The organism is Streptomyces doebereineriae, assembly GCF_031845645.1.
Classification (GTDB): domain Bacteria; phylum Actinomycetota; class Actinomycetes; order Streptomycetales; family Streptomycetaceae; genus Streptomyces; species Streptomyces canus.
Genome location: NZ_JAVREZ010000015.1, coordinates 56,339 through 113,182 on the forward strand (window position 1 = coordinate 56,339; position 56,844 = coordinate 113,182).

At 68.0% G+C, this 56,844-nt stretch carries 49 protein-coding genes and 5 pseudogenes (2 of these 54 only partly in view); 15 read left to right on the forward strand and 39 right to left on the reverse strand.

Going from position 1 to position 56,844, the window contains the following annotated elements; all coding sequences use genetic code 11:
* The 9 genes from RNB18_RS34760 to RNB18_RS34795 form a co-directional block, all read right to left on the reverse strand.
* Positions 1-109 carry the 5' portion of a cytochrome P450 family protein gene (locus RNB18_RS34760; RefSeq protein ID WP_311718068.1) on the reverse strand. It extends 1,151 nt beyond the left edge of the window, so 109 of the gene's 1,260 nt are visible here — the first part of the coding sequence; its start codon is at positions 107-109; the stop codon falls past the left edge of the window.
* Complete coding sequence (locus RNB18_RS34765) at positions 106-1,386, reverse strand: cytochrome P450 family protein (protein ID WP_311718069.1); 1,281 nt, start codon at positions 1,384-1,386, stop codon at positions 106-108. Before RNB18_RS34765 ends, RNB18_RS34760 begins: the two co-directional genes overlap by 4 nt.
* On the reverse strand, positions 1,383-1,985 hold the full coding sequence (locus RNB18_RS34770; RefSeq protein ID WP_311718070.1) for a GTP-binding protein: 603 nt from the start codon (positions 1,983-1,985) through the stop codon (positions 1,383-1,385). The genes RNB18_RS34765 and RNB18_RS34770 overlap by 4 nt, the downstream gene beginning before the upstream one ends.
* Positions 1,963-2,289, reverse strand: coding sequence for a DUF742 domain-containing protein (locus RNB18_RS34775; protein ID WP_266554832.1), 327 nt, complete (start codon positions 2,287-2,289; stop codon positions 1,963-1,965). The genes RNB18_RS34770 and RNB18_RS34775 overlap by 23 nt, the downstream gene beginning before the upstream one ends.
* A gap of 41 nt (positions 2,290-2,330) precedes the next feature.
* A complete protein-coding gene (locus RNB18_RS34780) occupies positions 2,331-2,738 on the reverse strand; it encodes a roadblock/LC7 domain-containing protein (protein WP_311718071.1) in 408 nt (135 codons plus the stop codon).
* Positions 2,735-4,054, reverse strand: a complete 1,320-nt coding sequence (locus tag RNB18_RS34785; RefSeq protein ID WP_311718072.1) for an ATP-binding protein — start codon at positions 4,052-4,054, stop codon at positions 2,735-2,737. Before RNB18_RS34785 ends, RNB18_RS34780 begins: the two co-directional genes overlap by 4 nt.
* Before the next feature lie 48 nt (positions 4,055-4,102).
* Positions 4,103-4,579, reverse strand: a complete 477-nt coding sequence (locus RNB18_RS34790) for a hypothetical protein (protein WP_311718073.1) — start codon at positions 4,577-4,579, stop codon at positions 4,103-4,105.
* Positions 4,560-5,174 (reverse strand): ATP-binding protein, encoded by a 615-nt coding sequence (locus RNB18_RS53840; RefSeq protein WP_394817720.1) that lies wholly within the window; start codon positions 5,172-5,174, stop codon positions 4,560-4,562. Before RNB18_RS53840 ends, RNB18_RS34790 begins: the two co-directional genes overlap by 20 nt.
* A gap of 164 nt (positions 5,175-5,338) precedes the next feature.
* Positions 5,339-6,370, reverse strand: a complete 1,032-nt coding sequence (locus RNB18_RS34795) for a hypothetical protein (RefSeq protein ID WP_311718074.1) — start codon at positions 6,368-6,370, stop codon at positions 5,339-5,341.
* Positions 6,371-6,502: 132 nt separating this feature from the next.
* On the opposite strand from RNB18_RS34795, the gene RNB18_RS34800 reads away from it, so the two are divergent.
* Complete coding sequence (locus RNB18_RS34800) at positions 6,503-7,267, forward strand: GntR family transcriptional regulator (RefSeq protein ID WP_311718075.1); 765 nt, start codon at positions 6,503-6,505, stop codon at positions 7,265-7,267.
* A gap of 928 nt (positions 7,268-8,195) precedes the next feature.
* On the opposite strand, the gene RNB18_RS34805 is transcribed toward RNB18_RS34800, so the two are convergent.
* Both RNB18_RS34805 and RNB18_RS34810 read right to left on the reverse strand, forming a co-directional pair.
* The gene (locus tag RNB18_RS34805; protein WP_311718076.1) at positions 8,196-9,092 is read right to left on the reverse strand and encodes a transcriptional regulator; all 897 of its coding nucleotides are present in this window, start codon (positions 9,090-9,092) and stop codon (positions 8,196-8,198) included.
* Complete coding sequence (locus RNB18_RS34810) at positions 9,005-9,415, reverse strand: helix-turn-helix domain-containing protein (protein WP_311718077.1); 411 nt, start codon at positions 9,413-9,415, stop codon at positions 9,005-9,007. Before RNB18_RS34810 ends, RNB18_RS34805 begins: the two co-directional genes overlap by 88 nt.
* Before the next feature lie 135 nt (positions 9,416-9,550).
* Here RNB18_RS34810 and RNB18_RS34815 point away from each other — a divergent pair, with 135 nt between their 5' ends.
* Positions 9,551-10,225 carry an HAD family hydrolase gene (locus RNB18_RS34815; protein WP_311718078.1) on the forward strand — a complete coding sequence of 225 codons (675 nt, stop codon included), beginning with the start codon at positions 9,551-9,553 and terminating at the stop codon, positions 10,223-10,225.
* Positions 10,226-10,599: 374 nt separating this feature from the next.
* On the opposite strand, the gene RNB18_RS34820 is transcribed toward RNB18_RS34815, so the two are convergent.
* The 11 genes from RNB18_RS34820 to RNB18_RS34870 all read right to left on the reverse strand — a co-directional run bounded on the left by RNB18_RS34820 (position 10,600) and on the right by RNB18_RS34870 (position 22,077).
* Positions 10,600-11,019: a hypothetical protein gene (locus RNB18_RS34820; protein ID WP_266518939.1), complete on the reverse strand. Its 420-nt coding sequence runs from the start codon at positions 11,017-11,019 to the stop codon at positions 10,600-10,602.
* 229 nt (positions 11,020-11,248) lie between these two features.
* Positions 11,249-11,902 carry a PIG-L deacetylase family protein gene (locus tag RNB18_RS34825; protein WP_311718079.1) on the reverse strand — a complete coding sequence of 218 codons (654 nt, stop codon included), beginning with the start codon at positions 11,900-11,902 and terminating at the stop codon, positions 11,249-11,251.
* On the reverse strand, positions 11,899-13,206 hold the full coding sequence (locus RNB18_RS34830; RefSeq protein ID WP_311718080.1) for a phosphodiester glycosidase family protein: 1,308 nt from the start codon (positions 13,204-13,206) through the stop codon (positions 11,899-11,901). The genes RNB18_RS34825 and RNB18_RS34830 overlap by 4 nt, the downstream gene beginning before the upstream one ends.
* Entirely contained in the window at positions 13,203-14,192 is a 990-nt protein-coding gene (locus tag RNB18_RS34835; RefSeq protein WP_311718081.1) for a phosphotransferase, read from the reverse strand. Before RNB18_RS34835 ends, RNB18_RS34830 begins: the two co-directional genes overlap by 4 nt.
* 14 nt (positions 14,193-14,206) lie before the next feature.
* Positions 14,207-15,778, reverse strand: a complete 1,572-nt coding sequence (locus RNB18_RS34840) for a Gfo/Idh/MocA family oxidoreductase (RefSeq protein ID WP_311718082.1) — start codon at positions 15,776-15,778, stop codon at positions 14,207-14,209.
* A complete protein-coding gene (locus RNB18_RS34845; protein WP_311718083.1) occupies positions 15,775-16,917 on the reverse strand; it encodes an LLM class flavin-dependent oxidoreductase in 1,143 nt (380 codons plus the stop codon). Before RNB18_RS34845 ends, RNB18_RS34840 begins: the two co-directional genes overlap by 4 nt.
* Before the next feature lie 34 nt (positions 16,918-16,951).
* A complete protein-coding gene (locus RNB18_RS34850; protein WP_311718084.1) occupies positions 16,952-17,944 on the reverse strand; it encodes an Ldh family oxidoreductase in 993 nt (330 codons plus the stop codon).
* A 272-nt stretch (positions 17,945-18,216) separates the two neighbouring features.
* A complete protein-coding gene (locus tag RNB18_RS34855) occupies positions 18,217-19,128 on the reverse strand; it encodes an aminoglycoside phosphotransferase family protein (protein WP_311718085.1) in 912 nt (303 codons plus the stop codon).
* Between the two features lie 300 nt (positions 19,129-19,428).
* Positions 19,429-20,607 carry a GNAT family N-acetyltransferase gene (locus RNB18_RS34860; protein ID WP_311718086.1) on the reverse strand — a complete coding sequence of 393 codons (1,179 nt, stop codon included), beginning with the start codon at positions 20,605-20,607 and terminating at the stop codon, positions 19,429-19,431.
* A gap of 20 nt (positions 20,608-20,627) precedes the next feature.
* A complete protein-coding gene (locus RNB18_RS34865; RefSeq protein WP_311718087.1) occupies positions 20,628-21,116 on the reverse strand; it encodes a MaoC family dehydratase in 489 nt (162 codons plus the stop codon).
* 37 nt (positions 21,117-21,153) lie between these two features.
* Positions 21,154-22,077, reverse strand: a complete 924-nt coding sequence (locus RNB18_RS34870; protein ID WP_311718088.1) for an HpcH/HpaI aldolase/citrate lyase family protein — start codon at positions 22,075-22,077, stop codon at positions 21,154-21,156.
* A gap of 208 nt (positions 22,078-22,285) precedes the next feature.
* Between RNB18_RS34870 and RNB18_RS34875 the strand changes: the two genes are divergently transcribed.
* Positions 22,286-23,551: an XRE family transcriptional regulator gene (locus RNB18_RS34875; protein WP_311718089.1), complete on the forward strand. Its 1,266-nt coding sequence runs from the start codon at positions 22,286-22,288 to the stop codon at positions 23,549-23,551.
* 26 nt (positions 23,552-23,577) lie between these two features.
* Here RNB18_RS34875 and RNB18_RS34880 read toward each other — a convergent pair whose 3' ends face one another.
* Positions 23,578-24,288 (reverse strand): prepilin peptidase, encoded by a 711-nt coding sequence (locus tag RNB18_RS34880; RefSeq protein WP_311718245.1) that lies wholly within the window; start codon positions 24,286-24,288, stop codon positions 23,578-23,580.
* A gap of 144 nt (positions 24,289-24,432) precedes the next feature.
* Between RNB18_RS34880 and RNB18_RS34885 the strand changes: the two genes are divergently transcribed.
* Complete coding sequence (locus RNB18_RS34885; RefSeq protein WP_311718090.1) at positions 24,433-25,296, forward strand: PIN domain-containing protein; 864 nt, start codon at positions 24,433-24,435, stop codon at positions 25,294-25,296.
* A 21-nt stretch (positions 25,297-25,317) separates the two neighbouring features.
* Here the strand turns inward: RNB18_RS34885 and RNB18_RS34890 are convergent, their stop codons facing one another.
* Both RNB18_RS34890 and RNB18_RS34895 read right to left on the reverse strand, forming a co-directional pair.
* Entirely contained in the window at positions 25,318-25,689 is a 372-nt protein-coding gene (locus RNB18_RS34890) for a fic family toxin-antitoxin system, toxin component (protein ID WP_311718091.1), read from the reverse strand.
* Positions 25,686-25,985 carry a hypothetical protein gene (locus RNB18_RS34895; RefSeq protein ID WP_311718092.1) on the reverse strand — a complete coding sequence of 100 codons (300 nt, stop codon included), beginning with the start codon at positions 25,983-25,985 and terminating at the stop codon, positions 25,686-25,688. Before RNB18_RS34895 ends, RNB18_RS34890 begins: the two co-directional genes overlap by 4 nt.
* A 164-nt stretch (positions 25,986-26,149) precedes the next feature.
* Between RNB18_RS34895 and RNB18_RS34900 the strand changes: the two genes are divergently transcribed.
* The 9 genes and pseudogenes from RNB18_RS34900 (at position 26,150) to RNB18_RS34925 (ending at position 31,820) form a co-directional block, all read left to right on the forward strand.
* Positions 26,150-26,545, forward strand: coding sequence for a hypothetical protein (locus tag RNB18_RS34900; RefSeq protein ID WP_311718093.1), 396 nt, complete (start codon positions 26,150-26,152; stop codon positions 26,543-26,545).
* Between the two features lie 178 nt (positions 26,546-26,723).
* Positions 26,724-27,569, forward strand: coding sequence for an SDR family oxidoreductase (locus tag RNB18_RS34905; protein ID WP_311718094.1), 846 nt, complete (start codon positions 26,724-26,726; stop codon positions 27,567-27,569).
* Positions 27,570-27,761: 192 nt separating this feature from the next.
* Positions 27,762-27,992 (forward strand): annotated as a pseudogene (locus RNB18_RS53845) (RHS repeat-associated core domain-containing protein); the annotation flags it as partial.
* A gap of 51 nt (positions 27,993-28,043) precedes the next feature.
* Entirely contained in the window at positions 28,044-29,069 is a 1,026-nt protein-coding gene (locus RNB18_RS34910; RefSeq protein WP_311718095.1) for a polymorphic toxin-type HINT domain-containing protein, read from the forward strand.
* A 109-nt stretch (positions 29,070-29,178) separates the two neighbouring features.
* Positions 29,179-29,403, forward strand: coding sequence for a hypothetical protein (locus tag RNB18_RS34915; RefSeq protein ID WP_311718096.1), 225 nt, complete (start codon positions 29,179-29,181; stop codon positions 29,401-29,403).
* Positions 29,404-29,837: 434 nt separating this feature from the next.
* A pseudogene (locus RNB18_RS53850) lies at positions 29,838-30,155 on the forward strand (Dyp-type peroxidase); the annotation flags it as partial.
* 65 nt (positions 30,156-30,220) lie between these two features.
* Positions 30,221-30,553: a hypothetical protein gene (locus RNB18_RS53855; protein ID WP_394817727.1), complete on the forward strand. Its 333-nt coding sequence runs from the start codon at positions 30,221-30,223 to the stop codon at positions 30,551-30,553.
* Between the two features lie 202 nt (positions 30,554-30,755).
* Positions 30,756-30,895, forward strand: a pseudogene (locus tag RNB18_RS53860) (peptidoglycan bridge formation protein FemAB); the annotation flags it as partial.
* A 67-nt stretch (positions 30,896-30,962) separates the two neighbouring features.
* Positions 30,963-31,820 carry an inositol monophosphatase family protein gene (locus RNB18_RS34925; RefSeq protein ID WP_311718098.1) on the forward strand — a complete coding sequence of 286 codons (858 nt, stop codon included), beginning with the start codon at positions 30,963-30,965 and terminating at the stop codon, positions 31,818-31,820.
* A 288-nt stretch (positions 31,821-32,108) separates the two neighbouring features.
* Here the strand turns inward: RNB18_RS34925 and RNB18_RS34930 are convergent, their stop codons facing one another.
* The 10 genes and pseudogenes from RNB18_RS34930 to RNB18_RS34975 all read right to left on the reverse strand — a co-directional run bounded on the left by RNB18_RS34930 (position 32,109) and on the right by RNB18_RS34975 (position 42,393).
* Entirely contained in the window at positions 32,109-32,552 is a 444-nt protein-coding gene (locus tag RNB18_RS34930; protein WP_311718099.1) for a hypothetical protein, read from the reverse strand.
* A gap of 1,008 nt (positions 32,553-33,560) precedes the next feature.
* Positions 33,561-34,064, reverse strand: a complete 504-nt coding sequence (locus RNB18_RS34935) for an Lsr2 family DNA-binding protein (RefSeq protein WP_311718246.1) — start codon at positions 34,062-34,064, stop codon at positions 33,561-33,563.
* Complete coding sequence (locus RNB18_RS34940; protein WP_311718100.1) at positions 33,977-34,726, reverse strand: transposase family protein; 750 nt, start codon at positions 34,724-34,726, stop codon at positions 33,977-33,979. The genes RNB18_RS34935 and RNB18_RS34940 overlap by 88 nt, the downstream gene beginning before the upstream one ends.
* Positions 34,727-34,817: 91 nt before the next feature.
* Entirely contained in the window at positions 34,818-35,165 is a 348-nt protein-coding gene (locus RNB18_RS34945; RefSeq protein ID WP_311718101.1) for an SMI1/KNR4 family protein, read from the reverse strand.
* Between the two features lie 209 nt (positions 35,166-35,374).
* Entirely contained in the window at positions 35,375-35,908 is a 534-nt protein-coding gene (locus RNB18_RS34950; protein WP_311718102.1) for an SMI1/KNR4 family protein, read from the reverse strand.
* Positions 35,909-35,974: 66 nt separating this feature from the next.
* The gene (locus RNB18_RS54180; RefSeq protein WP_449657646.1) at positions 35,975-36,376 is read right to left on the reverse strand and encodes a DNA/RNA non-specific endonuclease; all 402 of its coding nucleotides are present in this window, start codon (positions 36,374-36,376) and stop codon (positions 35,975-35,977) included.
* A gap of 87 nt (positions 36,377-36,463) precedes the next feature.
* Positions 36,464-37,383, reverse strand: a pseudogene (locus tag RNB18_RS54185) (RHS repeat-associated core domain-containing protein); the annotation flags it as partial.
* A gap of 415 nt (positions 37,384-37,798) precedes the next feature.
* Positions 37,799-39,538, reverse strand: a complete 1,740-nt coding sequence (locus RNB18_RS54190; RefSeq protein WP_449657647.1) for a DUF6531 domain-containing protein — start codon at positions 39,536-39,538, stop codon at positions 37,799-37,801.
* Between the two features lie 127 nt (positions 39,539-39,665).
* Positions 39,666-40,685 carry a WXG100-like domain-containing protein gene (locus RNB18_RS54195; RefSeq protein ID WP_311718105.1) on the reverse strand — a complete coding sequence of 340 codons (1,020 nt, stop codon included), beginning with the start codon at positions 40,683-40,685 and terminating at the stop codon, positions 39,666-39,668.
* Between the two features lie 430 nt (positions 40,686-41,115).
* Complete coding sequence (locus RNB18_RS34975; protein WP_311718106.1) at positions 41,116-42,393, reverse strand: MFS transporter; 1,278 nt, start codon at positions 42,391-42,393, stop codon at positions 41,116-41,118.
* 78 nt (positions 42,394-42,471) lie between these two features.
* Between RNB18_RS34975 and RNB18_RS34980 the strand changes: the two genes are divergently transcribed.
* Positions 42,472-43,434 (forward strand): ArsR/SmtB family transcription factor, encoded by a 963-nt coding sequence (locus RNB18_RS34980; protein ID WP_311718107.1) that lies wholly within the window; start codon positions 42,472-42,474, stop codon positions 43,432-43,434.
* Between the two features lie 939 nt (positions 43,435-44,373).
* On the opposite strand, the gene RNB18_RS34985 is transcribed toward RNB18_RS34980, so the two are convergent.
* Entirely contained in the window at positions 44,374-44,550 is a 177-nt protein-coding gene (locus RNB18_RS34985; RefSeq protein WP_311718108.1) for a transposase, read from the reverse strand.
* A 161-nt stretch (positions 44,551-44,711) separates the two neighbouring features.
* On the opposite strand from RNB18_RS34985, the pseudogene RNB18_RS34990 reads away from it, so the two are divergent.
* Positions 44,712-45,448 (forward strand): annotated as a pseudogene (locus RNB18_RS34990) (site-specific integrase); the annotation flags it as partial.
* Between the two features lie 107 nt (positions 45,449-45,555).
* Here RNB18_RS34990 and RNB18_RS34995 read toward each other — a convergent pair.
* The 3 genes from RNB18_RS34995 to RNB18_RS35005 form a co-directional block, all read right to left on the reverse strand.
* Positions 45,556-46,359, reverse strand: coding sequence for a hypothetical protein (locus RNB18_RS34995; protein ID WP_311718109.1), 804 nt, complete (start codon positions 46,357-46,359; stop codon positions 45,556-45,558).
* Entirely contained in the window at positions 46,359-53,210 is a 6,852-nt protein-coding gene (locus tag RNB18_RS35000) for a polymorphic toxin-type HINT domain-containing protein (protein WP_449657648.1), read from the reverse strand. The genes RNB18_RS34995 and RNB18_RS35000 overlap by 1 nt, the downstream gene beginning before the upstream one ends.
* 137 nt (positions 53,211-53,347) lie before the next feature.
* On the reverse strand, positions 53,348-56,844 hold the 3' portion of the coding sequence (locus RNB18_RS35005; RefSeq protein WP_311718111.1) for a LamG domain-containing protein. 259 nt of this gene lie beyond the right edge of the window; the window shows 3,497 of its 3,756 coding nt (coding positions 260-3,756); the start codon falls outside the window, past its right edge; the stop codon is at positions 53,348-53,350.

A 56,844-nucleotide genomic window follows, 5' to 3' on the forward strand; every position in this document is an offset into this window, starting at 1 on the left:
CGGGCCCGGCCTCGCGCAGGGCGGCGGTCTCGCCATGGATGTCGCGTCCGGTCGGGTCGAGCACGTAGTGCCAGCGATCGGAGACGGTGGGAGTGGTGGGGGTGGTCATGCTGCGGTCCTTCCGGATCGGGCGGGGTGGGGGATCCCGCGCTGGAAACTCACGGGCAGCGCGGCGGGACCGGCGATGAACGTGCCGGGCATCTGGGGGACCTGGTCGGCTGGGACGGCCAGAGCGAGGCCGGGCAGACGGTCAAGTGCCCGCTCTACCGCGGTCTCGCAGATGATCCGGGCCAGGTCGGGGGCGGCGCAGGCGTGCGCCCCGGCAGAGAAACTGAGGTGTCCGCGGTTGCCGGTGCGGGCCTCGGGCGGCAGGCCGAGGGTGAGGGCCGGGTCCGCGTTGGCTGCGGCGAAACTGATCAGGATCGGGAAGCCGGGCTGAAGCTGCACGCCTTCGACCTCCTGGACGCCTTGGGCGTACAGGGGGCAGTAGTTCGGGACGGGCGGCTCGTGCCACAGCACGTCGTCGAGGGCAGCGGCCACGGGCCGCACTCCGGTGTGGACGTCGCCCGCGAACCGGTCATCGGTGATGATCCGGCGCAGCCCGGACGCGATCAGCTTGGCGGGGGGTGGGCCTGCCGCACCGAACAGCAGGATGAGGCTGGGGATCATCTCGTCGTCGGTCAGCCCTGCGGCGATCAGCGAGCTGACCACGTCCCGGCCCGGACGGGCCCGCTTGTAGCGGGTCAGCTCCAGGCACGCACTCTCCAGCGCGGTGTTGGCCTCGGCCGCGTCGGGGCCGGCGAGGAACAGGCGGGTGACCGTGTGGATGATCTCCTCGCCGAGCGCGGGCGGGGAGCCGTACAGCGAGTTGACCGTCAGCATGGGGAGCGGGTCGCAGTACTGGGCCACCAGATCGGCTGTGCCGACGGACGCGAATGCGTCGATGAGCCGGTCGGCGATCTCGGTGACGGTGTGGGCGAGTTGGTGGGTGTCGATCTGTCCCAGCGCCCCGGTGAGGGCCGCGCGCAGCCGCAGGTGCTCGGGTCCGTCCTTCCACAGCGCGTTGTCACGTGGGGCCATCATCATCAGGGCCGCGCTGTTGGGCGGGACCTGCCCGCGGCGCAGAGCCTCCCAGTGGTGGGGGTCCTTCCGGAACCTGCCGGGGTTGTTGCGAAGGAGGTACTGGGCGGCGCGGAAGGTGACGGCGAGGTATCCCCACTGGCCGGGGTCGAACTCGACGGCGGGCACCGGGGATTGGGCCCGCAGCAGCTCGTATGTGCGATGGGGGTTGGCGCTGAAGTCCGGTCCGAAGATCCTCAGCGGGCGGGCGGGGTCGGGTGTGTGTGCCGGGCACTGCCCGGCATCTTGCTGGGCGTGGTGGGTCATCGCACGGGCTCCGGGAGGGTGGTCAGGAGGTGCTGGACGAGGACGATCAGCGCATCGCGGGTGCTTCCGCGCTGGCGGGCGTCGCAGGACACGAGCGGGGTGGAGGGATCGAGGCCCATGACTTCGCGCAGGCGGGCCTCGGTGTAGCGGGGGGCGTCGTCGAACTCGTTGACGGCGATCACGTAGGGCAGGCCGAGGGCCTCGACGACTTCGAGGATCGGATAGGTCTCGGCCAGATGGCGCGGGTCGCACAGCACGAGCGCGCCCAGCGCACCGCGGGCCAGGTCTTCGAGGATGTCGAAGAAGCGTGCCTGGCCGGGGGCTCCGAACAGGTAGAGGACGAGGTCGGCGCTCAGGTGCACGCGGCCGAAGTCCATGGCCACGGTCGTGGTCGTCTTGTCGGGGAGGTCAGCGCGGTCGATGTGGGTGCCCGCGTCCGTCATCGCCTCTTCGGTCTTGACGGGTTCGATCTCGGAGATCGAGTCGACCATGGTCGTTTTCCCGGCGCCCATGTGGCCGACGACCAGGGCCTTCACAGTGCGCTCGTCCCCGCGCAGCCCCGGTCCGGGGTCGGGGTCAGAGCCGATGTAGTCCGGCAAGGACTGCCTCCAGCAGTGTTCGATCGGGCACGTCATCCGGGGCGTCGAGGATGCGCCGCCCGGTCGTGATGTGGCCGGATTCCATGAGGTCGGCGAGCAGAATGCGGACCACGCTGACCGGAAGCCGCAGCAGCGCTCCGAGTTCGGCGACGGACTGCGCACTGCGCGCGAGGAGGTCGAGCATCGCGTTCTGCTCGTGGTTGAGGTCGCCTCGGCTGAGGTGAGCAGCCGAAGGGGACAGGCTGATCAGCAGAATGTGATCGAACGTGTTGCGGCTGGGCGATGACCGGCCGCCGGTGACCACGTAGGTTCTGACTAGCCGGTCATCGCCCTGATGGGGGCCTGTCATCCCTGCGGCGAGTGCTCGCGTGGTGCCACGGCCAGTGCCTCGGGCAGGCGCTTGACGATGTCGGCCATCCGGTACGAGAAACCTGCAATGTCCACGTCGGCACCGGCCGACGCCACCAGGTGGGCGCCGGAGCCTGCGGCGATGACGAACAGGTAGCCGGCCCCGTACTGCACCATGGTCTGCTGCCATGTGGTGTTCTCGTCGCTGACGAAGAGGCCGCCGCTGCGGCTGAGGGCTTGAAGGCCGGATACGGTCGCCGCGATCTTGTCGGCGAGGTCCGTGTGACAGCCGTCGGAGTGTGCGACCGGCAGGCCGTCGGCAGACAGCAGCAGCGCGTGCCGGGCGTGGGGTGCGTTGACCAGGCCGTTGAGGATCCAGGCCAGGTCGGGGCGGGACGCAGTCATCGGGGGGACTCCTCACTCGTGGGGGAAGGGGTAGAAATCTGCGGGCTGTCCGTTTGGGCGGCGCGCGTGCCCTGGACGAACGCGGCAAGGCCTCGCCCGGAGCCGGGCGGCGGGGGCTCGGAGTCGGCCAGCGGGCGTCGGGCCGGGCGTTCTGCTGGACGGGGGCCTGCCCGGCGGGCGCCGCGCACGGCGAGCCCGTCGGGGGCGATCTCGTACTCGCCCGCGGTAGCGGTCGCGCTGGTGTCGATGTGCGGTGCGGGAGCCGCGTACGCGGTCTGCTCTTCTGAGGCTGCGGACGGCTCCGTGCGGGCCGGGGGCTTGCTCAGCAGCGCGTGGGGCAGGAACACCACCGCGCGCACTCCGCCGTGGAGGGAGTGGTCCTCATCGAGTTGGACGCGGAATCCGTATTGCCGGGCGAGCTCGCCGACGCCGAGGTGCCCGAATGAGGGCGGGTTGCGCAACTCGGTCAGCCGGACCGGGGTCTGCCCGGAAAGGCGTCGTGCGGCCTCCTGCCTCGCTTCGAGGGACATGCCGGCCCCGGCGTCGTGGATCTCGACGCTTACGCCCTGATGGGCTTCGACGAACTTGACCTCTACCGGCGTGGACGGGGGGCTGTGGCGGGCCGCGTTGTCGAGGAGCTCGGCCAGGGCCAGGACGACGGGTTCGACGAACCGTCCGGCCACGTAGTGCCGCGATTCCCGGGGGGTCCGCACGCGGGTGTAGTCGCGGATGCGGGACATGGCGCCCCTGGCCGCGTCCAGCAGGGCGACGTCGTCCCGCTGTCGTCCGGGCCACATGCCTGCGATCACGCCGAGGATCTGCAAGCGGCGCGCGAGCTGGCTGGCGGTGTGGTCGATGGGCTGGACCAGGGCCAGGATCTTCGGGTCGTGCTCGGTATCCAGCAGGCGGGTGATTGAGCCCTGCTGCTCGTACACCAGGGACTGGACGGAGCGGACGCAGGCGAGTACCGCGGACCGGGTGGCTGCCTCCGCCCGCCGGGATGTGTCGTCCAGCAGCTGAGCGACCTGGTTGAGGACCGATTCGTAGGCGGCAGCGGTCTCGGTGTTGGCCAGGCTCGGGTGCAACAGCATGCCGTGCGAGGGCGGGGTGCCGTTCTGCAACGCGAACACCAGGCCCGGGAGCCGCGACTGGGCGAGGTTGCGGGCCTCCTCGTCTCGCGCGGCGGCCCGCTGGGCGGCCTCGGCAGCCCGGGTGTCGACAGCTCGCCATCGGGCCCGGTAGAACAGCGCGGCCGCGCCGGTAGCGGCGCAACCAGCAGACGTCGCCCACAACAGCGCGTCGGGTATCAGGGTCATCAGATCCTCGTGACGGAAGGACGGCAGATGGATGGGGGGATGAGGGCGTCACCCGAGGAGCGGCAGGAGGGGATGCACCATCAGGGGAGCGGTGTAGAACCGGCCGCCTCGCCCGGCGTTGCCCAGGCGGGTCCACCGCAGGTCGTCGCAGGCCGTGAGGACGGGCGGGACCTGGAGCGTGCCGCTGTCGTAGTGGGTGGCGGGCCTGCGCCAGTGCGTGCCGAGCCCGGAGCGGGGCGGAAGGAATAGCACCCACTCCCCCGGCCGGGACACTGCCGCGCCGACGGGGTGAGGGCGACAGTGCGCGAGCAGGTCGACGGTCCGCCGGGCCTGCTCCTCGGGCAGTACAACGATGTCGAACTCCGTCCCGACCTCCACGTCCACGGGGCGTGAGGCCAGGTGCGCGGCCGGAAGCATGTCGGGCAGGGTGGGGGGCTGCCCGTGGGCACCGCGCGGCTGCCCGGCCGGGCCGGTCACGCGCGTCCAGGGGGCCGCCCCCGCGTGCTCAATGGCTATGTGGGGCATCAGGGGATTCCTCGGTGGGGGCAGCGGCAACGGTGCCTTCGGGGGTGTGGACCTGGTCGGCTGTGCATGCGGGCAGCGGGATGCATGCCGCTACGGCCGTGCCTGGGCCGCAGGGGGTGACCGTGTAGCGGCTGGCCAGCGCGTCGACGAGGAGCAGCCCTCGCCCGTGTTCGTGGTCCGTATCCATGTGGCCGGGGTGCATAGGCCTGCGTGGGCCCTGATCAGCGCAGAAGACCCATGTGCTGTCGGCCGTAAGGGTCAGGCCCACGGTTACGTGTTCGCCTGGCGCGTGCAGGACCGAGTTGGTCGTGAGCTCCGAGACGATCAGCCTCAGGTCTTCCGTGACCAGGCGCGGGATGCGCCACACACGGCAGGTTTCTGTCAGCAGGCGTCGGGCCCTGGCGGGGGTGGCGTCCGTTCGTCCCGGCAGTTGCCAGACCACGCTGAAGTACGGCCGTGTCTTCGGCCTGTCCGGTGCGGGCGGCAGCGAGGGCTTCGATTGGAGCCGGTGGGGCGGAACGCGTCGCAACGTGGTCCAGTGCACGGGCAGCATCTCCCGCACGGTCCAGGTGTCTGGCGTGTGGTGCACGCTCATGTGATGGATTCCTGACAGGTTTCCCGGGAGGTCTTATCGGGAGGGTGGGCAGCATGTGCGGGGCGATCTGCTGGTCGCGGGTGGGTGGGGATGATGAAAGGGGCGACCGGCACTGTGTTCGGGAGACGGGGATGCCCGCTCGTGCCGGCTGTGCGCGAGGCCGGTCATCCGAGGCCCTCCCCTGGTGAGAGGACGGCGCGGACCGTCTTACTGAGGCCGTCGGAGGCGAGGAAGTGCCTCAGCTCTGCGCCGAAGGCCAGGGCGTCGCGCAGGCCGCGACCTCGCTCTCCGTTCAGGGCCGCCTGCGCGTCAGGGAAGGAGGGGTTGGGGTCCTCGACGTCCATAAGCAGGTCTCCCTCATCGGTGAGGGAGAGGTGGACGTGCATCTGGGCCGGGGCCCTGCTGACGGGCTGGGCGTGTGCAACAGCGTTGAAGGCGAGACGGGCGAGGACCTCGACGGCGGAGTCGACATCGCCAGGCCACCGCCGCAGCGACAGATGCAGGCGGGCCGTCACTTTCAGCTGGCGCACGCTGTCCGGAACAAGGTCGTAGGTGCCGGACCATACGGCGGCGGGCCCTGCGAGTGAGGGCGCACCGGTGTACACGGCGAACGCCTCGAGGTCGGTGATCCAGGTGCGCAGCGAGGCGCGGTCTGCGGGGCGGCTGGCGATTTCCTGCTCGGTCTGGGCGACGAGCCCTGTGGCGCTGCCGTCGGTCAGAGCGCGTTCGATCGTGCGCCAGCCGGTCCGGCCGCGGCGTTGGGTCGTGAGCGGGGCCAGGTCGTGCGCCTCGTGGACGGCCGTCCAGCCCTGGGCGGCGGCGAAGGTGTGCAGGGCGGCCAGCGTTCGGGTGGCGGACTCTGTGTCGCCGGCGCAGGTGTAGAGCGCGACGTGGGCCTCGCGGGTGGGGCGGCCGACGATGCTGCAAGCGGGCGGGAGGGCGATCCGCTGGACCTGGTCCTCGGTGTCGATCTCAGCCCATATGACTGATGCGCCATCTTTTTGGAGGTCGTGGCCGTAGCGGTCCGATGCGTGCTGGAGAAGGCGGAAGAGGTCCGCCAGGAGGTCTTCGCTGATGGTGGACGGCACCTGGGCCTCGATCCGGGCGCAGCTGTCCGTCCGGTTCTCCACCGGACTTGCGCCGAGCGCCCTGAGCATCGAAACGATGGCGGTGGCCTGGGCGTTCGGCGACTTCACGGAGTTCCCCCGCGTACGATTGACTACGTAGCGTAGATTTAATGCATTAGCTTGGACCTGATGCATTAACTTGTCAATCGAGTCGCCCGAACCCGGGCATCTGGGAGCCGCTGACCAGTACGGAGTCCTTGCATGGGCCACGAGGAGCCGCCGCAGCACGAGGCCGTCGCCAACGCCCTGCGCCGCCGACTCGACAGCGGCGAATGGCGTATTGGAGAAAGACTCCCTTCCCGCGCACGGCTCGCCGAGGAGTACGACGTCGGCCCCAACGTCATGCAGAAGGCCGTGGAACGCCTCATCGCCGAGGGACGCCTGCAGGGCCGCGCCGGATCCGGCACCTTCGTCGCCGAACCACGCGAGCGCCGCCGCATGATCCGCTCCCGGCACCGCGAACGCCGCCGCGGCAGCCCCTTCCGCGCGGACATGGCCGAACTCGGGCGCGCAGGAACCTGGGAGGCCCACTCCGAAGCCCGCACACCCGCCCCGAACGACATCGCCCAACGGCTCGGCATCGAGCCCGGCGACCCCTGCGTCCGCACCAGCTACGAGTTCCTCGCCGACACACAGCCCGCACAGCTCTCCGTGTCCTGGGAGCCGATGGCGATCACAGGCGACACTCCCATCCTGCTGCCCGAGATGGGCCCTCTCGCCGGCAAGGGCGTCGTCGAGCGGATGCGATCCATCGGCGTCGACATCGTCACCGCACTCGAAGTCCCCCGCCCCGGCCGGGCCACACAGGAGCAGGCCAACCTGCTCGGCATCGGCCGCGGGGACTTGGTCCTCGTGATCGAGCGGACCTACTACGACGGCGACGGCCGCGCAGTGGAGACCGCCGACATCACCGTCCCCGACGCCCGCTGGGAAGTCGCCTACGAATTCGGAGTGGACGCCCAGTAGCGCCGTACGGGGCGCCACGATCTCACCAGCCCCTGCCACGGGGGAACCGGTCCTGTCCGGAAGCCGCAGAGCGCGCACCGTGCGGAACCCACAACTCGCGCACCAGAGCGGCAGATCCCGCCCCCCGCTCGGGCCATCGACGCGCCACAGCCTCCAGCGCCGCCCGCAGTGCGGCCACGGACGTCAGCCCCTGCGATCGCTCAATCAGCCAATAGGGCCCGGGCGGCGCCTCCTTGCCGTCCGGTGGCAACACCACCTCCATGGAGGATCCGCGAGCGCCAGGGTGGGACGGCCGCCAGCGGGCGGCACCCGCGGGGACGAGAAAGGACAAGGAGGGAGCGCCCGGCAATGGGTTCACGCTGACCGCGCCCGGCGCAGTCAGCCGCTCCAGCGCCTGCAGCGCGAAGAACTGGCAGACGGTGATGACGCCGACCTCCTCGGTCGCAGCCGTGTCACGCCCGCTCGCCCGAGCCGTCCCGTCGCAGCCCATACGGTTGCCTCCTCCACCCGCGGCTCACGTGAAGGTAGAGCCGGGAAGGGAGCCGTGGGCGAACTGACAGTTCGCAAAATCGCGGACTCCCTCTCCCCCACTACGGGCATCGGTGATGGTTGGTCGATCCCTTGCGATTGCATGTCCAGGCGACACAGAGCATGAGGCGCCGCCCATAGCCCCGTTCCAAACTAGGTGACTCACACGGTTTGGATCGCGTCCATCGTTACGGCCGGTGAGCCGATTAGCAACGGCCCGCCTACTGGGCGCAGTGTCACTGCGAACGCGTTACCCGCGTCGAGAATCCGGAAGGCGCCGACGCCACATCCGGCACACCAGAGTCAAGGCCGGCGGTCGCGTTCTGGCGCAGCGGACTGCCTCGGTTTCGGCACAGCCAGACCCGGGCTCGCTGGTCCCCTCCATCGGTCTGCGCCGTCCTCAGGCGAGCTGGAGGCGGCCGGCGAGGGCGTCGACCTTGCGGCGGAATGCGGGGCGTACCCGCAGCTGCAGGTCCTGGACCATGGTCCGGGCCGCGGGGCTGCGGGAGAGGTCCTCGGGGGCGAGGTCTTCCAGGCTGAACAGGTGCACCAGGACGGCCGCGTCGTCGCGGCGCAGGTGGTAGCAGCGGGCGACCTCGAGCCCGAAGGTGAACTGCCGCTCCCGGCTGGGCAGTCGGCTGGTGTCGACCTGGTCGGCCAGCCGTAGTCCTTCGGCCGCCTCACCGGCGAGCATCTCGATGCTCATCGCGTGCAGCGCCACGTTGGTGGGGCCGAACACCGTCCACTGGATATTGCCCTCCCCCGCGGTCCGGGCGAGCGGGAGGGCCCGCTGTTCCAGGCGCCGGCGGGCTTGCGGCCAGTCGCAGCGCCGGGCGTCGGAGACGACAGCGACCAGTTCGAGAGCTCCTTCGACGGCCTGGGACGCAGTGCTTGCCGGGAGGGTGCGCAGATGCGCGACGGCCTGGAGCGCGATCTCCTTGGCTTCCTCCACCGCGTCAGGGTCGTTGTGGGAGAGCAGGACGTGGCCCAGGTTCCACGACGCTGCGGCCCGGCGCACGGGATCGTCGGCCTCCTCGGCGGCCTGCATGGCCCGGTCGGCGACCAGGAGGGCGAGGTCGAGCCGGCCGACCCTGCGGCAGTACGAACGCAGCAGCCCGTACAGATCGGCGGCCACGCGCAGTACCTCGCGCCGTGCCTGTGGATCGTGGCCGTACCGGTGGCGTCGTACGGCGTCCTCCACGTCCGTGATCAACCCCGGTAAGTGGCCGGCCGCCTGGGTGAAGCGGTCCTTCGAGGTCTGCCAGGAATGCCAGGCCCACTCGACACGATCCCGCAACCGCGCCGCATCACCGCACCGAGCCCAGGCTCACGGGTGGATCCCAGCAACGCCCGGGCAACTGCCGGCGCCGCACTGACGGGGGTCAAGGGGTGGTCGATCGGTTCCCCGGCCAGCAGCGCGGCCAGGGGAACGCCCAGCACTGCGGCGATCCGGTCCAGCACGTCCACCGACGGGACCTTCTTCCCCTCCTCGATCATGTGCAGATAGCGCGGAGTGATCCCACACAGCCCAGCGACTGAAGCGACCGACCGGTCGCCCTTCTGCTGCCGGTAGCGCCGGATGGTGGGACCCACGGACAGGTTCGGCGAAGGTGACGTCATCTCCGTCGCCCCCTTTCCCGGTCCGTCCTTGTGGCGTCAGCGTAGAGGCTGGGACAGGGCCGGCGCCTACGGCCCGCTCATATCCGTGTGACACGCTGTAACCCAGCGATGGCTGGGCAGTTGGGGAGGCGCCGAATGACCGGACTGGTCCTGTGGGACGTCGACCACGCCCTGATTGACACACGCGGTGTGGGCCGCGAACTGTCGGCCTCCGCGTTCCTGCAGACAACGGGTCAACGCATGCGCCAGCAGGCGCGCATCGACGGCATCACCGAGCCGGTGATCTTCCGTGAGACGGCGAAGCTCCACGGACTGACCACAGACCGCGCGGACTTCGAGCGGTTCGCCCGCGCCCTCACCGCCGCGCACCTGGAGGGCGCCGCCGAGCTCCGCGAGCGCGGCCATGCGCTGCCAGGCGCGGCCGCGGCCCTCAACGAGCTCGCCGACGCAGGCGTACGGCAGACCGTGGTCTCGGGGAACATCCGCGCCGTTGCCCAGCTCAAGCTGCAGGTCTTCGGCCTGGACACCCCGATCCTGTGGGAGTTGGGCGCCTACGGGGAAGACCACGACGTGCGCGCCGAGCTCGTCCGCCTGTCCATGGAGCGCGCCCACACGACCGCGGACGCCGCCGTCCTGATCGGGGACACGCCAGCCGACATCGAGGGTGCCCACGCCAACGGAGTGCGCGCGATCGCCGTCGCCACCGGCCGAAGCGACGAAGCTGTACTCCGCGACGCCGGCGCAGAGGTGGTCCTGCCTGATCTGCGGGACACCGAACTGCTGGTCAAGCTCGTACACAACGGCATCTGAAACAGGTACGGCGTCGAGTTGATCAACTGGCGGCGGAGCCGAGAAGCACGCCGACGCAGCCCTTGTGAGGAGAAACGGTCCGGGTGGGGGTGGGCCGGCTTACGGCCAGCCCGGCTCGAGATCTACGCGTCGCCGTCGGCGCAGCGGGCCCGCCTGAACCATCTGTTTCCGCCGCCGAAGAAGGCGTGTCCGGCGGGACACGCGGCGCGCCACGGCTCTTCGAGCGGAACGGAAAGCCGGTGTGTAGCGCGCAGAATGAGCAGGGCCAGTGGCGGACCCGGTCCGAAGGGCGGGTCTGGCCGAGTTAGGGTCCGTCTTCAAACGTCGTCCGATGGCCCCATGGTTGCGGGGCCGTTCCGCTGTGCGCCCCAAGCTCAGGGAGAGTGTCTGGTCGTGGGGCAGCGGGCGAAAAGGGCTGACGCTTCCGGTCCGGCGATCGCGGGCAGAAGGCGTTCGAGCCCAGCGGCTTGCTGCCGGAGCCGCTTGAACATTGCCCGTCCCGACTGCACCGAGCCGGGTACGTCCTGGGCGGGGCCACATCCAGCTGCGATATATAGACATTCCAGCCATGCCGCTTCTCGGGTGCCGTCTCCGGTGAAGCGCTCGACGAGCGTGGAGACCTCCGACTCGCGTCCGAGGTGGAGCCAGATTTGGATGTGGAGGCCGGGACGGCGGTAGATGTGGCCAAGTTGGGTCGCTTCCGGCCCGACGAAGCCCTCGGCATGGAGGAAATCGAAGGCCGCTGCGAGAACTTCGTCGTACGTCGGCTGCCCGGCGCGGATACGGCGGCTCATGGGTTGAGGCTGCCGCGGGCCTGTCGAGCCTTCAAGGGTGAGGCCCACTTATCTTGACCTGTCCTCACGCACAGTCCGGCGGTGAACGTCGTAACTGCGGGCCAGAGCCCTGATCAACAGCCCCTCGCTCCGCGAGTCCCCTCGGATGGCAGCGAACAGATCGACGCTAGTGGGGGCGTACGTCGGCGATGAGCTAAGGCCACTGGCTGGCTCGGTTGTGGGCCTCTATTCAGTGCGCTGGGCGGGCGAACTCAATCTGTCTCGCGGTTCGGAAGAGCTCGGCGCAGGTCCAACCGGGTGGGAACCGCTCGACCACCCGGTGATGTACGTGTTGGCGGTATCCCACCTCGGCCAGTTTCCGGAAGACCTGCATGTCAAGTTGCCGCTGGGAGGCGAAGCACTTCAGGGCGGCTTCCTTTGAGTCCAGGAGCTCGTGGGTCCCCACGAAGACGTTGGTGGGTTCGAAGTTGCGGCTGTAGGGGGAACGGAAGTAGGTGAGATTGTTGGCTTCGCGCAGGGCGACCGTGGTCACCTCCTGCGCGGTGATGTTGTGGTCGAGGTGCTGGTCGTCGGGGAAATGGGTGTAGACGATGTCTGGGCGTGCCTCGCGGAAGACGCTGAACAACTCGGTGTTGGTCTCCCCGCGGTGTTCGACGAACCGGGTGTCGGGGATGTCGGAGAAGGTGTACTCGTCCACGCCCAGGATGGCGCCGGCAGCCAGGGCCTCCTCCCGTCGCGGCGACGTGCCGTTCGGGCCCGCGACCCCGGCGGTCAGGCAGTGCACCCGGACCCGGGCACCGTTGATGGCGTACCAGCGCATGCGCATGGCCATGGCGATCTCAGGGTCGTCGGGATGGGCTCCCACGACGAGGACGGTCGTCACCTCGTTCCTCCCGGGCGGCGGCTGACGGCGAAGGCGCTGCGCAGGACCCGGCCGTCCAGGCCCTGCCAGCGGAAGAGCTGGCCTGCACTGCGGGGCCATCGGAGGTAGTGCATGCTGCCGGCCACTTCGGTCGTGCCTGCGCTGATGAAGGCGAGTTTCGAAGAAGCCCCGCCGTCCAGGTGGTAGACGTGTCGGGGATCGAGTCCCTCGCGCGCGCAGAGCTCGGCGGTCTCCGCGGGGGTGACGCCGCGGAAGTTGTCCGACAGCGGGGCGCCGTCGAGTACGTGGAACCACAGCTCCCGTCCGCGCAGGCCGATCAGGGTCCGTGCGTGGCGCGTGTCGCGGAACGGGTCAGTGCCCAGGCACTGATCGTATCCCGGGCAGGGGCCGGCCGCGGCGTCGGCGACGCTGGGCCCGAGCGAGAGGCCGCCGCCGAGGGAGTGCACGTCCAGCCCGTCGACCTGCGTGATCTCGACGCGCGATTGCAGCCGGCCGTGTTCGGCTTGCGTCCGCGCGGCGCGCAGCACGAAGTTCTCGGCGAACAGGTCGGCGCCTCCGCCCAGGTGGACTCCGGTCACCCGGTGGCCGCGCTCCGGTGTCCAGGACACGACGAAGTCGACAGCCGTGGGATCTGGTGGCGTGATGTTGGTGGCCGAGTCCACATCGCGTCGGAAACCGGTGCGTGGATCGTCGGTGTAGCGGACGCGGCAGTTCGCGGCGCCGAAGACGGTGAGAACGTCGGGCTCGTGCGGTGGCTGGCTCTGTTCTTTTGAGCCGACCCACCGGTAGGGGCGTTCTTGGATGCGCAGCTTCCCGGAGGCTTTCAGGATGCCGATCACGGCTTGGCCGTGGTGGGTGAGGAAGGCGGGCTTGGAGGCTGTGGGCAGGCTTGTCACCTGGCCGGTACGGCAGCAGAAGTCGAGATTGGGTTCGGCCGGCTGGTAGGAGAGGTCGTCGGAGATGAAGGAGAACGAGCCGCTGACGGCTGCGACCGCGGCGTCCGCGGCGAGCAGGTCACGCAGGTGGAGTCCGTTCGGGCGGGTGACGGCCTGGACCTGGGCCTGTTCCAGGTCAAGACGGAGTGTGAAGGCGTTGGTGAAGCAGCCCTCCCCCAGTTCCACGGCCGTGGCGTGGAAGCGGATGCCGGGGGCAATCGTGATCTGGCGTTCCGGGACGGGAATGGCGAAAGCCCGCTGGTTCCTGGCAAGGGACTGGATGTCCTCAACGCGATAGCCAAGGGCGCGCAGGACAGTCACGGCCTGCTGGTCTTCGTCACTGGGGAGTTCGGACACGAGCGCGTTCATGACGCTGCCCTCTGGGGGGCTTCTGCGGCCCGCACCAGGTCCTGCACGGTGAACGCGCCGCTGTCCAGGAGTCCCAGGACCCGTTCGCGGAACGGGCCGGTCAGGACGGTCTGCCCTGGCAGGGGGTAGGGCACGGTTTCGTCCAGCCGGTACAGGATCACCCCGGCCGCGACCTTGGCCATGAGCAGTGCCTCCGTGGGGGTCAGGTGTTGCGGTGGCGGGGCATCGACGTAGGCGGTAAGCAGGGCGGGCACGAGTGTCCGCAGGTGCTTGCTCTGGCCGAGGTGATGGATCAGCAGGTGGGCCAGGAAGTAGGCGATGTCGTACGGCGGCCAGCCGCGGTGGACGTTGTCGAGATCGCAGATGGCCACGCCATCGCCTGCGAGGCTTACGTTCTTGGGGGCGAGGTCGCCGAGGACCAACTGGTGGGGGCGGGCGGCGAGTTCCTCGCACGTCTGCGTGAGCAGGTGATGGCCGGTGGCGCGCAGGCAGAAGAGGAACGAGCGTTCCTGGAAGTAGCGGTTGCTGTGGGTCCGGAATTCGGTGTCGGTGTGCTGGGTGGCGTGGTGGATGCGGCGCACTGCCCTGCCCAGGCGGGTCATCTCTTCGGCGGTGGCCGGACGTTCGGCGAGGTGCTCGTCGTAGTTGCGGCCGTCGGGGAAGACATCGGTGAGGATCATGGTGTGGGTCTCGGCGTGGTAGCCGAGGACCTGAGGGAAGAGGGCCGGCTCGATCCGCCCGTAGGCCTCTAGGGCCCGGCGTTCGTCGTCGATGAGGCTCGGGTCGGTCGGCAGGGTGGGCATGCGGGCGTAGTGGTCGCCGCGGATCTTGAGGATCACGGTGGTGTGCCTGCCGTGGACCCGGAAGACGTGGCTGACGTTGCCGCCGTGGACGCGTTCGGTCTTGGTGATCAGCCCGGTATGCCGTCTGCAGGCGCTGAGAACGTCGGGCAGGGCAGGACCCAGGAGGGCAGGCAGGCTGGGCATCGGCACGCGGAGGCTCACAGCACCGCCTCCACCTGTCCTTGGGCCGGTGCCGACGCGGGCTCCGGTGCGGCGCGGAAGTCCAGCGTGGCCACGGGGGAGGCGCCGGTCCATTGCTGAGCCATCGACAGATAGGCGCCTGCCATCAGCGTTGCTCCCCTGCGATGGCCTGTGAGCTCGGAGGACATCCCCTCGCGGGTGCGCCGGCCGTCCAGGTACTCAAGGAACTCCCACGTCGCGCGCCGCCGGGAGGACTCCTGTGTCGGCAGCGCGACTTCGGACTCGGAGGTCGCGGCCAGCGTGCCGAAGTCGAATCCGGCGTACTTGACCCAGTCGGGCCGGAACGTGCGGTTGCGGAAGACGTGCACTTCGACATGGCGTTCGTTGCCCGGCGCGTGCGGATCCGCGCTGGGCGTGCCGTCGTTGAGGGTCTGCAGGGAGTGCAGATGGATGGCCTGGAAGGGGCCCTGCTCGATGATGTGGGTCTCGTGCCGTACCCGTCCGTTGCCTTTGTAGAGGCTGGCGTGGGCCGGAGTCAGGCTCCCGCGCTGTGAGAACCCGTTGTGCACCAGGTTGATGCTGCCCAGAGTCATGGTGCGCCCGCGGCTCTGGTAGGCCATGGATATGAAGGCGTCGACTTCCCCGAACAGCCGTGTCGCCGATCGTAGTTCGGGCTCGGTGTACGGATTGCGTGCCGCGAAGGCAGGGAAGAGCCGTTCGTAGTCGCGGACTCCCATCTGGGCCAGGAGGTCGCCTGGCCGGGTGATGTGGGCATGGACTGCGACGGCGTCGAGTTCTTTGCCGCTCGTCTCGCCGGCGGCCAGAAGCCACGGCACGATGTCGAAGAAGTGGAAGCCGCTGTGGGCGGCCTTGCCGTACCCCCGGTCGAAGCCGTGGTAGGAGAGGTCGATCATCTCGTCCGGCATCCGCCACTGGCCGTCGCTGTGGAAGGACTGGATGGAGGTCACCGGGCAGCTGGTCTCGGCCGCGACCTCAGCGATGCACTCCCGTATCCGCCAGAACGCCGGGTGGTAGCGGCGCTGGCTCTGCACCGTGACCATGAGCTGCGGGAATGTGTGCCGGGTCTGACGGTAGCACTCCATGATGTCGTCGAAGTCGGTGAGGATGGCGCCCGCCTGCCTCGGGTCGGTCGAGGCGTCGGCGTGCACGCTCAGCGGCTTGTCCAGCAGCACGCTCAGCCCGCGTTCCAGCGCCCACCGCGTGTAGACCATGTGGTAGGCGGGCTCGGTGGATACCACGACGGCGTGAATGGAGCGGCGCTCCACCACCGTGTCCAGGGCGTGGCGGACCCTGTCGGGCAGTGCCTGGAGACGGGAGTCGAACGGCTCGATCAGTGTGACCGGCAGCGACCGGGGCCCGTCGTCGGCGTCGTAGGGAACCAGCACGTCGGTGGCCCCCAGGAGGTCGACGCCGCACATGGTGCCGACGAGGCCGGACGCCTGTCCGGCTGCCAGCGCCGGCAGGTGGGTGCGGCGGGCGTGGGGACCGACGCCCACCACCAGGAAGTTCTTCATGTCGTCCTCTCGCGCGTGGCCGGTGCGGGATGCGTGCCGGCGGATGGGGGTCACCGGTCCTTCGGTCCTGTCAGGCCGCGTCGGCGCAGCTCGGGCAGGACGCCCTCGCCGACCATGTACGCCTCCTCCAGGTGCGGGAATCCGGACAGAATGAACTCCTCGATGCCGAGCGCCGCATATTCGGCGATGCGGTCGGCGACCTCCGTGTGGCTGCCGACCAGGGCGGTGCCGGCGCCGCCACGCAGTAGCCCCACCCCGGCCCAGACGTTGGGGTAGATCTCCAGGTCGGAGGGGTTCCAGCCGTCACGGAAGCGTTCGTGCAGCGCGCTCATCCGGGCCTGGCCAGTCGATTCGCTGGCCGTCAGGACACGCTGGACCCGGCGGACGTGGGCCGGTTCGATGCCCTGGATGAGGCGCTCGGCCGCCGCCCAGGCTTCTGCGGCTGTGTCCCGGGCCACGACGTGGAAGCGGATCCCGAACCGCATGTTCCTGCCGTGCTGTTGGGCGAGTGCGCGTATCCACGCGAGTTTCTGCGCGACCTGCTCGGGCGGCTCACCCCAGGTGAGGTAGGTGTCCGCGTGTCGGGCCGCGACCGGGCCCGCCTCCGGGGAGGATCCGCCGAAGTACAGCGGGGGCAGCGGATCGGGCGGGGCCAGGACGGTCGCGCCGCGGACGTCGTAGTGCTCGCTGTGGAAGTCGAACGGCTCGCCGCTCCAGGAACCGCGCAGCACGGTGAGGAAATCGTCGGTGCGGGCGTAGCGGTCGGCTTTGGCCAGGTGGTCGCCGAAGCGGGCCTGCTCGTCGCGTTCGCCGCCGGTCACCACGTTGAGGAGCAGGCGGCCGCCGGACAGCCGCTGGAAGGTGCTGGCCTGCTGTGCGGCCAGGGTCGGGGAGATGAGGCCCGGCCGGAAGGCGACCAGGAACTTCAGTCGGTCGGTCTCCCGCGCGAGTGCGGCGCAGGTCAGCCAGGCGTCCTCGCACCAGGTGCCGGTCGGGGTGAGCACGGCGTCGAAACCGGCCTCCTCGGCGGCCTGCGCGATTTGTGTCAGGTAGCGGATGGTCGGCGCCCGGAACTGGTCCGCGGTGGGGGTGAGTGATGCGGCGGCTTCGGCTTGTGGGCCGTGCGTGCCCCGGGTGCCCACGGTCAGGGACCGGCCGTCGGCTGCGGTGGGAAGGAACCAGTGAATCTGCATGCCGTACTCCGTCCGGGAGGTGTCGTTGTGGCAGTCAGTCGGAAGCGAAGTCGCCAGCAGCACGCGCCTGCAGGCGGCGGAACACGGCGTCGTCCAGCTCGACCGTGCCGGTGGCCAGAGCATGGTCCGCGCGCTCTTTGCTGGCCTGTCCGGGCAGGCGCATGGGGGCGCCGTCCCGCGTCACCGCGCTCCTGATCGCATCGGCGAACTGGGTGTTGTGCTCGGGAAACCCCGTGACCTGCCCGCCGAAGGACGGGTCCAGGGCGAGGAACGTGTAGCCGGTGCTCCAGGTGGACTTCACCGCGGCGCCCATGGGGAAGGCGAAGAGCGATCCGGTGAGGATCTGCAGGAGCAGGGAGAGGGCCAACCCGCGGTGCTCGCCGAACACCACCGCCGAGGTCGCGGCGTGGGGATCGTCGGTCGGGTTCCCGTGTTCGTCCACGAAGCAGCCGGGTGGGAGCGGGCCGCCGGTGCGCCGGGCCTCCCACAGGACTCCCATGGGCGCCAGGGTGGTGGACATGTCCGCGACGATCGGCTCGTCGAGCGTGGGGATGGCGAAGGAGAGCGGGTTGACCCCGAGGACGGGGGTACGCCCGCGATGGACTGTCGCCTCGGCCCGGGAGGTGTTCATCACGATGCCGAGATAGCCGTGTTCGGCGATCCGCTCGCTCCACTGCGCGAGGATGCCGTACCGCTGCGTGTTGATCATGCCGATGATGCCGGCGCCGAGGTCTGCCGCCTTGCCCACCGCGACGTCGACGGCGTAGGCCGCGCTGATCGGTCCGATCTCGCGGCGGGCGTCGATGACCGCCAGAGCTCCCTGGTCCCGGACGATCTGCGGGGACCCTTCGCGCTGCGGGAAGAACCGGGACTCGAAGCAGAATTTGGCGATGCCGTGCGATGTCCTGCCCCGCAGCTCGCCGGCAAGGTAGTGCTCGACGACGAACGCGGCCTTGTCCTTGGGAACGGATGCTGCCTGGCAGGCGTCGCCCATGAGGTCCCGCAGGGATCCGATGGTCGCCCTCACCGGCCACCCTCCGGGCTCTGGGCAACGAGGGCAGCCTCCGTGTCCGTGAGGGCTGTGCGCGTCAGGGGCGGCCGCCACTGACACGGGTTCGTGGTCAGAGCGTGGACGATGCTGCGGTGCATGGGCATGCTGCTCTCCTGTCGTGGAGAAGAGTGATGCGCTCGGGCTGCGCGGGAGGCCGGCGGGTACGCCGACGGGACGCGTCTCGCGGGTGGTGTCGACGCGTAGATCACCGGGTGGGGCCGGGCCACCGCTCAGCGGCTGCAGCCCGGTTATGGCATGGCCGGCTTGGACCGCGACCGGTACTCGTGAGTCATGCGCGTGAGGATGAGGTGGCCGCGCTCGACGAGGTGCGGCTGCTCCTTGGTGAGGCCGGAGTCCAGGTAGGAGACGCCGAGCCGCGTGGTCAGCAGGCGCAGAACTCGCTCCTCGTCCTCGGACAGGGGACGGCCGTAGCCGGAGAAGTAGGCGGCTTTGAGGTCGGGGCGCACCACCCAGACCGCGCCGCACAGCCACACGAACTCCTCGACGGCGATGCCGGGGGCGGCCATCTCGAAGTCGATCACTCCGTGGCCGTGTTCCGGGTGCCACATCCAGTTGCGGGTGGAGTAGTCACCGTGCCGGTACACGGCAGGAACAGCCCCGGCCAGCTGCGGCAGTTCCCGGGCCACGCACTGCACCAAGGCTTGCTGCTGTTTGTCGAGGTGCCCGGCGGTGCTCTCCAGACAGGCGGCGGCTTCCTCGGCCTGGTTTGCCATGGATGCGCGGATGTTCTCGCGGTCCTGCTCCGAGGCGGGCTCGGAGTGATCGTGCCAGCGCCGGAGCAGGTGGCCGGCGAGTTCATGCACGCGCCGCTCCTCCCCCACGTCCAGGGGCAGGCCGCGCACGACGCCGCCCGGCTGCCGAGACGTCATGATCGCTTGGAGGTCGCGGTCCGAGGCAAGGAGGCGGGGCGCCTCGTGAGCGGCCAGTGCACGCGCCGCATACGCGTAGCCGCCGATCTCCCGCTCGTAGTCCCTCGCGGTCGGACTCTGCTTCACGAAGACGGCGTCCGCGCCCGAACCGAACCGCCAGACCCTGGAGCTGCCCCGGGGCCAGGACACATCCGTGACCTGCTCCGCACCGGGCAGGTGACTGGATACCCATCGCCGCAGGTCAGATGGGATGGGAGCGTTCTGGGTCATGAAGGGTTCTTCTCCGAATCGCGTGGGAACAGCGGGAGCCCGCAGGGGCTGCGTGATGGCCGCGGCGACGCCTTGACTGTACTCACCGGAAAGCGGGCGGCGCAGGGAACGTGACAGCGCCCGCATGCCCGGTGTGCCAGGTTCCCGAGCAGGCGCCGCCGGTGCACGCTCTGGTCTCGGCTGGGTGGTGGTGGACAATGCCGGTCTCCTCTCGGTGGTCTGATCTCTTAACGCTTCGGTGCTCACGGCCGGAACGGAATCTGTTGTCCGCGGGCGATGCGATGGGGCGAAAAAAAGGGGTCAGAAGTAGTCCGCCAGCCACGGTTCGCGGTCCGTGGTCGCCTGCAGCAGCTGGGCGAGCGCCCGTGGAGCTCCGCTCACTCCCGCCAGTTGGGCGGCAGCCGCACTGCGGTATCCGCCGGCGTACCAGGCTGCGATCTGTCCCTGGGTCAGGGTGAGTTGCCCCTCGCGCGTCGTGGGCTCCAGGTCGCCCTCCCCGCCCGAGATGCGGAGGAGGAACCGGTCCGTGGCCCTGCTGTCCTCGGCGACGACTTCGATCGGGAGGGTGAGATCCACCTCGTCGGGCCAGCCGCGCAGTTGTATCGCCTTCCGCAGGTCCAGGATCCGCAGCATCCACGAGTGCCAGGCCCGTGCAGTGAGGGAGCCGGTACGGCGCAGGTGGTGCATCAGCAGGGGTGCGGGTGGCAGACTGGTCCGCTCGAAGGCGATGGTGGAGAGGCGGCTGTTGTGCCGGCCGAGGAAGGAGAGCATGGCGGCGGCCACCGCCTGGTCCGCGGCCCAGAAGTCGTAGACCACCAGGCGCTGTCCTTGGCTCGGGTGGCGTTCGCCGGCCACGGACAGGACGCCGCCCGGCTCCTGGCCGGGCAGGCTGAAGGCGTACGTGGCCATCTCGGGGTGCTGCCGTTCCTGCCAGGTCGCCCACCAGTCCGGGCGCTGCCAGGGTCCGTTCCACCGTGCGGCGAGGTCATTGCACAGCGGGCGGTACTGCCAAGTTGCCGCGTGAGTGATCTGGAAATCGGACTCGCGGAAGCTGTGCCGCAGCTCATCGGCGGGGACGGTCCAGGAGAACACCTGCGTCGGCGCCTCCCACCCAAGACGGCGGACGTAGCCGCTGGAGGCGGTCCACAGCGTGGCCACAACGGCGCCCTGCTTCCGCAGGGGCCTCAGCCTCTCGGCGATCAGTGCGGCCGCGAGGTGAGACCCGCGTTCCTCCGGGGCCACGCATCCGCAGGCCATGCTGGCGCCGGGCACCGGCCGGCCGCCGAAGAACTGCGGGATCGCAAGACCCAGGCCGCCGGCGATGACCTTCCCGTCGCGGACGGCGACCCGGCGGTCGGCGTGCGCGCCCAGGCGCTGGATGTCCTCCACTTGGTGGCCGTACGCGCGGCGGGCCAGGGTGTCGTACGTCCGCCACAGCTCGTCGTCGGCTTCCACAATGCTCAGCGCGGGGGTGGGCATGCCGTGCCTTCCTCTCGCTTCTAGTAGTCGGTCACCTCGCGCACGACGCTCGCGTCGGCGGGGACGAGGAAGGTACGGGTGCAGCTGAAGACTCGCTGGCCGTGCTGGTTGTAGCCCCCGATCCGGCACGAGACGATCCCGTCCCCGGGCCGGCTCTTGGAGCGGCTGGCGGTCAGGACCTCGCTCTGCGCACGCAGGGTGTCACCGACGTACACGGGCTGCTCGAAGCGCACGTCGTCCAGAGCGAGGTTCGCGCTGGTCAAGGCGCTGGTGGTGCGGACGGTGAGGCCCAGGATGATGTTCATGGTGAGGATTCCGCAGACCAGCACCTGGTCACGGCCGGTCTGCTTGCAGAACTCGACGTCCGAGTGGACCGGTGCCTCGTTTCCGGTGAGCGCCAGGATCTGGACGTGTTCCGTCTCCGTCACGGTCCGGGCCGGCCGGTGTTCGATCACCGTGCCTACGATGCCGACGAAATCCTCAAGACCCAGACCGACCGATTCACGCATCCGGTCCTCACTGATGCGGCGAAAGCCCTGCGGGACCCTACTCACTGCGTGCCTCCATTAGCGTGGTGGATGCGGTGATGGCACCCGCTCGGGCGGTCAGAGCGCGGGCCGCGGCGATGAGCGGCGGCCCCACCATGTGGCCGTCAACGGTGGTGATCTCTCCGTCGGCGGCATCAGCGGCGGCCACCACGGCTCGCGCCGTGGCGAGTTCCTGGGCAGTCGGCCGGAACGACTCCTCGATGACGGGGAGTTGCCGCGGGTGGATAGCCACCTTGCCGAGGTATCCGAGTTCCGCGGCTTCGTCGGCCTCGCGCTTGAGCCCATCGGCATCCAGCAGGTCGAAGTAGGGAGAATCGATCGCGGGCAGGCCTGCGGCGGCCGCTCCGGCGGCCAAAACTGAGCGTGGGTGCCACAGGGCCCGGCTGTTGAGGCGGCACTGGGCGGCGGCCGCGTAGTCGGCGGCCCCGAACAACACCCCCGCCAGGACCGGGGTCTGCAGGATGGCGTTCAGCCGCTGGATGCCCAGCGGCGTCTCGATCAGCGCCCACACGCGGCGCTGCCCGTCGCCGGCATCGATGATCTTCGCAACGATTTCCACGTCCCGCGCAGATTCGACCTTGGGCACGACCAGCACGGCGGGCCGCGCACCGGACTCGGCTATCGCCACGAGGTCCCTCAGACCATGCACCGTTGCCGGAGCGTTGAGCCGCACGCCCAGCACCGTGTCGCCGGAGCCCACGCTCCCCCCGCTCTGGGACAGACAGCCGATCACCGCTGCGCGTGCCGCGTTCTTGCCGTCAGCCGGAACAGAGTCCTCCAGGTCCAGCAGGGCGACGTCCGAGCCCGACGCAGCCGCCGCTTCGAACCGGCCAGGTGCCGATGCCGGAGTGACCAGCCACGTGCTGCGGCGTTGGCCGGGAGTACTGGAGATGTTGCCGGGGAGAGATTGGGAGCACTGCACGCCGCCTCCTGGGACTCTTCTGTCACCCCATCTGCTGTGACTCCACGAGAATGGGCTCAACTGTTCGACGCCGTCGACCAGTTGAAGGGGGTCCCGAGGGGGTCCCGCATCCGCCAATCAGTTATCGACCGGGTGCGCTGAGTGATTGGATGGAGACGTGGAAGAGACCCCCCGGCATCCGCTCGTTGTGGCACGTCTCGCGTGTGGCATGACGATGGAGGAGCTTGTCTGCGGCATCCGTGCCGCGGCCGCCAGGCGCGGTCTGCGCTCAGGCACCGACGACGCGCGGGTACGCAAATGGCACCGCGGCATCGAGCCCAACGAGGAATCCCAGATCTACATCGCCGAAGCACTCGGCTGGCCCGCTGACATCGTCCGTGCCGACGACTGGCCGAACTGGCTGCCGCTCTCCGCCAACGGGGTGGTCCCCCTCGGCCCCCACAGCTCCGTGCCCGCCCTGAGAGAGGCCCAGCGAACAGCGATGGAACGCCGCACCTTCCTGACCGTCTCCGGCGCCGCCCTGTCCGCCCTGGCCGCGGAATGGGCCGGCGGCCCCGCAGACGCGCTCGCCCAGGCCCACGACGGCAAACCCGTCGGCGAAGACCTCGTCGCCTTCCTGGAGAAATCCACCCAGCATCTCGTCGGCCTGTCCACCGAGCAGCAACAGCACACCCCCGCGCTCTTGGAGGCCCACCTCGCCACGGTGACCGACCTGCTCGAAAACGGCCGCTACACGCCCGCCCTCGGGCTGCGCCTGCACACCCTGGCCGCCTCCCTCTCCCAGACCGTCGCCTGGCACGCCTTCGACCTGCGCCGCCACACCCACGCAAGCCAGAGCTGGGTCGCGGGCCTGCACAACGCCCACGCTGCAAGGGACCGCGACATGGGCGCCGGGCTTCTGGGGGACCTCGCCTACCAGGCTGCCTGGCGCCGCGATCACACCACCGCGACCAGCATCCTCAACTACGCCCTGACCCGCGTCGAGAATCCTGCCGCCCGCTGCCTGCTCCAGTTGCGCCTGGCCCGCACCCTCGCCGCACGCGGCGACCGCAGTGAACGCGGCGCCGTGCTGCGCGCCCTCGCCGCCGCCGAGCACCACCTCAACGACGCCGGCACCGACCGGCCCGCCTGGTGTGCCTGGGTATCCGAGGCCGATCTCGCCGTCGACTCGGGACAAGCCCTCCTCGACCTCGGGGACACCAGCCGCGCCCACCAGCTCATCAGCGAAGGCGAACGCCTGCTGCCGCCCGCTCGGGACAAAACCAAGGGCGTCTTCCTCGCCTACCGCGCCGCGAGCTACCTCGACCTGAAGGAACCCGAACCCGCAGCGGCCGCCGCAACCCAGTCCCTGCTCCTGGCCCGCCGCATCGGAGTACCCCGCTGCGCCCGCCTCGTCGACGAGCTACTCCCCCGCTTTGCGCACTACGCCCGCGCGCAAGGCGTACCGGAACTCCTCCACCTCTCCGCCGCCTAGACCGAGATCCAAGTCGGCTCGTAGGGTCACAGGGTGCGGGAGCCCAAGAGGATCCCGACGAACGCTCCGGCCAGGAGAAACGGGCCGAACGGGATCGCCGTCTTCCGTCCGGCCCGACGCGAGAGGATCAGACCGACGCCGTACAGCGCGCCGAGCAGAAACCCAGCGAAGGTGCCGATCAAAAGGGTTCCCCAGCTGTACCAGCCCAGGACGGCCCCGAGCGCGGGGGCGAGTTTCACATCGCCGAAGCCGAAGCCCCTGGGGTTGATCAGGAACAGCACGAAGTAGCAGGCGCCGAGCGTGAGGGAGCCGAGCAGCGCGGTCCTCCAACTGCCGCCGGCATTGGGCAGCAGTGCTGCCCCTCCGAGCCCGACGATGGCGGTCCCGGCGAGCGGTATGGCCACGACGTCGGGAAGACGGTGCACTGCGAAGTCGACCGTGGAGAGCAGCACAGCGATCGGGGCGAGCAGCAGCCACACCAGTAACTCGGGGCGGGGCCCAGTGGTGGCTGCCAGGACGGCGCAGACCACGGTCATCACCAGGGTGATGATGGGCATGCTCGGCCCGAACGTATCCCCGGCGGTGCAGCGGGCCCGCCCCAGCCACCCGTTCCCGATCCCGTCGAGCCGGTGCCCGGCCGGGCAGGCCGTGCGCCACGGCTCCTCCGGCGGCACAGAGAGCCGGTGCGCGGCGCGCGGTATGCCCAGGCTCGTGCCGGCACCCCACAGGACGGCCATCGCGGTGATCCAGAACGTCTCCACCGCAAGCAGCCTAAGCTCAGCTCCGTCCGGATGCCGCGGACGGTCCGTACCGTAAGGAGCACGTACATGCTGCTGAGGCCAGGCATGGCATGCGATGAGGCCATCAAGCTGTTGGAACGTATGACTCAGCAAGGGCTCACCAACGTGCAGAACGCGGTGCCGCATGTAAGAGGCCCCATGCTGAGCGACGACGGCTGGAACAACTTCGCACAGGCGCGGCGTACGTACGACGAGTGGACGCTTGAGGCCGGGACTGAGCTGCTGGGGGTGTTCGCGGACCGGTCGGTGGCAGGCCGCCTTCGAGGCGACCGCTACGACGCGATCATGCACCGTCAGTTCAGTGCAGACCGGCACGCCAACCTGATGCATACCGAGCTGCAGGAACTCCGCACCTATTTCATGGAGTTGGCCAACGAACTGCGCCGGATTCAGGAGAGCTTCAGCCGCCACCGTGTGCGGACGGTGGTGCTGGACACCAACGATCTGTTGCACTACATGCGCTTCGACAAGATCCCGTGGCAGCGGATCTACGGCGCCGGCACCTCCGTGATGATCCCGCACGTCGTGATCGACGAGATCGACAAGAAGTCGTACGACACCCACGACACCGGCGTCCGGAAGCGGGCACGCGCCGTCTTCGCACTCCTGGAACGGGTACTCACCCAGATCGAGAAGGATGGGCAAGCAGTCGTCAACAACGGGGAGACCGACGTGGACGTCCTGCGGGACGAGCCCGGACACGTACGGCTGCCGAACAACGACGACGAGATCGTCGCGCGCGCCTGCTATCTGCAGCAGGCCATCGCCCCGGCCCCGGTCACGGTGGTCACCGGGGACAACGGGATGCGGGCCCGCGCGCTGTCCTGGGGACTCAAAGCCCGTGTTCTGGACGAGAAGTACAGGATCGAGCGGCTGAGTGCCGCGGAGAAGGCGGCCAACGAGCAAGCCATCACCTTCGAAGTGCCTGCCGACGGGGACGGATAGCCCCCGGATGGGGCCGGCGCGTCAGCCGGTGGACCAGGCGCGCAGCTGCGCGGCGACCTCCTGGACACGGGCGCCTTTGTGCTTGGCACGCATGACGAGCGCGAGGGCCTCCTCCGGCTCGTAGTTCAGCGTGACTCCGTTGGTGTTGAGGAACGTCTCGGCGACCAGCCAAGCGAAGAACTCGTTCTTCGCCTCCAAGGGTTCGTGTAGAGCGAGGCTCTCCAACATGGCAGCGCCCTTGAGCCAGTCGCTGGCGTACACGTCGCGGCCCATGTAGTGGGCCTGGGCCCGGGCGCAGACGGCGTCCAACACACCCAGGTCGAGACAGGCCGGGTCGCCGGGGAGGGTCTGCGCGATCTGTAGAAGCTCTAGTGGGCTGAGGAACCGCGTCACGCGGCGTGACCGTGCTGCTGGATCTCGCGCAGGTCGCGGCTGCCCAGGGGAGCCGGGTCAGGCCACGCAGCGCTGGTGTCGGCGGCCTGGGTGTCCTGCGTGGCGAAGACCTCGGCGAGCTGTGGAACGCGGTCGCGGGTCTTACCAAGGGCCTTGAGGAACGGGTCGTCGGCGGCCTTGAGCGCCGCGTCGCGGACGAAGTCCTCGGGTGACTTGCCGGCGAGGTCGGCCGCCGCCTCGACTCGCGCGTACTCCTCCGGCGCGAAGGGCGGAACCTGGCGTCCGTTCTGGTCCATACGAGCGACGGTACCAGCGGGCACGGCACAGGCCGAAGGTGTTCAGGAAAGAAGGAAGCGGAAGCGGCTTCGTCTGCATGTGACGCGTTCGGAGCAGTCCCCTTCGGGTGAGCGCCCCGCAGAACGGCGTCCCGTGATGCCCGGGCGGTTCTACGATCACGCCAATGGCTTCCTATGCGAAGGACCCGCGCTGCATCGCCATGGCCGAGGCCGCCCTGGTCCCGTTGCTGCGCCGGTCCTGTCCCGAGGACGCCAGCGGCTTCGGCGGCTCCTTCCAGGTGAACTTGGACGACGAGGAAGCCGTAGGGCTCGGCGGAGTCGAACTGATCAGGGCCGCGATGCGCAAGGCGGCCCGGCAGCTCGGCTGGAAGGTCGAGACGATCGGGTGGATCGGCACTCGATTCGGCACGATGATTGCCGTTCGGGACACCCGGCAGGTCCCCGGAGAGCATCGGACCGTCGTCGACGCCGTGATGTACGAGCGCATGAGTGCCGCGGTGGCCAGACCTCGTCTTCCGAGCCCCGGGAGGTTCCCGTTCAGCGCGGCTCTGTCGCCCTGATGACCCAGAAGTTCCGTGCGGCTGTCGCTGAAACGAATGCCTGACCAGACGGGCCCACAGGCCTGGTCCGGCGAGTCTATTCAGGACCTGCCGTTGTGATGTCGACTCCCCCGTTCGCGGCCGTGTACCGGCAGACGTTGGTCAGCGCCCCCCTGAGATCGGTCTACCGTTTCACTGCATGACCACTTTGATCATTGGTGGCAGCGGCTTCCTGGGCGCCGAGCTGGTTCGGCAGGTGACCGCAGCGGAGCAGCCCCCGGCAGCGACGTACGCCACCAGGCCCGGCGACGAGGCCCAGGCCGTCTGGTACCCCCTCGATCTGCGGGACGCCGCCCGCATGGACGCCGTCATGAGCGAGGTGCACCCGCGTCTCGTCATCAACGCTTCGAGCGGCGGGGCTGACTGGGGCGTGACGGCGCAGGCTCCCATCCGGCTCGCAATGACTGCGGCAAGACAAGGTGTCCGCCTCGTCCACGTGTCCAGTGATGCCGTGTTCTCCGGGGCCCGGGTCCACTACGACGAGTCCAGCCTGCCTGACCCCATTACCCCGTACGGGGCGGCGAAGGCGGCGGCGGAGACGGGGGTCCTCGCCGTGTACCCGGAAGCTGTGGTCGCCCGCACGTCGCTGATCATCGGCGGGGGGTCAGCCCATGAGCGCCTCGTACACGAACTCGCCGCCGGCACCCGCGACGGCGCCCTGTTTACCGACGACATCCGCTGCCCAGTGCACGTCGCCGACCTGGCCGCCGCCCTCTTGGAGCTGGCTTCGGGCAACAGCTCCGGCATCCACCACGTCGCCGGGCCCGACGCGGTGAGCCGCCACGAACTCGGCATCCTCATCGCCGGGCGGGACGGCCTCGACGCCTCCCGACTCCCGACCGGCCTGCGAAGCGACAGCCCGATGCCCGGTGCCTTGGACGTGCGCCTCGACAGCCGGGCGACCCAGCGCAAACTGAGCACCACGCTTCGCGGAGCTCGGGCAGTACTGCACGGCGTCATCGCTGGCCCACCACGCGCCAACTGAGCGAGCGGTCAGGTCCCGCGGCCCCTACGCCAAGGCCGCCCCGAGGGAAGAACTTCATGCCGTCGGCAGGCTGCCAGCGCCCTGACATCCGGCCTGGATGAGTTCCTCACCCGCACCGAGAACGGCACGACTCAGGTCCACCTCACCGACGTTCTGGGCACCGTCGTCGGCCTGGCGAACCCGGACGGCACCATCGCCACCAGCTACGCCTACGACCCGGGCGGCACACCCACCGCCTTCGGCGCGGCCTCGTCGAACCCGTACACCTTCACCGGCCGCGAGGATGACAACACCGGCCTGCTCTACTACCGCGACCGCTACTACGACCCGCAAACCAGCCGCTTCATCTCCCAGGACCCCATCGGACAGGCCGACAGCACCAACCTCTACCAGTACGCCCTGTCCTCCCCCACCACCTACACCGACCCCACCGGCAACAACCCCCTGATCGCCGGCTGCGTCGTCGGCGGCCTCATGGACGGCGGCCTGGACTGGCTCACCCAGCGCCTGTCCGGCCGCAAGGTCAACTGGGGCCAGGTCGGCCAGGCCGCCGCCATCGGCTGCCTCAGCGGCATGCTCGGCGCCGGCCTCGGCGCCAAAGCCGGAACACGGGCGACGAACTGCAACAGCTTCACCGCCGACACCCCCGTCGTGATGGCCGACGGCACCCGCAAACCCATCCAGGACGTCCAGATCGGGGACAGCGTCCTCGCCACCGACCCCGAAACCGGCGACACCGGCCCCCGCAAAGTCACCACGCTGATCACCGGCAGCGGCGACAAACAGCTCGTCGACCTCACCGTCGACACAGACGGCACCGCCGGCGCCAAAACCGCCACGATCAACGCTACGGACGATCATCCCTTCTGGGTCCCCGACCTCCACCAGTGGATCGACGCCGGCGATCTCACCGCCGGGCAGTGGCTGCGCACCAGCGCCGGAACCTGGGTCCAGATCACCGCCCTCGACCACCGCACCCAGCCGGCCTCGGTCTACAACCTCACCGTCGACGACCTCCACACCTACTACATCGCCGCAGGCAGCCAAGACCTCCTCGTCCACAACTCCACCTGCCTCCTTGGTACATCCAGAGACATCAAGCGCCACATAGCCAAGCCACCAGGCGACTTCGACGCCGACTTCCTCAACATTCCGGCAATGAGAGGACCAGGCAGATGGAACTGGACTCGCAATAAGCGCTTCATCGATGAAGCGCTGGCCAGTGGGAAGCCGATCCATCTGGTGACCGATCCCACCAAGCCGCTCTACACCAAGGGCAACGTCTACCAGCGAGAACTGAAGTACCTCCAAGACAAGGGATACGGCTGGCGCACAGTGGACGGCTTGGGAGGTCGTCAGAATCCGCCCTTAGCAGGGCCGACGACAGCAAGGACGAGAGGCACCCATGGTTCCATCAGCAAAATCGTTCTTCGAGGAAGTACAGGCTGCCTACGCGGATGTAGTAGCAGCCCTGGGGCTGTTGGGGCCGGCCGAGACTGAACTGGTCCTACCGGTCTCTGCCTACAGGGGCGGTGCAGTCGTGTATGAAGTCTCTCTCGACGCCAGGGACGGCTCGGTCGAGTGCAGCGTCAGCGCTGAGGCGCAACCCGTGACGCTCAACGTGGACATCGAAACGCTGGCCATCGCTGCTGGAGTCGTGGACAAACGCGGCGGCATCTCCTACAGCGCTCGCAACCTGAACCAGCTGCGGAAATCCCTCCAGGGACAGGCCAACTACCTCCAGCTCGTGCATCCGTACTACACTGACGCCACCACAGCCGAAAGCCTCATGCGCCAAGCCGGCGCCCGTGTGTGGCGCAAGGGGGCTTCGTGATCCACAACCGCCAACGAAAACGTGTCGCCCCCAAGCGACTCAAATGCCGCCAGGCCAGAGGACCTACACCCGCAGCTCGCCGCCTCATGGCCTGGCCTCCGGGGAGGGGCTCTGTGACCCGGCGCAGCAGGCGGGACATCCTGCGCGCCACTGCTGCCACTGCCGTCGGGGTCGGTGCGCTGTCGGCCGTCGGCGCCACCGCGTTCGATGGGTCTTCCTCGCCGAAGGACATACCGACTCATCTGCGCGGAGCGGCACCTTTGCCGTACGCCGAGGTCGTCTCCCTCGATCTCGCTGCTGCTCAGCGCGCCGACGCGCTGCGCGCGGCCCATCGCGCCATCACAGCAAGCAACCAGGGCAGGACCATCTCCTGGCTGGCCCTGGGGGAAAGCGTGCTTCCTCACGCGGTGAGCCGACCGCGGTACTTGAAGCTGATGCCGTCGTTCGCCGGTGATGTGCTGGATCCCGCGCGCTCGCATGGAGACCTGCTGCTGCAGATCACCGGGCCCTCGGCCACGGCAGTCCAGGAAGCAAGTGAGCAGGCCCTGCGCACGCTCAAGCAATGGCAGGTGCGCTGGCGACTGGACGGCCAAGGACTCTCGCGCAACCCGTTCCACTTCACCGAAGGCTACGGAAACCCCGCCAGCACGGCCGAAGCCGGCGAACGGGCCCTCGTCAAAGACGGCCAAGGCGAACCGTCCTGGGGCATAGGCGGCAGCTACCCGGTCATACGGATCATCCGGCTCGCCACCGACTTCTGGGACCGCGACACGATCGACGCACAGGAGCGCATCATCGGCCGCCGCAGGGACGGCCGATGGCTGGACGCCACCCCCACGAACGAGCAGCCCGTCTTTCTGCCGACGCCTCGGGCAAGATCACACCACTGGACGCACATGTCCGCAGGGCCGCCCCAGACCGCCGCAAGCCCCCTCCACTCGTCCGACGCGGCTACACCTACCAGCGAGGAGGCAGCGACCGCGGCCTGCTCTTCTCCTGCTTCCAACACGACCTGGAAGAGGGCTTTGAAGCGGTGCAGCGCCGACTTGAAGGTGAGGCCATGGCCAAGTACACCCTCACCATCGGAGGCGGCTACTACTTCATCCCACCGCCAGGAACAACGTGGCTTGAGACGCTGACGAGCGCATGAACTGCGTTCATCGATGGGCGCCGCCTGTTCGGCGACGCTCTGCACGGTGAGGAAGACCGGAGTTCGTGACACTCGCGATCAGTATGATCGGTGATCTTGCTGTGGCGGTGTGCTCCTACTTCGTTCGCGACGACCGTGTGCACAAGCCTTGATGTGCCGTACACCTCAGTAGGGTTGTGCGCCGAACAGAGGAGCGCTGCGCATGAGCTATCGCCTGAAGGCGATACCCGCGAGGAACATCTGGCCTTCGTCACGGCCCGGCCCTCGATGAGCCACATGCAGGTCCCCTCATGGGGGGATGTGAAGCCGGACTGGCGGGCGCAGGGTCTGGGCTGGTTCGATAATCTCACCGCGCCTGCACGCTCCATCCGAAGCCTCAACGGCGGGCCACGGCGGGAGGGCAAGCCTCGTGAGGGACCTGGCAGACCTGGAACTGGCGCACCGCCTGGCCGATCAGGCCGATGCCATCGCCCGAGGCCACTTCTCGACCGCGACCGTCGAGTCCGCGACCAAGAGCGATGGCAGCCCAGTCACTGAAGCCGACCGGGAGATCGAAATCGTCCTTCGCTCCCTGATCCGCCAGGAGCATCCCGACGACGCGTTCGTCGGTGAGGAGTTCGGCGCCCATGGACACGGCAGGCGGCGCTGGATCATCGACGCCATCGACGGCACCGCGAGCTTCCTCGCCGGCGAACCTGAGTGGAGCACATTGATCGCTGTCGAGGAGGACGGCCGCATCACCCTGGGCATGGTCTCCGCCCCTGCCCTGGGCCGCCGGTGGTGGGCAAATCCGGACTCGGGCTCCTGGACAGGGTCATATCCCTCCACTCCAGACACTACGGCGCACCGGTTGGCCCTCAGTAAGGGTGGAAGCGCCCAGAACGCAGCCATCGGCATCTGGCCGCCTCCGCCCAGACTGAACCAGCAGGAACGCGCCGTGGCCGCACGACTGGCCCGCAGCGTCAACCAAGTGCGACCGGCGCTCGACTGGACTGCAGCAGAACCCACCGCGCCAGCACCCCGCAAACCGTCCACCGGGTCCGGCACCTGCCACGGCGCACTCCTGGTCGCTACCGGTCAACTGGACGCCTTCCTCCTTCTGGGAGCCGGCCCCTGGGACATCGCACCGCTGATCCCCATCGTCCAAGAAGCCGGTGGCACCTTCAGCGACCTCACCGGCCAGCACCGAACCGACACCGGAGCCGCACTGTTCGCCCGCCCCGGACTCCACCAACAACTCCTGGACATCGCCGCCACCGCCAACTGAGCAGCACCCGCCCTCGGATACGTTGCCTCGCCCTGCACGGTGGTTTCGGGACAAGTCTTAGATCAGCGCATGTTGCTGGACCGCGGAAGGCAAACTCGGCTGAACACGTGGCACTATTTTCGAAGTGCCGCGACTAGCGCTCCTATGGCGCCAGCAGCTGGCACTAGGGCAAAGTAAAACTCTCCGCTACCTGCACCAGCAATGATGGCAGCTAATGCTACGCCGATCAGGACGATGCCTGCGACGCTGAGCGTCGCAGCTGTAGTCGCGCGATTGTTCGGTCCCGGGTCATGATCCATAGATGTCAACCCCCGTCGTGACTGCGACCAGCAGGATTGTCACACCTGCCGCGTTGGCCAGGATGACGTAGGGCCATCCTTTGATTTTTCCAGTGCCGTCGTAGCAGAAATACCGAATGAGTAGCGGCAGTAGGAGCATGCCCACTCCGAAGACGAATAGAAGTCCGATCACTTTGTCTGTGTCGTCTGCCACGCCTCCGGATGCTCCTCCTGCCCCAGCGGCGACCTGCTGCCCGATGTGCTTAGACGATGACAGCAGAGAGAGGGATAGGGCAACCGCAGCGGTGACGACCCAGTCGACCCAGAACAATGCATCTTCAATGGCGAGGGGGATCTTTTTGCCTGGTGGAGGCTCCCTCGACATGACCTTCATGATGATCTGCATTGCGGCCACAGTGGCGAGAAGGATCAGTGTGATGAGCCAGGCTGGCATGGTTCTTTCCCCCGAGCGGCTGTGCGGAACAGCAGGCTGTCAGCGTTGGGGTGGGATCATGATTCCACCTCCCGCAAACCCTCCGTTCGGGCGAATTTTCCTCTGTTTGGGTTGCGAGACGCGAATGGGGGCGTGCACCCTGTTTTTCTCGCGGCTGTCAAGAGCGAACAGCGCCTGGGCTTCGAAGAGCGCGGCCGCCTACAAGGCCTCGCCAAACAGGGCGGACGACCCAACCATCTTCTACGGGCCGAGCAGCGCCAGGTCGCAGCCAGAAGGTTGTAAACGCCCAGGCACAGACCCACCTCCTCATGCGCGGATGCCTGCGGGAGGAGCTGGTTGCGCGCGAGCGTTGCGGGGCACTTCGGCTTGAGAACGATTTCAACAGTGGAGAACCGCAGCACGGCAAGTAGCTTGGGCAAGAACTGTCGCGTATCGACGAGCGTGATCAGTCAGGCGGAGGGCCTATGGCTGAGCTATCGAGCACGTGGTGCGACGCGGTTCTGTGCTCACGTGTCCGCAACGATGGCCATCTGCCACTACTGCGGTAAGGGCGGGCCGTCTGCCTGACCCTCCGAAACGGCTTGCGCCATCTACGGCAAGGAGAACAGTGGGTGGCCAAGCCCACCCGAGGTTGAGCAAGCCGAGCACGGCACGGAACCAGACGCGCCGACGCCGGCCCTCCACACGCAGCCCGATCGCTGGAGTGCCGTACCTCTGGGGTATTCATGCCAGGCACTGAGTGTCACGACGTCTTGGGCGGTTCCCGTAGTACTGGAAGCCGTGACGATGGCGTCGTCAGCCTGCCGCTCGCCCTCGACGCGTCAACGGGTGCTCGCGAGGCCCGCAGCCGAAGACTGTGTCACACCTCGCCCACGGGCGACACGCCAACCCGATGATGTTGTAGGAATCGATGTGCAGGCGGGGCGGGTGGGGGCGTGACGTGGTGAGCTTTGGCCAACACTACGGAGGGCGTAGGGGGCAGCAATTCCCCAGTGGCCCTTACGCAGTTCAACGACGTGCCTGAGGCGAGCAGGCCGCCCTATCCGGTTTCGGTGCCGCCGCGAACCGAACTTCAGTCTCCTCGTTCTGCGGCTTACTGCCGGCCTCGCGGATCGCTGCGGGGATGCGACCGCGGTCGGGGACGTCGTAGCCGGTGGCACGGGCCCACTCGCGGATGGTGTTGGTGTCGACCGAGCGGCTCGCGGGGGGCGTGAGCGGCGCTGCGTCGTCTCGGCGGGAAGGCGTGAAGGTGGCGCCCTCGTGGAGGATGTCCGGGGGGAAGAGGGGGATGTGGAGTTCGCCGCTGAGGAGATCGGTGAGGAGGTCGGTGAGGGTGCCGTCGAAGGTGTACCAGTCGTGGCCGCGGGCTTCGTTGATGGCGATGCGCCACGTGTCGGGCTCGGACTCGGGTTCAGTGAGCTTCTTCAGCGTTGCCGCTCCAGGGTGAGGACGGCTTTGGCGATTGACGTCATGCGGTTCGGACTGCAGCGGGCTCTGCGGAAGATCCGCCAGGACTTCAGGCGGGCGACGCCTCGTTCGACCGGTGCCCGTGCCGCGGCCAGGGCCCGGTTGACGGTCTTCTCGGTGGGGGTGAGTTCCTGCAGGGGCCTGCGTTTGATGCCCGTGGTCAGCCAGGGGCCACCGCCCTGGTAGGCAAGATCCGCCAGGATGGGAACGCCCTGGCGCTCGCAGATCCGGATGATCCGGTGCGTGCGGGCGGCAGTCAGGTCATGGGTGCGGCCCGGCAGGGCGGGCGAGAGCCACAGCAGCCGGCCGCCGGGGTCAGTGACCACCTGCACGTTCACACCGTGGCGCCGGTGCTTGTGGGAGTAGTCGGCCCGGCCGTCGCCGACCCGGTCGCACTCCGCCAGGGTGCCGTCGAGCAGGACGAAGTCGGGTTCGTGCTCGCGCAGCGTCTTCAGCAGGTCCGGTGCACGTTCGGCGAGCAGGTCGACGACCGCGCTGGTGTAGGCGTGGGCAGTGGACTCGCTGATCCCGAATCCAGCGGCGATCTTCGCGAGAGTGGTGTGTTCGCGCAGGTACACCAGTGCCACCATCGCACGCTGGGACGGGCGGAGCTTGCAGCGTCGGTCGCCCTCACGGGTGACGATCAGCATGGTGACCCACTCCACGAGTGCATGCGGAAGGTCGAGTGCGGCAGGATGGATGACCAACGAGGCCCCCGAGCAACGTGATTGAGACGTCAGACATCTCGATCAACAGCCCGGGGGCCTCGCTCGTTGCGCTTCACGGCCCATCACCCGATCAGTGGCCAACTCGAAGAAGCTCAGTGATCCACAAGAGGTAGTTGCCGTTGTCGGTCACTCCCGCGACGAGGAGGCGCCGGGGGTCGTGGGGCACGGGGAAGGTGCCCTGGTCCCGGTCGCGCTGGAGTTGTTCCTGAACGCTTGAGGCCAGGGGGCCAGTGAGACTGCCGGAGGGGTGGTAGACGTGGAGGAAGTTGCAGAAGCTGCCCGGCCCGTAGGTGGCGGCGAGCTCTTTGTAGTCCCAGGGCAGTGAGCGGCCGACGGTGTTTTCTGTGGCCGTCCAGTCGATCGCGGGTGGGACTGCGGGGGGCGGGCAGAGCCGGATGAGGTCGTCGATGGTGCTCACAGAAGTCCTCGGCGGTGTCGCGGTTGCTGCTCCTGGCGCAAACAGCCCGAGCTCAATTGGCAGAGCAGCGGGTTCCTGATCCGTTGGGCGGGGTTCGCGTCGCACAGTACCTGGCCGTCGCGGGAAACGTACTTGTTCTCCTGCCTGCGGTACGGCGCCCGGAGTGCTGGTCGGCTCGGGCGCCGTTTGGTCACAGCATCGTGGGCTGCTCAGACGGCTGTCAGCTGCCGGTATTCGTGCGTGGTGAGCGGGAAGCGGGAGGAGAGCACGTCGGAGTGAACGTCGCCGGTGAGAGCGGCGAGGAGGAATTCGGTGCAGGTCATCGGGTAGTGCTCCCAGCGGTCGCCGCGGGCCTCGTTCACCATGACGGTCCACTGATCGGGGTTGTGGCCCGGTTTGACGAGCCAGTAGAAGCACTCGCCGTTGTCGGTGGTGGCCCAGGGGATGACCTGGCTGCCCGTGTCCGTGAGTTCGTCGGGCTTTTTCTCGAACTCCCAGAGTCCTTCGAGTGCCTCGGTCTGCTGGTCTTCCCACTCGATGAGGTCGTAGTTGTCGTTGGGGCAGCCTGGTTCGAGGAGGTAAAGGTAGTCGTCCCAGTTGCTTCCGCCGTAGGCGTGGATGAGTTCCTTGTAGTCGGTGGGGAGGGTGACGCCGAGCTGCTCCTGTACTGCGTCCCAGTCCGTGGTCCTGGGCTCGGAGGGCGGTGGGATCAGCTGGGTGAGGCGGGCGAGTGCGGCGTTCATGGGGGTCTCCCTCCGTGGATGTGCTTGTCCTGCTCTATCACGTACGCGTGACGGGCGGGCTGCGGGTCAGGTGCCGCGTTTCTTGTTGGGGATGAAGACCGAGTTGGTGGGCTCGGTGTTGCCGGTGCTTCGGTGTTCGGTGAACTGGAAGCCGTTGTTGCCGTGGGCCTCGAACCGCACACCATGGGGGACCTTGTTGGCGCCGTCGTAGACGGGAGTCACGCTGTACTGGATGATCTCTCCCTTCGTGACGGCGGCGCGTACCTGGTTCTCGATGTGCCGCATGACGGGGGAGTTTGCGTAGGAGTGCATGGTGACGAAGTTGCGGGGGTCGTAGTTCGATCCGCCGAGCTGGGCGCCGAGCAGGTGGGCGCGGTTGTAGCCCTTGTCCTTCTCCCAGCCGGGCGGGTCGCCGTGTGGGTCGGTGGGGTTGGCGCCCATCATGTCCAGGCCGAGCGTGGCGTGCATCGCTCCGGGGCGGCCCCCGTCGCGGCTGTAGACGACCCGGCCGCCCCAGGAAGGGTCTTCTGGTTCGTTCTTGCGGCACGACTGCGGCGCGAGCCCGAGCGGATCGATCCAGGTGAGCGGGTTGGCGACGTAGGCGAACGGGTTAGGTGCCGGGGCCAGGCCGAGGGGATCCGGGGTGAGGTAGCGGGCCACTTCCGGGTCGTAGTGGCGGAAGTAGTTGTAGTGCAGCTGGGTCTCGGGGTCGAAGTACTGGCCCGGAAAGCGCAGCGGGGTGTACGCGGTGGCCCCGCTCTCCCAGCCGGTGATCCCCCACAGGGTGCTGCGGGCCCGCCAGGCGGTGTGGCCCTCGTCGTCGACGAGTTCGGTCGGGGTGCCGACGAGGTCGGTGATGATCGCGAAGAAGCGCTGGTCGACGGCCTCTTGTGGGGCGTCGGCGTGGAGTTTGCGTTCCGCCTGCGCGACCGGAGCCTGTCCGTCGTGCTCCCAAGTGAGGCAGATCGCCTCGGGGGTGCCGCGGGTGTGGGTGGTCTGCTCGACGAGCGTAGTGCCGTCCCAGGTGAACCGGGTCTCCTCAACGACCGTGGTGTGGTCGGCGGCCATGCGCTGCTTGGCCAAGCGGCGGCCGAGCGGGTCGTACAGGTAACGCCACAGGGTGCCGTCGGGAGTGGTGACGGAGGTGAGGCGGTCCTCCGCGTCCCACGTGTAGCGCCAGGTGTCCGGCTTGCGTGACAGGCGGATCTTCTGGCGCAGGACTATGCGGCCCGAGGAGTCGTACTCGTAGCGGATGTTGCCGGCACGGGTGACGCGCATGCCCTGTATGCGCGCTCGCCACCTGCCTCCTGGCGGTGGCCGGTGCCGGGCCACTGGGCGGCGCTCTGGTTGCCGGCCTCATCGTAGGCGTAGGTCTCGCTCCAGGTCGCCGCCGTTACGGAGGTCACCCGGCCGACGGCGTCGAGGTCCAGACGCAGCCGCCCGTCGCGGGCGTCGTCGATCGCCGTGACGTGTCCGTCAGGGCGATAGGTGTAGGCGCGCTGCCACAGCTGCTCGCCACCAGCGTCGTGCAGAGACTGCGTGGCGATACGGCCGAGCTCGTCGTAGGCAGTACCAAGGGCGAGTCGGGAACTGATGTGCCGGGCGATCTCCCGTCCCGCACCGTCGTGTGCGGAGGTGATGGTCTGGCCGAAGGCGGAGACCGAGGTGCGGTTGCCGGCCGCGTCGTAGCGGTGCTGGCTGACGGCACGGTTGGGCGTGGTGCGCTGGGTGCGGCGGCCCAGCGCGTCGTACTGGAAGGTGAGCGCGCGGCCGTCGACGGATTCGGCGACGACACGGCCCGCGGCGTCGCGCTGGAAGGTGACGGTGCAGTCGGCGCTGGCGGCTTGGGCGAGTTCGCCCAGGGTGTCGTAGGCGTATATGACGCTGCGGTCATCGGCGCTCTTGCGGACCGTGCGGCCCAGGATGTCGCGCTCGTAGCCGATGACGGCGCCGGAGGGCAGGGTGCGGGCGGTGAGCTGCCCGCCCGCGTCCAGGGCGTAGGAGAGGGTGTGGCCGTCGAAGTCGGTTTCCGCGGTGAGCCGTCCTGCCGCGTCGTACTGGTAGGTCCAGGTCAGCCCTTGCGGGTTGGTCACCTTGTGCAGCCGCTGTTTTGCGTCGTACTCGAAGGCGTGGCGCACCCCATCCGGGCCGGTGCGTGCTGCGACCACGTCGAAGTGCGTGTACTCGAAGCGGGTGGTGGCGCCGGCCGGATCGGTGTGGGCGGTGCAGTTGCCCTCGCCGTCGTACGTCCAGGACTCTGTGCTGGCGTCGGGGTGGGCGCGGTTGAGCAGCTTGCCTTCGGCGTTCCATTCCAGGCGGGTGGTCTGCCCGTCGGGTCCAAGAATCGCGACGGGCCGGCCGAAGGCGTCCCGTTCGTAGCGGGTGGCAACGCCCAGGGGGTCGACGAGTTCCATGGGCAGGCCGGCACGGTCGCAGCGGATCGTGACGGTCTCGCCGAGGGTGTTGGTTATCGCCGTGACGCCGCCGGATGCGTCGTGGACGTAGTGCATGCCCAGGCCGGCCGGGTTGGTGACGGCGGTGCGGTTGCCCCGCTCGTCGTAGGCGTATTCCAGGCGGGCGCCACCGGGCTCGATGATGGTGAGTGGCTGGTGGAGGTCGTTGTAGGTGACGTGCGTGCGCCGGCCGTCGGCGTGCTCGACCGTGACGAGGTTGCCGTGCTCGTCCCACTCGAAGCCGGTCGTGCGTCCGAGCGGATCCGTGCGCGCGAGCAACTGGTCGCGGTCGTCGAAGCGCTGCACGGTGGTGTGTCCGAGGGGGTCCGTCTCGGCGATGATCTGGCCGCGCTCGCTGAGCCGGAATTGGGTGACCGCCCCCAGCGCGTTGGTCCAGCGCGTCGTCCGATGCTCGGTGTCGTAGACGAAGGTGCTCGACTGGAATCCGTCTGGTCCCATGGTCTGCACGACCCGGCCGGCCGTGTCGTAGACGTAGCGGTAGGTGGAGTCGTTGCGGTCGGTCCACGACGTGATGCGGCCCTGCGTGTCGTAGGTGAAGCGCAGCGGCGTGCAGGAAGAGTTGATGACCTCGGTGAGGGTCACCGTCTTCGTCGTAGCCGAACTGGACGACCGGCAGGGCGGATTCGTCGCCGTCGCCGGCGCGGAGGGAGAGTGCGGTGACGCGCCCCCGGCCGTGGTCGCCGGTGACCTTGATGTCGTAGCCGCCGCTGTGGGTGATGTCGAGGGGGCGGCCGGTGGCGTCGCGGTGGATGTCGATCTGGTTGCCGTTGCGGTCCTCCAGGGTGGTCAGCCACAGCTGCCAGCCCTTGCCGCCCGGCTTGGTGAAGTAGCGGGTCCAGCCGGTGCGCGGGTCGGTCGCGGCGAACTCCAGATTCTGGGCGCCCATCTCGGAGATCCGCCGCAGCGCGATACGCGGACCCTCCAGCGGCATCACCTCCGGCGTCTGCGGGCTGGGCAGTTGCTCGTAGATGAGCACCGTGCCGTCCTCACGCGCCCACATCGCCTGGTTGCGGACGTCGATCTCGATACGCTCGTCCAGGGTCGAGGCCCAGGAGCGGCCGAACCACATGCCGTAGGTGTAGTCGGACAGGTGCGTGCGCTTGAGGACCAGCGGCAGTACCCCGGGAAGATCCAGGTCGGTCTGCTCCAGCAGCATCTGGCCGCTGGCCACATCAACCGGGTCGGTACGGCAGACCCGCTTGCCGGGCTCCACACCGTGATGACGCGGATCATCACGGGCGCCGTTCAGCGGGTCGGGACCCTTGCCACCCCGCCCGCCGCTGTTACCGGCGCCGGGCACCCGGGGGGTGTTCGACTCGCCCTTCGTGAGCGCCTTGAGCCGGTCGGAGATGTCGCTGTCGTTTTGGCGATGCGTGCGCGAGGTGGCGCGCAGCCCGCCGGGCACGTCCTCCGTGAGGTGCTTGCCGACCTTCTTCAGCGCCTTCTCCGCGCCGTTGAGCGCACCGTGCAGAACGGAGTCGAACGCCTGGGTGAAGGGGTCGCGGCCCCGGGCGGCCGAAGGCACCCTTGGCCCGGCCCAGCGAACCGAGCGAGTCGGTGCTCATGGCCTCGCCGTGGCGGGCCAGCTTGCCCGCACCGTTCTCATACTCCTCATGGTCGATGAAGACTCGGCCGCCACCTCCCCCGCCGCCACCTGCGGACGAGCCGCCTGCGGAGGCGAGGTTCATCCCGGTGTGGCTGCCGCCGTGACCCCCCTCCCCCGCGCCCGCGCCTCCGGTGGCGGGCGGGAGCTTGATGAGGTTGTCGGTGAGATCCAGGACGGTGTCCTCGACCATCTGCTCCAGCCGGCCGGTGATCGGCTCGGTGACCCGGGCCAGGAGTTCGTCGACGATCTGGTCGGCCGCCTCGTCGATGATCCGCTTGATCAGCTGGCGCATCGCGGCCGTCTCCGCCGCACCCACTATCGCGGACAGGCCGCCGGTGACGACCGCGAGACCCAGGCTGACACCGATCGAGGCGGCCATCACCCCGAGTTCGATCTCGGCCTTGGTCTTCATCCCGTAGATGATGTCCGCCACCACGTCACAGGCGTCCGAGAACAGCCGCGCGATATCAGGCACCTTCTCCAGATGCCCGGACTTCACCAGGTCCCAGTGCTCCTGCAGGGCATCGACCGCGGCACCCTCACTGGAAGCCAGGATGCGGCTGACCGCCGCATGCGCCTGTGCGCCGTGCCCCTCGAACTGCTCGGCGAACTCCCGCATGGCATCAGCCATTTCACGGTAGTCGTCCTCGTCAACGTTCGGCCAGTTGATCCCGATGAAGTCCAGGATCTCGTCCATCCAACCAGGCAGGACGTAGCCCATCCCCCGTGAACCCCCCTCAAACTACGGCCACTTCACGCACACCACAGCGATGCCCGCACCCCCGTCACCCTAACCGGAGGCACCTCCTGCGGATCACCCCCTCCACACCGCACTGCGACCAGGCGCGGGCGTCCGCTTTCCCTTGGAACGCGCAACAGGTCCCTCAACGGCATCCGAGGCTGCTGCACGGCGGTGGGGTGGGAAGCCGATGCCTCATGGGCAGCAGCGGGCACGCACGGCTTACGTCCTCCAGTTCGTCGGATGCGCCACCACGACGGTTCGCACCGAATCAAGCGCCCGCGGCGGGACATCACGGCAGCAATTGCACCCTCCCCCCCTTCCTGGAATGTGGTGTTGAGAGAACGAAAGCGCCCCCGTGCGGCGTCGGCACCCTTGGCAGACGTGGTCAAGCGTTGTGCGGAACCGTCTGTTTCGTAGGGGTCGGCTGGAGTGGGGCGGCTTGTGGTGCGGGTACCTGATGGGCGGCTTCCGCCCGGCGGGACAGGGGCGCGACGCAGGCCGTTGCCACGGAGTAGATCAGGCCGATCACCAGCCAGCCGGTGGCGTTCAGGGCGGAGAGGGCCAGGGTGACCAGGAACGGGCCGCAGGAGCGGACGAGTTGGGTTCCCACGCTCCAGGCGCCCTGGTATTCACCGAGGCGTGCGGTGTCGGCGAGATCGTAGGACAGGCCCCATGATCCGGCCGACTGGAGGAGTTCGGTGAGGGTGAGCAGGACGACGGCGACGAAGAGGGCGGTCGCGCACAGCAGGGGGTTGAGGGTTCCGGTCAGGGCGAAGACGGCGGAGGCTGACAGGAGACAGTAGCCGCCGCGGCGCATGGCGCGAGCTGCCGCGTTCACGTCGGTGACGGTGCGCCCGACGCGCATCTGGAAGCCGATGGCCACCAGGACGTTGGTGAACAGGAGTGCGGACGTGGTCCATGCCGGAGCCTGGGTGTGGTTCATGACCCAGAGCGGCATTCCTACCTCGAGGAGTTCCATGTGCATGATGAGTACGCCGTTGAGGAGGGAGAGTGCGAGGTAGGGGCGGTCACGGAGGACTCCGCTCCACTTGCCCTTCGTCGGTCCCGCCGCGTCGGGAAGGGGCTGGCTGGGGGCGGTGGTTTCCGGCAGTCGGGTGGCGACGATTGCTACGATCAGGACGCTGACCGCGCCGATGCCGATGAGGCAGCGGAACGCCACGGGGCTGTCCAGGGCCAGGGCGACGCCGAGGGCGGGGGTACTGAGGATGGCGCCGATGTTGCGTACGACGCGGTTGAAGGCGAGCGTCTCGACGCGGTTGTCCGGTGTGGTGATGGTGCCGAGGTGGGCCTGGCGCACCGGTGCGACGGCACTTTCGGCCAGGCCCGCGAGGCAGGCGACGGCCAGGAACGTCGGGTAGGAGCTGACCAGTTGGTACCCGGCGAGGATGAGGCCGCGCAGCACGCTGATGCCGATGAGCAGGCGGCGGTGTCCGATGCGGTCTCCGAGCTGGCCGGCTGGGACGGCGACGGCGATTCCGGCGAGCGCGGCGAGGGACAGGCCGCTGCCGACCTGTACGGCGCCCAGGTGGGCGACCTTGGTGAAGAAGAGGACACCTCCCGCGAGCATGATGCCGGGCACCAGAGAGTCGAAGAAGGTCAGGGTCGCGTAGACCCGCAGGGGGCCGCGTGCAGGTAACTTCATGGCCTTTACTGAAGCCGCCGCGCGCGGGCGGGTGACAGAGATTTAGACTGCAGCTAAATCCATGCACCCGGGGGCGGCGTGATCGAGATCGAGCTCAGCGTAGACGACCTGACACGTGTGCGCTTCGCCATCTCGCCGTTGCAGGAGACGTGTCACAGTCTGTGGGCGCTGCGCGATCCCGGCGACTTCCCGCTGCACATGCGGTGGCTGCGCGTTGTACGGGATCACCTGCCCTCACTGGATGGCGAGTTGCTGCTGGCACTGGTCAGCGAGCGGCGGTGGCTGCCGGACTTCATCACACCCCGTCCCCGGTCCCGGGTGCCGGAGATGGCCGAGGAGCTGGCGGTCGTCAGGTGCACGGATCCGGCCGTCGTAGGCCGGGACATCGAAACGGCGTACCGGGATCAGCGCAAGCCAACTGTGCTGTGCGGTGATCCGGCCGGCCTGCGGGACCGGATCGCCGACGCGCTGGAGGCGTACTGGCATCTCGCGCTGGAGCCGCACTGGCGCCGGATGCGGGCCGTACTGGAAGCCGACATCCTCTACCGGGCACAGTTGCTCGCCGACACTGGCGCGGCGGCGCTCTTCGCCAGCCTGCACCCCAACGTGCAGTGGGATTCGGGGATTCTGCGGCTGCATCCGATGGGGACCCACAGCCGGGTGCCAGCCGGCAGCGGACTGACCTTGTGCCCGACCCTGTTCGGGCGCAAGGCGACAGCGCCCATCGGTGAAGTGCCGCGCGTGGACTATCCGGCCCGGGGCGTGGCCACACTGTGGGAAGCGGTGGCAGCGCCGCCCCCGGACGCGCTCGCTACGCTGATCGGACGGCCCAAAGCGGCCCTACTCGCGGCACTCGACGCCCCCGACACCACCGCGTCGCTCGCCCGCACGCTCGGAGTCACACCCAGCGCCGTGTCCCAGCATCTCTCGGTGCTGGCGGCGTGCGGCCTGGTCGCCCGGGCACGGGCCGGGCGGACAGTGCTGTACGCACGCAGCGAGCTCGGAGAACGGCTCACCACGCGCCAAGGGTCCGTCGTCTGACAGTCAAGACGCCGCGGCACCGCTGGTCGACCTGGCGTACGGCAATCTTCCCGAGGCCACTGGGCCAAGAGCGAGCGCCTGCTGTATGCCGAACGCTGGCCCGCGGCCCAGGCGCTGGCCTGTGCATCGCCGACGGCGTCGCGGACGCGCTGCAGTGTGACGCTCCGTGACAAGAAGGCCAGGGGCGGCAGGCCATGCACTTGGCCATACAGCTGGATGGCCAAGTGGCCCTTCAACGCTTACGGATCCGCGGTGCGCGGGACGGAACCCGGCGGGCTACCGGCTCCTGCTGGCCGGACCACGTCAGCCACAACTGCGTGGGCACCGGGTGCACCATGTCCCCCGCCATCATGAATGGCCGGGCCTCACCACAGGCGAGCTCCCAACCCACCGGCCGTTCGGACCCTGAAGGCCAATCACGCTCGGCGACCGTCACAGCGAGGGCAGGAGCACATCCTGCGTTACGCAGCGCTCATGTATCCCCGCTGACGTACTCGACACGAACGGGCGAGGCCGCTCGGCCTCAAGCCTCGCTCGACGTTCCTCCTCTGCCGCTCGCCGCTGATCAGCCAGCGGCCTCAGCGGCATCTGCAGAGCGGACCGCTGCATCAGCCGACTTAGCTGATGCATCCGCTGAACGCCGCCCGTCCTGGCGAGCCTTGACACCACGAAAGCATCAGCCGACAGCACCAACGCCACCCATGCCGGGACGTCTCCCCATTCCATGCCGGGACCGTACTCCGGGCAGCCCCACCCCAGCCAAACGGACCCGGAAGTCCCCCTCACTTCGGAGGTATCCGCCGACGGCCAACCCCTGCTCCAACCGAAACACCGCCAGCTAGGTCGGGGGCCCGACCGGTAGACTCCAGCCGCCGACCCGGCGGACCCGCCTCCGTAGCATGGAGCTCACCCCCCTGACCAGGGCATACTCCACATCCGCTATAGCAGTCGGTGCGAGAATGACGGGCTGACCCACAGCCGCACTGCCGTCTCGGTCAGATCGAAGCCCTTGGCCATCTGGCCGACCGAGCGGTCACCGCGCCGGCACAGCTCGACGATCTCGGCGTTGAACTCCGGCGTGAACGAGCGGCGAGGGCGTGGCTTATTCTTCCCCATGCTCTCCATGATGGACACCCTCCCGGAGCAGAACCCCTGATCTCGGATGTCCGTCAAAGCGGATCAAACCCACCCCTGTCAGCGCCAATCAGCAGGCCACAGAGCCTGGGCCACTGACACCCAAATGACGAGATCCGACTGACACTCCCCCGCAGACAAGCACCGAGAAGATCGCCACCAGCAAACGCGGCCTCCCCGTCGCGGCGGCCGACAGCACTGTGAGCGCGTACCTCGCGTACTGGCTGGATGGCGTCGCCGTTCACCACCTGCGGGAGAACACCCACACCCGCTACGCGGCCTCCATCCGCCTCCACCTCAATCCCAGCCTCGGGGCCAAGAAGCTCGCCCGCTGTTTGAACTCGCCCTGCGCACCGGACTCCGCAAGGGCGAACTCCTCGGCCTCCACTGGGAAGACCTCGACCTCGACGGCGGCACCGCCACCATCCACCGCTCCCTCCAGCGCACCCGCAGCCAGGGTCTGACCGTCCTGAACACCAAGACCCTGGCCTCTGAGCGGCGCATCGCCCTCCCCACCGAATGCCTCAGCTCCCTCAAGATCCACCAGGAACAGCAGCAGGAAGAGCGCCAGACGGCCGGAACGAGCTGGGCGGACACTGGCCTCGTCTTCACCACCCCTAACGGCAAACCGCTCGATCCCGCCAACGCAACCCGCCGCTTCCACAACCTCCGACACTCGACCGCGACCCTGCTCCTGGAACAGGGTGTCGACCTCGTCGTCATCAAGGAACTCCTCGGCCACGCGCACATAGGCGTCATGGCCGGCGTCTACGCCCACGTTCGACTCCGCCTCCAGCGCCAGGCCATCGACACCCGCGGCGGCGTCCTCGGCCCGACCGACGCCCCGGACGACCCGCCCACCCCAGCCGTCGTCCGCTGACGTTGCCGTCAAGCACCACAGAAGCCCCACCAGAAACAAACTCTGGGTGAGGCTTCTGCATTCAAGGTCATTGCCTCAGATGACTGACCGGCTGCTGGCCCGGATCGTCAATCCTCCGGACCAACGATTCTTACCGAATCCGGAAGTTCACCAAGCAAGCCTGAATCGCCTGCCACGACCCTGGTTCCCCTAAGCCGAAGGTCACGCAGGGAACCCATACTGAGAAGCGGAGCCACCGATCGCACCTCCCCCCCGTACGTAACCCTGAGCTCTTCCAGGTTATTTAGAGCCGACACAGCGTTGAAGTCCAGCGGCTCAGGCTGAATTGACTCCCCTCCGCCAATAAGCCAGCACCGGCGTAGATCTTGGAGGCCTCGAAGGGGGGCAAGGCTTTCAACCCGCGCCTCAAGAATCTCCAGGTCGTCGAGTTTCATGCAGTCCTCCAACCCGCGAAGATCCACAATCTGCCCGACGCCTTCCATCTTGAATGACGAGATCCAGGGCGCACTCCTCAGGAATCTCAAATCACTCCTGCCGGATGACCAAAGCGTCAATCTCGCCAGGGCGGGAAACCCTGCGAGGTCAATTGCGCCCGCGCGATCGTCTACCGCCAGCGTCGTCAGAGATGCGTTCCGGACTGCAGGGATCGCCACTTGTCCCCTCGTGAGGAGCACCAGTTCGCGGAGTCCAGCGATTCCAAAAGCCTGCGAGTCGTCGGTAACACGGCCTTCAATCTCCAGATACTTGAGATCCGGCAAGCTGGACAGGAAATCAAGGCTGCCCGGCCGCGCGCTTCCGCTCACACGGAGGAACAATCCGTTGGATTCCCCGGAATGATACTGCCGGGCGAGTTCACGCTCATCGATCGAGTCGTCGGCTCGCCAATTCAGGACACTATAGTCCGCCCGCATTAAGGAACCTCATTTCGGCGATTCAAAAGCGTACCGCCACCCACGCCGCCGTATTGATCCATTACCGACTGCTCTTGCTCCCTGATCGCCTTCCAGGAATGACCAGACATATCGTTCACCGATATGTTGGAAATATCGCTCGTCGTATAACCCGCCGACTTCACGGCCGCCTTGTCTGAATTGAAAGCGGCATGCAGGCGACTATGTATGTTAGTTGAACTGGACCCAACATACACCTTGCCATCCTTCATCGTGATGGTGTAAACCCCGGGCACGGTCGGAGCATCCCTGAATCCGAACGTGCTACACGACGAGTTATGCACCAGCACCGGCGTATTCCCCGCCAGCACATAGTACGTGTGCAGCCCCTCGATCGTGAGGTTGTACGTCCTGGCATGATGCGCGAACGACCTGTTGTCTGTGACGATGGCGGTTCGGCGGTCGTCGGTGAGGAGCGTCATGCCGGGGGCGAGCTCGTGAGCCTCGACCCAGCGCTGTTCCGATGGTGACCAGAATGGGTGCTCGTAGGTCGCGGTGAGCTTCTCGATGCCCTGGCCAGTCGCGACGGAGAGCTCGTTGAACTTCTTGTCGTTCTCGGTGCTGATGAGGCGCGTTACTTCACCGGCCTTTGTTTCGCCGGTCTCGGGGTCGGTGGCCCATACTTCGTCGCCGACCTTGACGTCCTCGATGTCCTTCGTCGTGCCGTCCGCCATGAGGACGTCCGTCCCGGCGAGGAAGCACTGGCAGCCCGTGCTTTTCTTCTTCGGGGATGGGAGTCGGCCTAGCCCGGACGAGCCGCTCGATATTCCACCCTCGCTGATTCCTGCGACTACGTTTTCGGCGAAGTAATTGAAGAAGAATTTCTTTTCCGATGGGCATCCCGTTTCGTTGCAGGAGTCCAACAGGGCTTGGCTTATGTCGTGCTTGGCGAGAGGTTCGTCTGGGTGGTCGAGGTGGAGGCTGAGTCCGTAGTAGGACAGTTCGTCCAACCGGGCGTAGAAGAGGCTGGCGAACTCGGCGGTCCCGTGCCACTCGGCGGGAATGTGGACGCCGGGGAGCAGGGTGATGTATCCGTCGCCATTCACATCCTCGTTTCGAGGCCCCTCTTCCGCCCAAGTGACGTTCGTGTTCGGGAAGTCTCTGTCTTTGGACCCAGGATTCTTGACGCCGTCGCCGTTGGTGTCGTTCTGGGGGCACGGAACGTCGAAGCCCTTGCCGCACGTGATGAACATGCCGCTGGGGTCCGTATGGGTGGCCGGGTTCTGCATGCCGTAGCTGTAACCGTTCACCGTCTGGTGCAGGTCCAGTTGGAGCAGGGGGTCGACGCTGATGAACTGACCGGTGCTGGGGTCGTACTCACGAGCTCCGATGTGCGTCAGTCCGGTGCCGGCGTCGGCGCTCATGCCGAGGAAGCCTTTGTCGTCGGGCCAAACGCCGGTCGTCGCGCCGCGGCCAGCGCCGAAGGGTGTGCTGTAGCGCTTGGTCAGGGCCTGGGTCGTGTCGCTGGTGACGGATACGGTGTTGGTGCCGTGCTGGTCACCGGCGAGGAAGCTCAGTTTCTCGGTGCCGGATTCGTTGGTGCGCAGGGCGATGGTGGCGCCGGCCGCCTGGTAGTAGCGGTTGGCCCACTTCTTGCCGGTCTTGAGGTGGACTTCGGTGTTGCCGAGGTAGAGGACGGTCTCACCGCTGGAGGCATTGTCGCGTCGGATGAGCAGCTCACCGTCGGCGTCGTAGAGATAGTTCGTGGAGGTGGCCGACGCGTCGTCGGTCAGGCGGCTGAGTCTGCCTTCTTGGTTCCAGGCGAGGGTTTGGGCGGTGGTGGCGCCGGCGTTCTTGACGCGTGTCGTCGTGTTGCCGGTGTCGTCGTAGGTGTACTGCTTGGCGACTCCGGTGCAGGAGCCCGTGGTCGTGGTGGCGGTCAGGGCGTGCGTGCGTGCGGAGTCGTAGCAGTACGTACTGGTGACTGGGGTGGCTGTGTTTTTCTTCTCGGTCTTGCGCTGACCGGAAGCGGTGTAGGTGTAGCTGGTCCAGTAGGGGGCCGGCCCGCCGAGATTCGTCGTGGTGCGGCCTGAGGTCGAGCAGTCGGCTGTTTTGGGAGTCCAGGCTTCGCTGAGGCGGCCGTAGGTGTCGTAGGTGAAGCACTGGTTGTCGGCGCCGGTTCCGATGTTGGCGCTGTCGGAGATGCCCGTGACGTTGCCGGCGAGGTCGTAGGTGTAGGTGAGGTCCTGGACGGCGCCCCGGGTCTGGTCGTCGGCTGCGCCTTTCAGCAGGCGACGCGTGCCCTTCTCATAGGTGTTGGTGAGGAAGACGCGCTTGACACCTTCGATGTCGGAGGTACCCAGCTGGAGTTGGCCGACCTGACCGAGCGCCGTGTAGTCGGCGGCGAGCAGATAGCTGGATTTGCCAGATAGTCCGGTCTGCAGGCCGGCACTGTTGTAGACGTTAGTGAGCGATTCGGAGGGGAGACCGGCGGCGGCGGGCTCTTTGAAGCTCGAGACCGAACCGTCCAGGTAGTAATCCGTCTCGGAGGTGACCGGATTGAGCACCGCCCCGGACTTCACCAGAGGGTCCTCGGACGGCAGGGTGAGGCTGGTGACAGTGGGCCGGTAACGGTTGTCGTACGCCGTGACTTCCTTGGTGTACTTCTCGCCGTTGTCGTACCGGATGGACGCGGTGGGCTGCCCCTTGAGGACGGTGTCGTAGGTCCAGGCGGACAGCCTGTTGGCGTCGGTTCGGCTGGTGTGCCACAGGCCGGTCTTCCGGCCGAGTTCGTCATAGGAGTAGAGGAGCGTGCGGTCCTCGTCGTCCTTGGTCGTGTCGACCTGGTCCAGGTCCGTATACGTGGTGGTCGTCGTGCCCTTGTCCGGGTCTACGGTCTTCACCGTGCGGCCGAACAGGTCGTACGTGTAGGACCAGGTGGCGTTGTCGGGTCCGGTGACGGTGCTGGGCTTGCCGTCTCGGGTCGGGGTGTGGCGGACGCTTGTGTAGGACGTGCCGGAAGCGGAGCCGTAGGCGGTGTCGTTGGGCTGCGTGCCCGCGTAGGTGCGGGTTTCGGTGGTGCGGCCGAGAGCGTCGGTGATGGTCCGGGTGGCGTTGCCGCCGGCGGGGGCGGAGGTGGCGGTCGAGTCGCCGGTGTACGACGTGGTGGTCTCCCACTTCTTCACGCCGTCAACGAGGAAGGTCGCCGTGGTGGGCCGGGCGGCGCCGTCGAACTGAGTCTGGGTCTGGGCTCCGCCTCCGTACGGCGCCTGTGCGTAGGCTCCACTGGGGCTGTTGGCACTGTCGTAGATGTCGGCGTAGGTCTCATAGGCCAGGCCTCGGCTGTTGTAGCGGGTGTCGGTCAGCACGCGTCCGCCGAGGGCTGATGGTGACTGGACCTGCAAGGCACGCAGCTGCGAGTCGAAGAGGGTGAATGTGGTGTCGTACGTTGTGCCATCTGCTTTGAGCGTGGCCACCGACGACCAGGGCGCCTTGTTCCGGGCGATGCTGTAGCCGAATTTGGCGCTGGGAGAATCGGCGGTCTTGGACCGGCCGGGCAGCCAGGTAGCGGTGAGGCGGCCGAGGGCGTCGTAGCTGTGCTCGGTGCGCTTGAGGTTGGCGTCCTGGGTGTAGTTGACCGTGCCGCGGGACGGGTTGTAGCTGGTGCTGGTCTGGTGGGCCTGGCCGTTGGAGGCGAGCTTGGGCGCGGTGACGACCTGCGTGGCCAACGGGCCTGCGGCTGCCGGGTAATAGGCGGTCGTGGTCGTGCGGCCCTTGGCGTCCGTGGTGGTGAGGGGGCGGCCCAGTTTTGCGGCGGCGGTGTCGTAGGTGGTGGTGGTGACGGTCTGCCAGCCGGTGGCGGCCGGAGGGTTGCGGTCACTGGTGCCGGAGGCGGCCGGATAGGCCTTGGCGCGGCCGGTCCAGGTCGGCAGACCCAGAGCGGGGACCTGGCCGGCCGTCCATCCGGTGGCGCCGGCGATGTCGTAGACGACCGCGGCGTCGGACAGGACGTCACCGCGGGTGTCGGCGTTGGTGGGCAGGCTGAGGGTGTCGTCGGTCTTGGCGCACGATTTGGCGACGGTACGGGTTCGCGAGACCAGGTCGGTCAGGCCCTTGGTGTCGTTGCGGGCGTACCAGGTGCGGGTGCAGGTCTCGTCACCGGCTGCCGCCCGGTCGCCTTCGTCCTCGACCTTCGTCGTCATGCCGTACTTGGTGTCGTAGGCGTACGAGGTGCCGGTGGCGCGCCACTTCTTCGCTGCCGTCAGGTAGGTGTGGTTGTAGGTGCGAGCCGTTCTGACGAAGTGGGCGGTGATGTCGGCGTACGACTTCTTCTGGCTGGCCGTCTGCTGCGCCCAGAAGTCGTGGACGGTGGTGGTGATCGCGGTGGCGCCGTTGTACGAGATCTCCTGGCGAAGCTGGCCGGAGTACCGGTCGTCGTCGGTCACATCAGCGATGTCGAGGTCGTCCGTCGTCACCGCGGCGTCGTTGCTCAGGTCGATGCCCTTGACCGTGGCGGAGCGGGTGGTGCCGTTCTTGCGCGTGTCGCCGTTCATGCCCTGCATGAACAGCTTCACGTTCTTCGAGCGGGTGGTACCGGGGTCACCGGCGTAGGAGGTGACCTTCTGGTAACCCCGCCAGACGGACCAGGTGCGTTCCGTGTTCTTGGTGAACGGGTCGTCGTTGTAGTGCCAGGCCGGGCCGGAGTAGTCGTAGGAGAGCTGGGTGCCTGGGCTGCCCGCGGCGGGGTCGTTGGTGGTGATGGAGGTGACCCGGTACTTGTGGAACCAGTCCAGCTGGGTGTCGCCGCCGTTGATCGCCCAGTAGACCGGGTAGCAGGACAGGCTGTTGTCATCCTCCGCTGCCGGCATGTTGCTGCCGCGGACGCACTCCGGTTCCGAGAAGGTCACGGAGGTGATCGCGCCGGTCTCGGTGGTGATCGTGCCGATACGGGGACGGGTCAGAGGCAGGATGTTGCCGCCGCCCGGCTGGGTACCTCCCGCCACGCGGTTGGGCCGCTGCTGGTAGGTGAACTCGATCGGTGGCGTCGATACGGCGGTGCCGTCCTTGCCGGTGCGGGTGAGCGAGATGAGGCTGAGGGACTGGTCGGAGCTGTTGTCGATGTCCGCCCCGTTGTAGAACTTCTGGCCCAGAGCGTAGGAGTCGACTGGCATGAAGGCGTCCGGCTCTGCCGCCCGGGACCAGAAGTAGGTGTCGATGCCGGTCAGGCGCTTGCGGGTGAAGAACGTCGGCCCGGTGGCCTCGCAGTCGGTTTCGCTCGCCGAGCAGATGGCGTCGAAGGGGACGTCCGGCCAGTCGTCGGCGGTGTCGGCGGTCAGAGACGAGCAACTGGAGGCGAAACAGCGCTCCTTGTAGGAGAAGACGACCTTGTCCGAAGCCGGTGCCGTGAACAGTGTGTCGCCGCGCTGGCCGTAGCGGATCTCGTCGAGGTATCCGCCGCGGGTGTAGGGCTTCGGTGCCGCTTTGTCCCCGTTCTTGGCGTAGTGGTTGTCCTCCGCGGTGTACCAGTACGTGGAGGCGTTGCCGTGGACATCCTGGACCAGGTCGAGGTTCCAGCGCCATGCCTGGACCTCGGAACGGGCCTTGAACTCGCTGCCCTTGTCGTAGCCCTCCTCCCCGCTGTCGTCACCGAAGACGGGGACGGTCCACGCCGACTTCGTCCGCTCGGTTCCGGCCCCGGGCAGTTTGTTCAGGCCGAAGGTGTACGTGGTTCCGTTGCTGGTGGTGAGCTGCCAGTACTCGCCGTCCTCGTCGTTGTTGTCCGCGCCGGTGAGGCGGACCACCTTGGAGGCGTCGTCGTCCTTGAGATGCCACTCGTCTTTGGTGTTGGCGTCGTCCTTGACAAGTTCGGTGGCCTGGCCGTTCAGGACGAGCGAGGCGTTGTCGTACTTCCAGCACAGGTCGCTTTTGTCGGTCTGGCCGTCGTCTTCGCACGAGCCGTAGGTCCGCTCGATGTATGAGGAGGTGATGTCGAAGCCCTCACCGATGAGGGACCCCTGGTTGTTGGTGTTCGCGGTCCGTCCGTCGGTGCGGCCGGAGTCGTACGACAGGGCCAGGGACGGAGAAGGTCCCGCGGCCGCCGGTGGTGTGGTGATCGGGTACGACCACGTGAATGAGCCGGAGGAGTTGCCCGCCTGCCAGGTCGAGGACGCCGCCAGCGGACTCGCCTTGAAGTCCCCCGCTCCCGCGGTGGACTCTGCTGCGGCAGTAGCCATGAGCGCCATGACTGTGGGCGCATTGTCCGAGGTGCCCGCGATCGGGGCGCGGGCGGTGAGGGTCTCGGCGTCCATGCTGTTGGCGGAGGCCGGTTCGCCTGTCGGGGTGCGGCACTCTTTCTTGTCGGGCGTGGTCAGTACGCAGGCCGGCAGCGTGACCAGGCCTATCCGCGAGGACCAGTTGCCGCCGACGGCTGAGGCGAAGGCGCTGTAGTCGACGGAGATCTCGGCCTCTCCAGCCGTCTCCGCCTCGATGGTGAAGAGCACGCCGGTCACTCCGGCGCGGCGAGCCGCCTTCTGGTCCAGGACGACGACCTCGGCATCACCACTGGCACGCCTCCGCCCCGACGGACCACCAGCTTTGATGGAGCTCACCGTGACGACAGCGCCCTCTTTGCGAGTACCGGACAGGCTCTGCTCGGTCGTAGAAGGTTTGGGCCACGCGCTACGCCGCTCGGCACGCGCCGAGTCGAACAGGCGCTGGTTGGCCTTCCGTTGCCGAGCCACCTTGCTGCGAGCCGCTGCGGCCTTGGGTGAGGTCACCTCCACCACCCGGGTGGGCTTGACCTGGGGTACATCCGGGCGCCCCGGCAACTCGGCAGCCACAGCAAGCGGGGTGAGAGGCGCTGGTACCGACATGACGGCGGCGAGCAGCACAGTCAGCGCCGTGCGCCGGCCACGAAGGCGGAGACGGAACAGAGCAGAGGACACAGCAAGCACTCCATGGGAAAGGGACGGCCGGTGCGCGTGGTGGGAGCAAGACGGTGAAGGCAGGGTCAGAAAACGACGCTCTCCACCTGGTCGACGTCCTTCACCGCGCCCGCCCACAGGCGGATATCGGTGATCCGGCCGGACAAGTAGTGATTCCAGGCGCTGTTCGTCCAGCCCTTGCCCGCGGCGAACTCACCGCTGCCGACGGAGGCTGTGTAGGCCTTAGGGGGACTCTGGGCATCGCTCCCGACGTAGAGAGTGATGGTGCGCGTCTGCGCGTCGTAGGCCCCGACGAGATCCACCTCGGAGTTCAGGACGGCATCTTCCTTGCTGACCACGGATGTGCCAGAGCCGTCTGTCGTCAGGCGCCCGAAGTGCCAGCGGGCCGTCGGCTCGGCCTTGGTCACCGGATTGCCCTCGTCGTCGTAGACCGGGTTGCCCTCGTCATCGACCACTGGTTCGGAGACCATTCCGGTCTTCTCCACCCAAAGGCTCCAGGATGAGCCGCTCGCCGTCCGCTGTCCGAGCACCTGAGCCCGGTAGCCGTCGGGCTTGCCGAGCAAATCCTTCGTTGAGACAGCCACCTTTGTCGCCGCGGTGAACGAGCCGGTGTCGGCCACGACAGGACGGGAGAGGGTCGCCGCCCCCGTGCCGTCCAGGACGAGGGCCTCACCGTCCAGCGAGGCTCCAGAGGACAGGCTGAGCGTGTTGCCGTACCCACTCAGGTCTGACAGGGACGTGCCATCGGCGCCGTCAGGGGCGTAGTGCGCCACCAGTTCCATGAACGCCTTGTCGTCGGCGTCCTTGAGAGCCGCCTCCTTCGCGAGCTGGCCCTCGTTCTTGACCTCCTGCCACACCTTCACCTCGTCGATGTCGCCGGCGAAGTACTCGGCGAAGGCTCCCTTCGACTTCACCCGGCCGATCTGGAGGGCGCCGTCTGCCGACCATCCGCCTGTGGTGAGGGCGTCACTGCCCTGCTTGATGCCGTTGACGTACAGCGTGAGCGACTTCCCGCCGGCACTCGGGTCGACGACGGCCGCCAGGTGGGTCCACACCTTGGTCTGCGGTGCCTCCAGGGAATCGACGCGCTGGTTGTCCAGCGCGGCCGTAGAGGTGTCGGCATCCGCCAGACGCAGGCACCAACGGTTGGTTCCCGCGCAGTACCCGAGGAAGAAGGGGCTGCTGGTGACACCGTTCTGGCCCAGCACGGTCTGCGTGGTCCCCGTGGCCGCGAGCCGCACCCATGCGGCCACCGTGTACGACGCCTGGGTCTCCAGCAGCTTCCCGGCCGTCGCGGCGTAGCCCTGGCCGCCCAGATTCAGCGCCTTGTCCTCGCCTGTTGCCCCGTTCTCCGTGACAACTCCACGACGACCGGTGGTCACTCGCGTGCCTGCGCTGATCGTCGCGTCGTCCCGGTAGACCGCAGCGGATGCGGAGACATCCACGGCGGCGCCCGACGCCTCGTTGAACGTCCACCAGCCGATCGGGCCGTCACTCTCACCGACCAGGAAACGAACGGCGTTTTCACCGCCGGGTCGGCTCGCCGCGTCCCGCGCCTGAACGGTCAAAGTGATGGTGCCGGAGTCGACTGGGCTGATCGACTCAGTGCGCGTTGTTCCGCTCTGCCAGGCACGCCACGTGCTGTCTGTAGACAGCTTGTACCGGTAGGCGGCGTTCACGTCACCGCCCTCCGGCCCGAACGTGACCTTGCCCGCGACATTCGGCTTGCCCGCAACGGTGCAGGAACCCGGCAGACACGGACTGTAGACGGAATCGAATTTGATGGTCGGTGGCTTGGGCGCCGTGCTGTCCACCGTGAAGTAGCAGTACTCCGTCCAGGCGCTGCTCAGCTTGGAAGCCCCTTTGTTGTAGTAGGTGCTGGTCGCGGCCCGGTAGCGATACTGCTTTTTGTCCGCCAGCGTGGCGTCCCAGTCCTTGTTCTGGGCGGCCCCGTCCCGGGTGTAGCCGGTCGGCGGACTCTCCGAGCCGGTGGTCGGCTCCTTGGCGTCCGACCAGGTGCCGTCGGCGTTGAACACATCCACGTCGAAGTACACCCGCAGCGACTGGTCGGCCTCCCCACCAGATGCCGTCTGCGCGGTGGCGGTGAGGTTCGGTGTCGGGTCTGCCCACATCGTGGGCGGCGCAGACTCCTTCGCGCAGATCTCAGCCGATCCGGTGTCCAGCCCGTATGCGGTGGGGGTGGCCGGCTTGCCGACGTAGGTGACCTGGATCGTCGCGTCGTCGTCGAACCGCTTCCACGCGATCGGGTCCGACTCGTCCTTCGCCATCAGCATCAGGGTGAGGGTGGAGAACTTGCCGTCCGCGAACGCCTTGACGGTCGGGGTGAGGTTCTCGTCCGGCTCCTCCTTGGTGTTGTCGGCGAAGATGATCGGTGCTCGCGGTTGTGACGGGTCGCAGTTCCCGCCGCGGCCTGCGGACACATACCGGTCGGACATTTGGTCCCAGGAGTTGTCGGACTTCGGTCCGCGGGGGCCCGGCCACTTTGAGGATGAGGAGATGCCGTTGGTGCGTTCCAGGTCCACCCAGCGCGGGTCGCACGAGAACGACCACGTCTCGGTGATCTCGAACTGCGCCGACAGGACGTGCTTGCCCTTCAGCTTGCCCGGCGCAAACTCGAAGTACATGCGGTTGGTGTACGCGCTGCCGGAGGTGCAGGAGTAGAGGTAACCGCCGATCACTGCTGAGCCGCAGCGGCCCACGCTCATCCCGTTGTCGCCGCCGGAGAAGTTGTAGAACGCGTCGCCGTCGGAGGACAGAACGGTGCGCTCGGATTCGCCCAGGTCAACGGAAGGGTCGATGTAGAGCGGGAGTTCGGCTGCGGTCGTGCTGGCGATCAGTCCAGTGTCCGGGGTGACGACCACCGAGGAAGCGGTGACGTCGACATCCATGACTGCCGCTTCGTCCCCCATGCCGGGACCGGTCAGCGGATCGCCTTCGTCGATAGGACCGGCGGGGCGTTCTTCCCCGGCGGACGAAGCCTGAATCGGCGTCACTGATTCGGTCTGCGGGCTGATTCCCTCTTCCTCCGTGGCGGCCATTTGGGCGCCTGCGGAGTTCCACATTCGTGCCGATGGTGAGCGGAACACGACCTGGCCGTTGCCATCCATCGCTTCCATGCTGCCAGCCGCGCCCTCACGGACATTCAGTCCGTCGGCGGCCATCGAGTACTCGAGCGAGGCCAGCTCAGGACCCTTCGCTGCCTGAAGGGTCTCGACCTCCAGAACCTGCCTGAAGCCCTCCACCGTGGCCGTCAGGATCAGGTTCACATCCGGGAGCACGTTCTCGTAGACGGCCCGCTGTCCCTCCAGACGGGGCTCGGGCAACGGACTTGGCCACCCCAGAGTGACCGACTGGCCAGCCTGGCCGATCGTCACCAGGTCTTCGCCATCACCACCGGGAGAGAAGGACAGGTCGACCGCGGCGGCTTTGGGCCCCACGGACCCGTCCCCACGTTTGACCAGCGTCGCGTCTGGTTCCACCCAGCCGCTCCCAGGCTTTTCCACCCGCACCGGAACGATCGACTTGTCCAACGTGAACGTTT

What these genes read in the sequence shown, in the direction of transcription:
- RNB18_RS34765 (WP_311718069.1), bottom strand. Translation starts at nt 1,386, where the DNA reads ATGACCCACCACGCCCAGCAAGATGCCGGGCAGTGCCCGGCACACACA.
- RNB18_RS34780 (WP_311718071.1), bottom strand. Translation starts at nt 2,738, where the DNA reads ATGACTGCGTCCCGCCCCGACCTGGCCTGGATCCTCAACGGCCTGGTC.
- RNB18_RS34785 (WP_311718072.1), bottom strand. Translation starts at nt 4,054, where the DNA reads ATGACCCTGATACCCGACGCGCTGTTGTGGGCGACGTCTGCTGGTTGC.
- RNB18_RS34790 (WP_311718073.1), bottom strand. Translation starts at nt 4,579, where the DNA reads ATGCCCCACATAGCCATTGAGCACGCGGGGGCGGCCCCCTGGACGCGC.
- RNB18_RS53840 (WP_394817720.1), bottom strand. Translation starts at nt 5,174, where the DNA reads ATGAGCGTGCACCACACGCCAGACACCTGGACCGTGCGGGAGATGCTG.
- RNB18_RS34800 (WP_311718075.1), top strand. Translation starts at nt 6,503, where the DNA reads ATGGGCCACGAGGAGCCGCCGCAGCACGAGGCCGTCGCCAACGCCCTG.
- RNB18_RS34810 (WP_311718077.1), bottom strand. Translation starts at nt 9,415, where the DNA reads ATGACGTCACCTTCGCCGAACCTGTCCGTGGGTCCCACCATCCGGCGC.
- RNB18_RS34815 (WP_311718078.1), top strand. Translation starts at nt 9,551, where the DNA reads ATGACCGGACTGGTCCTGTGGGACGTCGACCACGCCCTGATTGACACA.
- RNB18_RS34820 (WP_266518939.1), bottom strand. Translation starts at nt 11,019, where the DNA reads ATGAGCCGCCGTATCCGCGCCGGGCAGCCGACGTACGACGAAGTTCTC.
- RNB18_RS34830 (WP_311718080.1), bottom strand. Translation starts at nt 13,206, where the DNA reads ATGAACGCGCTCGTGTCCGAACTCCCCAGTGACGAAGACCAGCAGGCC.
- RNB18_RS34835 (WP_311718081.1), bottom strand. Translation starts at nt 14,192, where the DNA reads ATGCCCAGCCTGCCTGCCCTCCTGGGTCCTGCCCTGCCCGACGTTCTC.
- RNB18_RS34845 (WP_311718083.1), bottom strand. Translation starts at nt 16,917, where the DNA reads ATGCAGATTCACTGGTTCCTTCCCACCGCAGCCGACGGCCGGTCCCTG.
- RNB18_RS34855 (WP_311718085.1), bottom strand. Translation starts at nt 19,128, where the DNA reads ATGACCCAGAACGCTCCCATCCCATCTGACCTGCGGCGATGGGTATCC.
- RNB18_RS34860 (WP_311718086.1), bottom strand. Translation starts at nt 20,607, where the DNA reads ATGCCCACCCCCGCGCTGAGCATTGTGGAAGCCGACGACGAGCTGTGG.
- RNB18_RS34865 (WP_311718087.1), bottom strand. Translation starts at nt 21,116, where the DNA reads ATGCGTGAATCGGTCGGTCTGGGTCTTGAGGATTTCGTCGGCATCGTA.
- RNB18_RS34875 (WP_311718089.1), top strand. Translation starts at nt 22,286, where the DNA reads ATGACGATGGAGGAGCTTGTCTGCGGCATCCGTGCCGCGGCCGCCAGG.
- RNB18_RS34880 (WP_311718245.1), bottom strand. Translation starts at nt 24,288, where the DNA reads ATGGCCGTCCTGTGGGGTGCCGGCACGAGCCTGGGCATACCGCGCGCC.
- RNB18_RS34885 (WP_311718090.1), top strand. Translation starts at nt 24,433, where the DNA reads ATGACTCAGCAAGGGCTCACCAACGTGCAGAACGCGGTGCCGCATGTA.
- RNB18_RS34895 (WP_311718092.1), bottom strand. Translation starts at nt 25,985, where the DNA reads ATGGACCAGAACGGACGCCAGGTTCCGCCCTTCGCGCCGGAGGAGTAC.
- RNB18_RS34900 (WP_311718093.1), top strand. Translation starts at nt 26,150, where the DNA reads ATGGCTTCCTATGCGAAGGACCCGCGCTGCATCGCCATGGCCGAGGCC.
- RNB18_RS34905 (WP_311718094.1), top strand. Translation starts at nt 26,724, where the DNA reads ATGACCACTTTGATCATTGGTGGCAGCGGCTTCCTGGGCGCCGAGCTG.
- RNB18_RS34910 (WP_311718095.1), top strand. Translation starts at nt 28,044, where the DNA reads ATGGACGGCGGCCTGGACTGGCTCACCCAGCGCCTGTCCGGCCGCAAG.
- RNB18_RS53855 (WP_394817727.1), top strand. Translation starts at nt 30,221, where the DNA reads ATGGCTGGACGCCACCCCCACGAACGAGCAGCCCGTCTTTCTGCCGAC.
- RNB18_RS34930 (WP_311718099.1), bottom strand. Translation starts at nt 32,552, where the DNA reads ATGCCAGCCTGGCTCATCACACTGATCCTTCTCGCCACTGTGGCCGCA.
- RNB18_RS34950 (WP_311718102.1), bottom strand. Translation starts at nt 35,908, where the DNA reads ATGAACGCCGCACTCGCCCGCCTCACCCAGCTGATCCCACCGCCCTCC.
- RNB18_RS54180 (WP_449657646.1), bottom strand. Translation starts at nt 36,376, where the DNA reads ATGCACGCCACGCTCGGCCTGGACATGATGGGCGCCAACCCCACCGAC.
- RNB18_RS54190 (WP_449657647.1), bottom strand. Translation starts at nt 39,538, where the DNA reads ATGCTGCTGGAGCAGACCGACCTGGATCTTCCCGGGGTACTGCCGCTG.
- RNB18_RS54195 (WP_311718105.1), bottom strand. Translation starts at nt 40,685, where the DNA reads ATGGACGAGATCCTGGACTTCATCGGGATCAACTGGCCGAACGTTGAC.
- RNB18_RS34975 (WP_311718106.1), bottom strand. Translation starts at nt 42,393, where the DNA reads ATGAAGTTACCTGCACGCGGCCCCCTGCGGGTCTACGCGACCCTGACC.
- RNB18_RS34985 (WP_311718108.1), bottom strand. Translation starts at nt 44,550, where the DNA reads ATGGGGAAGAATAAGCCACGCCCTCGCCGCTCGTTCACGCCGGAGTTC.
- RNB18_RS34995 (WP_311718109.1), bottom strand. Translation starts at nt 46,359, where the DNA reads ATGCGGGCGGACTATAGTGTCCTGAATTGGCGAGCCGACGACTCGATC.
- RNB18_RS35000 (WP_449657648.1), bottom strand. Translation starts at nt 53,210, where the DNA reads ATGTCGGTACCAGCGCCTCTCACCCCGCTTGCTGTGGCTGCCGAGTTG.